Consider the following 57,671-nt stretch of genomic DNA (forward strand, 5'->3'; position numbering starts at 1 on the left):
CTCAAAATTACTCATTTATCTCATCTACCATGATTCGCGAAATTGCTAAGCTTGGCGGTGACGTCAATAAATTCGTTCCACCTTGTGTTTTGCAAGCATTTGATAAAAAGCTAAATATCAAATAAAAGATGTTGCATCAAAGATATGCTGCTAGCACTTGCTAAAACAGTAAGGAGCGGCCATATAGGAATAGGGCATGCCCCTATTTTAAAAATAGTGATAAAAATTTGATAAATCGTAGGCAAACAAGAGAAATGGTGCAGACAAGATCGAGATATTGACCAGTTATTTGACGCCGTTTTTCAAAGATTTAGCCATTTTTAGCCCATTTAGTGATAAACGTTTGAATTAGGGACAAGCCCTAATACGAGCAAAAATATAAGGAGCAGTTTATGGCGCTATTAATCACTGATGAGTGCATTAACTGTGATGTGTGTGAGCCTGCCTGTCCAAATGAGGCCATCTCAGAAGGCGACGATATTTATGTCATTGATCCAGATCTATGCACAGAATGTGTCGGGCATTTTGACGAGCCGCAATGCGTGGTGATTTGTCCCGTCGACTGTATCCCTCATGATCCCAATCATGTCGAGACAGAAAATGATTTATTAGCCAAATACAAGCGTATTACTGGTCAATAAAATCTTGATAAGCGATTGATGACGTTTGGATTTACAACGTTTTAGGGACAACACGATGACCATGGAAACAATAACCACGCAAGCAACAACCACGCAATCTATCCAAGTCACAAACGACTTTGATCAGCAACATCTTTGGCACCCTTATGCCAGCCTGCCACCAACCTATTCCAATATCGTTATCGATCACGCTGAAGGTATCTACATCATTACTGAAGATGGCACGCGCCTGATCGATGGTATGTCGTCATGGTGGGCGAGCGTTCATGGTTATAACCATCCAAAACTGAATGACGCATTGACTCAGCAATTGGGTAAAATGGCGCATGTCATGTTTGGTGGGTTAACCCATCAGCCGGCGATAGATTTGGGCAAAAAACTGCTCGATATTGTACCTACTGGACTTGAGGCAATTTTTTATGCTGACAGTGGCAGTATTGCGGTAGAAGTGGCACTAAAGATGGCGCTGCAATATCAAGTGGCTGCCAAGCGCCCAAATAAGCAACAGTTTGCCTCAACTCATTCAGGGTATTACGGAGATACATGGCATGCGATGAGTGTCTGTGATCCTGTTAATGGGATGCATAGTCTATATGGCAAGCAGCTACCGATGCAGCATTTTGTTCCTGCACCGCCCATTGGCTTTGATCGCGCACTAACGGTAGATGAGCGTGAATCATTAGCTCAGTTTTTTATGGAATACGGCGAGCAGCTGGCGGGCTTCATCATTGAGCCAATTATCCAGGGCGCAGGCGGGATGCGTTTTTATAATCCTGAATATCTACAATTGCTTCGTCAACTGTGTGATGAGCATGATGTACTACTGATTGCGGATGAAATCGCTACTGGGTTTGGGCGTAGTGGTAAATTATTTGCGTGTGAACATGCAGCTATTAGCCCTGATATCATGACCATTGGCAAGGCTTTGACGGGTGGCTATATGACTTTTGCCGCCACGCTATGTACCCGAAAAATTGCCGATACCATTCATAATAGTGACTATCCAGCGCTGATGCATGGTCCAACCTTTATGGGCAACCCACTGGCCTGTGCAGTTGCGTGTGCATCGATTGATTTGATTATGTCTTATGATATCGAAGCGCGTACCGCAAATATGCAACGCATTATGGAGCAACAACTAGCGCCTGCTGCGTTACTAGAGGGTGTTGCTGAAGTGCGCTGCTTGGGCGCGGTCGCTGTAATTGAGCTGCATGAAGCAGTTGATATGCCCATTTTTCAGTCTTTGTTGATTGATAATGGTATCTGGGTTAGACCATTTGGGAAACTGGTGTATATCATGCCACCTTACGTGATTACTGATGATGAGCTGACTACCTTATGCCAATCACTGCTGAAAGTAGTGCGTACGTATTTAGAAAACCGAGGTCAATCATGAGTGTATTATTTGTTTCTGGTATCGATACCGATATCGGTAAAACCTATGCTACTGGACTGCTTGCCAAAGCGCTTATGCAAAAAGGTGTGAACGTTATTACGCAAAAGTTGGTACAAACGGGCATCAGTAAACAAGTAGATGGCGAGCTAGGCATTGCAGATGATATTTTAAGTCACCGTCAATTGATGGGAATGCCATTACAGCCGTGTGATATTGATTTTACCACTTGTCCTTATCGCTACGAAAAGCCCGCGTCACCGCATCTATCCGCAGCACTGGCCAACCAACCTCTCAATATTGAAGCGATTACTGAAGCCACTAAAGCATTACAAGCTGATTACGATGTGGTATTGCTCGAAGGAGCAGGCGGGTTGTTAGTTCCCATTACCACTGAATTATTGACCTTAGATTATGTCGCTGAGCAAGGTTATCCTATCGTCTTGGTCACCTCTGGCCGATTGGGTAGCATCAATCATACGTTGCTTAGTTTGGAGGCGATAAAATCGCGCGGCTTAATGGTATATAGTGTGATTTACAATCATATCCATGATGATGCTGAGCAAACGGATGCTGAGATTGCAAATAGTACCATCGATTTTTTGCAAGCATATTTGGCTCGCCATTACCCCAAAGCAAACTGGCTGGTCTTGGCCAAACAATCAAATGAACATTTAGATAATGCTGACATAGCGTTGCCAACAGCGTTTATCTAAGTTTTTAAGATGTTTTTAGGATAGTTACAGTCATTCTAAAAATAAGCCGAAAAGACATTCCCATACAGGCGATAGTTTTGCTATACTAGCGCGCTTGGTAGACTAGGCGATCGCCGCTGCACACTGGCAACAGATGAGCAGAGGAGGAAAGTCCGGGCTACATAGGGCAGCGTGCCAGCTAACGGCTGGGCAGGGTAACTTGACGACCAGTGCAGCAGAGAGTAGACCGCCTTTAGTATCTTAGGGTATTATCGGTAAGGGTGAAAGGGTGCGGTAAGAGCGCACCGCGTGGCTGGCAACAGTTCACGGCATGGTAAACTCCACGCGTAGCAAGACCAAATAGGCATCGGCATGGCGCGGCCCGCGTTCGATGCGGGTAGGTTGCTTGAGCGTATTAGCGATGATACGCCTAGAGGAATGATCGTCCACGACAGAACCCGGCTTATCGGTTTACCAAACCTTTTTTATTGTTTGTTGTAGTAATAGTTGCAATTAATCTGAATTAAATTCGTTTTTTTGCAAAAAATGCTTATTAGGGGTTGACGACAGTCAATAGCTTGGGCATAATGTGCAGCCTAAAACGGCGATGTAGCTCAGCTGGTTAGAGCGCATGACTCATAATCGTGAGGTCAAGAGTTCAAGTCTCTTCATCGCCACCATATATAGCAGTACGAAAAAAACCAATCTATCTAGATTGGTTTTTTTTTGCCCAAAATAAATATTTTTCTAAATTAGAAACTGTTAATACATAGCATTTTAGGTGTGATTTACTTACAGATTTCTTACTAAATCATAGGTTTATCTGTCTATATACAGATTAATTCTTGTAACTTATGTCGCGCTTACTTATCATAGGGGCTGTTTTCGGTAAAGTCCTGTAACGCCATGTCTGTCCAACTACCTCCTTATCGTCCTATCAAGCATCGCAGTGGCCTTAAAGTCATGGGTGCAGCCTTCCATGCATTGATCATGCGCGAGCTACAGACTCGCTTTGGTGGTTACCGTTTGGGTTACCTTTGGGCACCACTTGAAGTTCTTTTTCAAGTTCTGATTTTTTTAATAATATTTGGCACTATCCGTGAACGCTTAGTTCCTGGTATGGATTTTTCTTTATTTCTTATTGTTGGAATGGTTCCTTTTCGGATGTTTCAAAAGATAGCGACAAGAGCGTTAGGGGCAGTCGATGCCAATAAAGGTTTATTGATGTACCGTTCGATTAAGCACATTGATGTGATCATCGCGCGTTCATTCTTAGAATTAGTAATCTATTTTTTTACATCTATACTTCTACTTTTAGGCTTGGCTTTTTTTGATATTTATGCCAATTTGGAAAATCTGCACATTGTATTATTTTGCTGGATAACGCTATTTATATTTAGCTTTGGTCTTGCTCTAATTATGATGGTGGTTGGATATTATGGTGGCGAAATCAGTAAAGTGATCACCATATTTTTTACGATACTATATTTTATTTCTGGTATTCTTTATCCAATCCATGTTATTCCTGAGCCGTATTTTAGCTATTTACTATACAATCCTTTCATTCATAATATCGAGCTAATGAGACATGCTTTTGCACCCAATTATCCAGCATATCATATTGATATCTGGTACTTTCTAGAGTGGATGTTTATCGTAAACTTCCTAGGTCTTTTACTCTACAAGTATGCTGAGCGTGACATGATTCGTTCTCGATAAGTTAGTATCAATAGTTATAAATGCTAATAATAAGAAAGGTGAGTGAATGATTGAGATAAAGAATATTTCTAAGTCATTTATGACAAAGAAAGGCCGTCATTACTTGTTCAAAGATCTAAATCTGACTATTGGTGATAAACAAAGTGTGGGCTTACTCGGTCGTAATGGTGCTGGTAAGTCAACATTACTACGTATTATCTGTGGACTTGATGAGCCAGATCATGGAGAGGTTATTACCGATTCGACTATTTCTTGGCCAGTTGGGGTGGCAGGTGGTTTTCAAGGTAGTCTAACAGGTCGTCAAAATGTACGCTTTGTTTGTCGCTTATATTCAAGTGGTCCTTATATTGATGAAAAAATTCGTTTCGTTGAAGAGTTTGCTGATATTGGCAGTTATTTCGATATGCCAGTAAAAAGCTACTCATCAGGAATGAAAGCTCGATTAACGTTTGGACTTAGCTTGGCCTTTGATTTTGATTACTATATGCTCGATGAAGCGGGTGCCGTTGGTGATGCGGCATTCCGAAAACGTAGCGAAGAGATTTTAGCGGCCCGCCGCGCACAAGCAGGATTTTTAATAGTGTCGCACAATATTGGTGATATCAAACGAAACTGCGATATTGGTATTGTACTAATGGATCAAACAGCACACGTGTTTGACGATACAACAGAAGCGATTGAGGTTTATGAAAAGCATATCCACAAAGCAAAAAAGTAAGATAATTAACTTCTCGCTGTTTATCGGCTTGGTCATCCTTCCTTGGTTGCTCGTTATATACTATGTAATGACACTGGCGCATCCGCGTTTCGTTTCGACTGCTGACGTGGTAGTGAAGCAAGTCAGTGATTCGAGTGTACCATCTGGTGGTGGTATATCAGCTCTATTGGGCGTAAATAGTACCAGTAAAGAAGACGCGACCTATTTGACAGAGTATATTTTGTCAAATGATATGGTGAAGCGACTCGATAATAAGTTTAAATTCCGTGAAGCTTATTATGTTGACGGTTCAGACCCTATTTATGAAATAGATCCTGATGCAACGCAAGAAGATTTGCTTGAATACTTCAAAAAACGGGTTCACATTGATCTCGATGAGCAGAGCTATGTGCTTTCAGTATCAACAGAAGGCTTTGACTCAAAGTATGCTTTTGAGCTGAACAAAGCTATCTTAGGTGAGTCTGAGCGTTTTGTGAACCGCATTTCACAAGAAGTGGCTCGTGATCAATTGGCGTTTGCAGAAACCCAGTTAGATGAATCAGAAGAGCGTTTAAACGATGCCAAAGAGCAGCTATTAAACTATCAGAATGAAAACGAAATCTATGACCCACAAGCCAATGCGCAAATCGTCAATCAGTTAATTGGCAGCTTGCAAGCGCAATTAAGCTCGTTGCGTACCGAAGAGCGTCAGTTACTCAGTTATCTAAATCCAGATGCGCCGCAAGTGGTTTCACTAAGAAGCCAGATAAAGGCTGTTGAAGAGCAAATCACTCAAGAACAAACCAAGTTGACCTCGCCAAATACAACCAAATTAAACCGTCAAGCGGTACAGTTTGAGACCATCAAGGCAGATGTGGATTTTGCTACTGAGTTGTATAAATTGTCGTTATCATCGCTTGAGAAATCAAGACTAGAAGCATTCAAGAAAATGAAAAACTTGATTGTGATCTCAACGCCCTATGAAGCTGAAGATGCAACATATCCGCGCCAAGCATATCTCATTTGGACATCGCTTGCGTTGCTCTTAATGCTATACGGATTTGTGCGTTTGGTAATGGCAGTTGTCCGTGATCACCGTAGCTAATCTTGAAAAACCAGATATCAGTAATGATCGATAGATCAGGAAAGGAATATAACTCATGAATATGAAACCACGTTCTATCGTGATAGCGACAAGCTTGGCAATGGCGGCGACTAGTATGTCTGCAACAGCTGCAAGCAGTTATGCAGATCAAATATCAGGTTCAGGCTTTGGCACAAGCAGTAATAACATGAGCCAATCTCAGAACCAGAGCAATATTAACGTGTCTACCCAAGCATTTTCTGGGGCAGTGCCAGGGCAAGCAACGACTCAAGAAGCGGTTAACGCAGCAAGCTTACCAAGCCAGTCAGTTATCAATACAACGCGTCCTTATCAAGATATCAAAACTCAAGATATGATGTTCGGTGAGCAATTGTTCCGTGGAGCATTTTCGACGACTTCAGGCTCTACCTTTAATGATAGTTATGTGATTAACCCTGGTGATAACGTCCAAGTAAGAATGTGGGGCGCTTATCAGTACGCTGCTACCATGACCGTCGATCCACAGGGTAATATTTTCTTACCGAACGTTGGGCCAGTACGTGTCTCTGGTGTGCAAAATGGTAGCTTACAGAATGTGGTAAAAAGTGCCGTCAGCCGTATTTACCGCTCGAATGTAGGGGTTTATGCTTCATTAGAGCAGGCGCAGCCCGTTAAGGTGTTCGTCACAGGTTTTGTTAAGCAGCCAGGCTATTACGGTGGTCTAGCAGCAGACTCGGTATTGTCTTATTTAGATAGAGCAGGCGGCGTTGACCCAACACGTGGTAGTTATATCGACATTCAAATCAAACGTAACGGTCAAATGCTACAGCAAGTCAATTTATATGACTTTTTGCTAGCAGGTAAATTACAGGCATTTTCATTCCGTGATGGTGATGTCATCACCGTGGCACCACAGAAAAAGACATTTGTGGTAAGCGGTCAAGTTCAAAACGAATATACCTTTGAATTTGATGTGAATGATCTGACTATTGGTGATGTGTTACAAGTGTCTAATCCGGCAGCCAATGCTACTAATGTCAGCATTACTCGCAGTGCAGGACGTGCACAAACGGCAGAATACTACTCATTAAGTGAAGCCCAAAATGTTCCCGTCTATAACGGCGATCAAATGGTAGTAACGTCAGATCGTTACGCAGGTACCATCGCGGTGCAGGTAAAAGGTGCACATACTGGTAATGGCGCAATGGTTGTGCCATATGGCGCGCGTCTAAAAGATATCGTGCCACAATTACAGCCAAGTCCGCTGGCAAAATTAACGCATCTAACCATCTATCGTGAATCTGTTGCTGAGCAACAAAAACGCATGATTAACGAGTCACTCGATCGTCTAGAAGAATTGACACTTGCCACTCAGTCAACGACTCGTGAAGAAGCCGCATTGCGTCAAGATGATGCAGAATTGGTTAAGCAGTTCGTCGCCAAAGCTCGCAATGTTCAGACTGATGGTCAGATTGTTGTTGTGCCAAACTCGTGGCAGGATATTATTCTGCAACAGGGCGACATCATTGAGATACCAGCACAAACGTCAGTCATTACAGTCAATGGTCAAGTACGAGCACAAGGGGCACTTACCTTTAATCCAGACTACACCGTTGGCGATTATGTGGCTAATTCTGGTGGTTTCTCTGATAACGCTGATACAAAAGATATCTTAATTATTCATCAAAATGGAGCGAGCCAAGTGGTCAATACTGCGTATCGTATCCAGCAGGGTGATGAGATTATGGTATTACCGAAAGTTAAAACTAAGCGTGTGGAGATTGCTCGCGGTCTATCACAGATTGTTTATCAGCTAGCAATTGCTGCCAAGGTTGTTTTAGATCTATAACGGTTAACTATTCATGATGTAACGATGTCGGCTGAACGAATTTAACCAAAATTAACGAGTAAAGGTATCAAAGATATGGCAAAAGAAGTAGCGAATGAAGTCAAGGTATCTACTATGTCTACCTCTGAGCATGCGCTACTTTCGCCATCGTCACAGTATCAATCACCAAAGCAATTGGCAGTAGTTGGTAAAGGTATGTGCCGCAATAACTTGCTACTCTCGCAAGTGTTGCAAGCTGATATTCAGCGCTGGTATCCTTGGTCAGCCTTGCAACAAAGTGTAGTAAATCGCAAGAAAAAACCACAACCTGAGGCATTTATTGGATGGGGACACAAGAAAAGTTTCCAACGAGCTGATAAAGCTGCCACTCGTCAGGACCTGAATGCCTTAAGTGTTGAAGATGGATTTTTGCGTTCATTGGATTCAGGTATTAGTAGTCGCCATGGCTTAAGCGTGGTTGTCGATGACATTGGCATCTACTTTGATATAACGCACCACTCACGTCTTGAGCAGTTAGTTATTGAGCGCACCAAGAGTACTAGCAGTAATCTCGCAGCAGGCGAGGCACGTGCTCGTCATCTGATGACACGTATATGCGAAGAAAAACTGAGTAAATATAATTCCATAATCGATTGTCCGTCGTTGGATAAATTGATTAATGAAGAAAATATTAACGAAAAGGAAAATGTTTCACAATCACATATCCTATTGATTGACCAAGTAGCAGGTGATGCCTCTGTTAAAGGCGCTGGTGCGAATAAACGTCAATTTAAGAAGATGTTAAAATCTGCATGCCACAACCATCCTAACGCCCATATTTGGATAAAGGCTCATCCTGCGTCAAAATCAGGCTACTTATCCAACTTAAAACTGCCTAAAAACGTTAGGCTATTGACTGAATCTCTCAATCCTATTGAACTGCTTAAGCAAGTAAGTGATGTCTATACCGTCAGCTCACATATGGGCTTTGAAGCATTAATGCTAGGTAAAAAAGTACATTGCTTTGGAGTCAGCTGGTATAGCGGATGGGGGCTGACCGATGACACTAATGCACCTAAAAACTTACTTAAAGCAGTTGAGAAACGTCGTTTAGAGTCAGCTGAGATACTTCTCAGTAATAGGGGTTTGTCAAACTCAGCAATGTTTCCTGCCACGTCACATAAGACGCTTGAAACGTCATTAGAAACATTATTTTATAGTGCTTATGTTAATTATAGTCGTTATGTAGATCCAGCAACGAAACAAGCTTGTGATATCGATACAGCCATTGAGTGGTTGGTGACCAATCGGTGGTGGCAAGCGCGTCTTGAAGGCGATTTGACGATATATGAATTTAGTCGTTGGAAGCTGCCATTTGTCAAAGCCTTTATAGACCTACCGCGTACGACATTATTCGTTAAACCAAAACCGCGTCTAAAAAATCTTCTACATCCAGACCATTTCCGTGTCAATTTCAGCCAGCCTTTATTGGTATGGGGTTTGGCCAAACGTCAGCAAGTACAGAAGAAGCTACAGAGTAAACTTGCTGAACAAAGCTCGGACATGCCAGCTATTTATTGTATGGAAGATGGGTTTATCCGATCAAATGGTTTAGGTGCTACTTTACTCGCACCACTGTCTGTTGTCATAGACAAACAAGGTATTTATTACGATGCGACCCAGCCTTCAGACTTAGAAACATTGCTGCAAAATTGTCAGCCATTAAGTTCTGAACAGCGTCTTCGCGTAAACAAACTGCAAGACAAACTGCTGAATCAGCGGGTAAGTAAATACAATGTTGGGGTTGGTATAGATGTTTCTAGTATTCAAAATAACTCGTGGATGCAGGATGCCAAAATATCTGGGAGACGACGTGTTCTTATTATCGGTCAGGTAGAGGACGATTTGTCAGTACAGTACTGCGGTTCCACAATAAAGATAAACAGTGGTTTGATCGAACGTGTACGACAAGATAACCCAGACGCTTATTTGATTTATAAGCCGCATCCTGATGTTGAGGCAGGACTGCGAGCAGGTAAAGTATCAGAAGCTCATCTACAACAAGTTCAAGCGGTTGCCTACGATACTGCCATGCCTGATTGTTTAGAATGGGTGGATGAGGTTCATACGATCAGCTCACTGACTGGTTTTGAAGCGTTGCTGCGTGGATTGGACGTCACCTGCTATGGTTTACCATTTTATGCAGGTTGGGGGTTGACCACAGATATTGACGGGCAGTCGCTACCGAAATATACCTATCTAAAAAGGCGTCAACGAGATATACCTTTGACTCTTGAGCAGCTAATATATGGCGCGCTTATATGTTACCCGTTGTATCGTCTGCCTGATGGCTATGGATTAGCACAAGTAGAACAGGTGATCGATTATTTATACCCTCTCAAAGACTCGCATCTGCTTGCGAATAGTGAAGAATCGCAATCTGAAATGGCTAGTACTTCAAATAGTTCAGCTAAGACTATGAACTCGTCTTTATCTACAAAGTTTAAACGTCACGCGACCACACGTTTTATGCAGCAGCGTCACCAGTGGCAACAGAAATTGCGTAAAATGTCTCGTTAATTTATTAGAGTAGCACCGTATAATTGCATTGCGACAAATAGATGCTTTTTCGGTATAATCACTTTTACGCTATGTGTTTTCACACGGTTGCACGACCTTTCTCATTTTTATTTCTTATTTTCTCATTTAATGGTAGCCCTGTATTATGGCAGCTTCGATGTCTCACTTGCTTACTCATCGACATGTCTTGCTACTACAAGGGAAAATGGGTGGGTTTTTCAATCGATTTTCTTCATTCTTACAAACTCAAGACATTAAAGTCAGCAAAATCAATTTTAATGCAGGCGATGCCTTTTTTTACCATCACGACAATACCTACGAATATACCGATACATTAGCGCAATTCTCCTCTTGGTTGCAGGCGTTCATTAAAGAAAATGCCATTGATGCGATTGTATGCTTTGGCGATTGTCGACCGCATCATACTCAAGCAGCATGTGTTAGTGAGAAGCTGGGTATTTCATTCTTCGTATTTGAAGAAGGGTACTTGCGTCCTGATTACATTACCTTGCAAGAACATGGAATTAACGGTTATTCACGCCTAAACACTGCTGAGATTAAAGCGCTTAAGAAAGCGAATGATCAGCCTCTATACACACATAATCGATTTTATCGCTTAAGTATCGCAGCTATCGTCTATTACATCATTGCTTGGCTTTTCAAAAACCGTTACCCACATTATTCGCATTATCGTGGTATGACCGCTTGGCAAGAGGCCATCGCTTGGTTAAAAGCACCGTGGCGGAAGCTACGAGGATATTTGCCAGATAAACAATTGCAAAATAGACTGATCAAGCAAGAAAGTAACAATTACTTTTTGATTAGTTTGCAAGTGCATAATGACTCACAGATTACCCATCATAGTGATTATCGTGATGTGGTACAGTTCATTGATGAGTCTATCGCAAGCTTTGCAAAATTTGCTAAGCAAAAACAGTTACTTGTGTTTAAGCATCATCCATTGGATCGTGGTCATAGAGACTATCGGGAGCTGGTAGCTAGCCTAGCTGAGCGCTATCAAGTGTCTCATCGTGTTTTCTATGGTTGTGATATGCACCTGCCAACTTTGATGAAATATAGTATTGGCATGGTGACTATTAACAGTACGACAGGCTTGCAGTCGGTTTATCATAAAAAACCCACTAAGGTTATGGGTCGTGCAATTTACGATATTCCTAAGCTAACAGATCAAAAGCCGCTTGATGATTTTTGGCAGCAGCCTAAGGGCCCAGATAATGAATTTTATTTGAGATTTCGTGAGTACCTGATAGAGCAAACTCAAATAAATGGTGCTTTTTATGGCAGATCGCCATGGATGTATAAGTATCTGTACCAAAATGGCAGTGAAACGACAGACGTAGATATGTCTAAAACCAATTTACCCTAATTATTTATTTACTTTTCTTTCTAAGACGTCATAGTAACTATAATGGTATCTATATAAAGAAACGAAGTTCAACAAGTGTAACGATTGTTGCGTTATCCTTTTTTAGCTTGTCATTTCATCTGCAAGTCACATCTCTTCTAACAAAATCGCCTTACTTTGCAGTGGAAAACTGCTAGAATACTCTTTTATGTCTGCGCATAAGAGTTAATGTGCTTGGCTATGGATTTTAGACGGTAGTATTAGCCGAATCGGCTTGTTATAACGGTTGACCTTCAAAGAAGTACAAGCATCTTATCAATTGCATCTGACAATATTTATTTTTTAGTTTTATTATTCTATCACCTTTAATTTAGTAGGCGCTTTGTGACTGCATTAGCCAATATTCGTAACTTTTCAATCATTGCCCACATTGATCATGGCAAGTCGACCCTTGCCGATCGTTTTATTCAAATGTGCGGTGCCTTGCAAGATCGCGAGATGCAGGCGCAGGTGCTCGACTCAATGGATATTGAGCGTGAGCGCGGTATCACTATCAAAGCACAGTCAGTAACACTGTTTTATGATCATCCAAATGGTGAGCGCTATCAGCTTAACTTTATTGATACCCCTGGTCACGTCGATTTTTCCTATGAAGTGTCGCGCTCATTAGCAGCTTGTGAAGGTGCGCTATTGGTTGTTGATGCCGCTCAAGGCGTAGAAGCGCAGTCAGTGGCCAATTGCTATACAGCCGTTGATCAAGGCTTAGAAGTTATGGCGGTGTTAAATAAGATTGATTTGCCGCAAGTTGAGCCTGAGCGCGTCATTCAAGAAATTGAAGATATTATCGGTATCGATGCCGTTGATGCACCGCGAGTATCAGCCAAATCTGGTCTGGGTGTTGATAAGCTGCTAGAAGCGCTAGTAGAGTTTATTCCGGCACCAACTGGTGACCGTGAAGCACCACTGCAAGCACTAATTATTGACTCTTGGTTCGATAATTATTTGGGCGTGGTTTCATTGGTACGGGTGCGTGAAGGTACTATACGTAAAGGTGACAAGTTATACATCAAATCGACTCAAGAGGCACATCTAGTTGGCTCGATTGGTGTCTTTACGCCTAAGCCTGTAGATACGGGTGTTTTAGAAGCAGGGGAAGTCGGCTTTGTTATTGCGGGTATTAAGGATATTGCCGGAGCGCCAGTAGGCGATACTATCACTCATGCTAAGACCCCTGATGTGGATCGTATCCCAGGCTTTAAACAAGTCACGCCACAAGTCTATTCTGGTATGTTCCCAGTAGATTCGAGTGATTTTGAGAAATTCCGTGAAGCTTTGCAAAAACTGCAAATTAACGATGCGTCATTGTTTTTTGAGCCAGATACGTCGGATGCGCTTGGCTTTGGTTTCCGCTGTGGTTTCTTGGGTATGCTGCACATGGAGATTATCCAAGAGCGTCTAGAGCGCGAATATGATCTGGATTTGATTACTACGGCGCCGTCAGTTATCTATGAAATTGAGAAAAAGAACGGTGATGTTATCTATGTAGATAACCCCTCACATCTACCTGAGCCAAACAATATTGAAGAGTTTCGTGAGCCAATTGCCCGCTGTCAGATTTTAGTACCGCAAGAGTTCTTAGGTAATGTAATGACTCTATGTATTGAGCGTCGTGGCGTTCAGGTTGATATGCGTTTTATGGGTCGACAAGTACAGCTGATATTTGATATCCCAATGGGCGAAGTAGTCATGGATTTCTTTGATCGCCTAAAGTCAGTCTCACGTGGTTTTGCATCGCTAGACTATAACTTTGAACGTTATCAAGCCGATAAATTGGTGAGAGTCGATGTACTAATCAATGGCGATAAAGTCGATGCCTTAGCGATGATCGTGCACGAAACCCAATCACGTTATCGTGGTAATGCTCTAGTTACTAAGATGAAAGAGCTGATTCCACGTCAAATGTTTGATGTCGCCATTCAAGCAGCTATCGGTAGCCAGATTATTGGTCGTAGTACGGTAAAAGCCATGCGTAAAGACGTATTAGCAAAATGCTATGGTGGCGATGTGTCACGTAAGAAAAAGCTACTGTCTAAGCAGAAAGCTGGTAAAAAACGTATGAAGCAAGTAGGTAATGTGGAAATCCCGCAAGAAGCCTTCTTAGCTGTGTTGCAAGTCGATAGCTAATCATTGAGCTTAATTTAAGATAGTCATTGTAGATAACAGTCAAATGTAGTGGATCTTATCGTAAAGGTGTTAGATAAGCCGCTCGTTAATAGGCAATTTGGTATGGATTTTGATTTTAATTTAATTTTAGTGCCGTTAACTATAGTCCTAGGAATTGTTTGGCTGTTAGATAAGCTAGCGCTCAAACAGCGCAAAACTCGTGGTCGAGGTCAAGAAGGCTTACTAGTTCGCTGGGCTTATGACTTTTTCCCTGTGTTAGCAGTGGTATTGATAGTACGCTCATTTTTAATTGAGCCATTTAATATCCCATCATCGTCTATGGTGCCGACGCTATATACGGGTGATTTTATTGCTGTCAATAAGTATGCATATGGCGTGCGCTTGCCGTTAACCTATAACAAGGTTCTAGATACAGATGAACCTGAGCATGGCGATGTGGCAGTGTTCCGCTATCCTGAGAACCCGAGCATTTATTATATTAAACGTGTTATCGGTTTACCTGGCGATACCGTAAGTTATAGTCAAGGCATGCTGTCTATCAATGATGTACCTGTTGAGACTAAGTCTGTAGATTTCGCGGCAAATGCTGAATTGACTTCACAGCTATACTTACCAGGTCAGGTTGGTCCAGGTCAAGTACTGACTGAGGAGAGTGCTTCTGCAATGGGTCAACAAGAAGAAGACGCGGCACAATATTTTGAAGAAGTACAAGGTGACAACAAGCATCTCGTGCGCTATTTAGATGGCATGAACAGTTCACAGTACGCGCCATTTTTACAACAACAATCACCAGAGGTGGTAGAGTCAGAAGGCACTGAGTGGCGCATTGACGTGCCAGAAAATCAGTATTTTGTGATGGGTGATAACCGCGATCGCAGTGCAGACGGTAGATTTTGGGGCTTCGTTCCGGATGAAAACCTAGCAGGTAAGGCAGTTTATATTTGGATGCATAAACCACCTGGTCTTAATCTACCAACCTTTGAACGTAATGGTACTATCAATTAAGGCAATGTGATTGCTTAGAGGTTGATTGGTTGATAATGGTTTTATGCTAATATCGTTGCTAAATAATTAATAGCTATTTATTATTTATACACTTATTCGAAATAGTCGTTTATCTTTAGAAGGATATCATAATGCAGCAATTATCTGGTTTGGCTATACAGCGCGGTGCCAGTGTGACAAATGTTGTTCTCATTATTATACTTCTAGGTATTGCGACTAAGTTGATAGTAGCTATCGTACCGGCTCAGATTGGTGATTATCAATTGACCAAGGTATTAAGTGCACAGCTAAAAGAAGCCAATAATAATAACGAGACAGCCAAACAGTTTGTTGAACGTGTCAACAAACAGTTATCAATTAACGCAGATTACGATACTAAAGCGGAAGATGTATTTACCTTTACGGATAAAAAAACAGGTCAATTGGCTATTTATAAAGAATATGCAGTGACTAATAACTTTTTTAGCAATGTCGACATCGTAAACCGTTTCGAAGGTAACATCGAGATGGCAACAGCAGAGTAAGCTATCATAGTACGACATAGCGCTTTCATTATTTTATAAAATATATCAAATAATATTATTAAACTAAATCTGTCAAGCAGAAGGGATAACCATAAACCACGCATGAAACCAACTTCGCACCATTCCCAAGCGGTTCCTACTTCCCAAAAAAATAGTACGTCTGTTGACACGCTTGTTGTTAGCTCAGAATTTATTCAGCGGTTAGCAGTATTAACGCGTAAGTTAGGCTACGAGTTTAATGACTTGAGCCTACCTAAACTTGCGTTAACGCATCGCTCGTTTGATAGCAAAAAAAACTATGAGCGCCTAGAGTTTTTAGGTGATGCACTGTTAGGGATGATTGTGGGTGAAGCTTTATATCATCGTTATCCTAGTCAAAACGAAGGGCGCTTAACGCGTATGCGTGCGACATTGGTGCGCCAAGAGTCGTTGGTAATTATCGCTCAAAACTTAGAGCTGTCTAACCATCTTATATTAGGAGTAGGTGAGCGCAAAGGTGGCGGTCGCAATCGTGCTTCCATACTGGCGGATGCTGTAGAATCTCTGATCGGTGCTATCTATTTAGACAGCCAAGATATGGATATTACTCGTAAATGTGTTCTCTCTTGGTATGGTGATTTGATTGATAATGTCAATGACCAAAAAGCATTGAAGGACGCCAAGAGTCGGTTACAAGAGTGGCTACAATCTAAGCAGTTTGACTTGCCAAACTATGAACTCATGGAAACGCGTGGTAATGCACCGCATCAAATTTTCGTTGTACGTTGCCATGTTAATATCAATAACTGCCCTGATATTACTGAATCTGGTGAGAGCCGCCGTATTGCTGAACAGAAAGCAGCAGAGCTTATGATTAACCAATTACATAAATTGCCAGGATCTGCCAAAAAATGTGTATAGCCGATGTCTATTAATGCATTTTTAGATGCAGAATATTAGCTTAGATTGGTTTATAGCTTGCAAAACATATATTAAAATTACCTCACATATTATTTATTTTAAAACTTTAAATGTTTCTAGCCCGTTTTTAATGGTGACTGAATAAATTTGGCATCAACGACTGTTCGGCTAGACACAAACCCTATAGGATTAACTTATGAGCAATCATACTGATTTGCCATCAAACAATGAAGACAGCACCCAAAATTTGGGTGAAAATACAGATATTGATTTAAGCCAAAATAATATCGAAGTTACTGAAGAGACTCATGGTATTGATGCAGAAGGTATTGCATTAGACAATGATATGGCTATTGAAGAATTTTTTGCGCCAAGTGGTAATGCTCGTATGGCTGATGATTTTAGAGCAGGTTATGTGGCCATTGTTGGACGTCCAAATGTGGGCAAGTCAACTTTGATGAATCACTTATTAGGACAAAAGCTGTCTATCACTTCACGCAAACCGCAAACCACCCGTCATCGTATCCATGGCATTTTATCAAACCATGAAATGCAAGCAGTGTTTGTTGATACACCAGGTATTCACCGCAACGAAGTACGTGCTATCAATGAACGTATGAATAAAGCGGCGGTATCGGCGTTAGTAGATGTAGATTTAGTACTGTTTGTTGTTGATTCAGATCAATGGCGTGACGATGATTTATTGACCTTGCAAAAGCTCGGTGAGACCAATCTAACAGTCGTATTGGTTATCAATAAGTCAGATACTCTAAAAGATAAAGGCAGCGTGCTACCACTTATCGAAACTTTCAACGATAGTTTCGATTTTGCTGATATCGTTCCTGTATCTGCACTAAAAAATCAAAACTTAGATCGTTTGCAAGAAGTGATTGCCTCACATTTACCAGTCGCTGCGCCTATTTACGATACAGAACAAATCACAGATCGCTCTGAGCGATTTTTGGCCAGTGAAATCATTCGCGAAAAAATCATGCGTAGTGCGGGTGATGAAGTGCCATATGATTTAACGGTACAGATTGATGAGTTTAAAGACGAACCTGCACATACTGATCCAAAAACAGGGCGTCCACGCAAAGCTTGTACTTTCATCGATGCGACTATCTATGTTGAACGTGGTGGTCAAAAAGCCATCGTTATCGGTGACAAAGGTCAGCGTATCAAACAAGTTGGTATGGATGCTCGTAAAGATATGGAACAGTTGTTCGGTAAAAAAATCATGTTAACGCTGTGGGTCAAAGTGAAACGTGGTTGGTCTGATGACGAGCGAGCGTTGATCAGTTTGGGTTATTGATAGCGGTTAAAAACGCACGCTTCAAAAGCACTGTCTGCCTTTCAGTTATTTAGGTAATAAAAATGCGTAATGAAGCGCTCGTCGGGTATTTATTACATCAGCGTCCTTATCAAGAAAAGCGCGCTTTGTATTATCTTTTTTCTCAACAACACGGTGTAATACATGGTGTTGGGAAAAAAGGCGCGCCGCTATTTATGCCTTTACAGCTTTTTGCTACTGGTAAACGCGACTTAAAAACCTTTAGTCAAATTAATATTGCTTCGCAAGATAATACTCAAGCTGACAGTGTTCAAAAAGACGGTGTTCAAAAAGACAGTGTTCAAAAAGACAGTACATCTGCTGTCTTAGAAGCCGTACCTTACGCCAATATCAGCGGCCAAAATCAGTATGCCGCACTATATATAAACGAGATTCTGTGGCGGTTGTTACCTACTGAAGACCCAATGCCAGTATTGTGGCAGCATTATCAAATCAGTCTACAACAACTCAAACAACCTCTAAGTAATAGTGAGCTTCGTCTCTGTCTACGTCAGTTTGAGCAGTATCTATTTACTGAATTAGGATTCACTTTAACGTTAACGCATAACAACGTTGAAGACCCCATCGAGTCTGATTGTACTTACCGTTTTTTACCGGATGTAGGTTTGCTTCCTGTATTGGTAAATAATGAAGAGTCTGAGCATTTAGCCAGTGAGTCTGGACAGACTGTTTTTAAGGGTGCGGATATCATAGAAATGGCACGCTTAGGTATTACTGAGCAGACGCTGAACCATTGGTCCAAACTACATCGACATCTTATTGATCATTTACTTGACTATCAGCCGCTACAAAGCCGTCTGTTATGGCAGCAGCAGCAGCGTTATCAATAACTGCATTCTCAAATATCATCGTAGTATCAACTATATAAGTTAGGCTTAATTGTCCAAAGGATTTTTATGAGTATCTCTGTATCTACCTCATCTGAAAACAATTCAAAAAAACCTTTGTTAGGCGTGAATATTGATCACGTGGCAACACTTCGTCAAGCGCGCGGTGTGAGTTATCCAAGTCCTCTAGCTGCTGCATTATTGTGCGAAAAGGCAGGGGCAGACGGTATCACTATACATTTACGTGAAGATCGCCGTCATATACAAGATGCTGATGTTTATGAAATGGCAGGCCAGTTGTCGACGAGAATGAATCTAGAGATGGCCGCAACTGATGAGATGCTTGCAATTGCCTGCGAAGTTAAACCTTTTTGGGTGTGTCTAGTACCTGAAAAGCGTGCAGAGTTAACGACAGAAGGTGGTCTTGATGTTGCAGGGCAAGTCATGTCTCTAAAAGAGTATGTTCATAAGCTACAAGATTCTAATATTAAGGTTTCTTTGTTTATTGATCCTGATGACAAGCAGATTTCTGCTGCAATAAAGTGTGGTGCAGACGCGATAGAATTGCATACAGGTGCTTATGCTGAAGCAGGCTTAGCAAATGATACTGTCGCACAGTTGGCTGAACTTAAAAGAATTGAGCAAGCAGTAGCTACAGCACAGAGCCTAGACGATAAATTGCTTATTAACGCGGGTCATGGTTTAACGTGTGACAATGTCAATGCCATTGCAAAGATTGATGGTATTTATGAGTTAAATATTGGTCACGCACTTATTGCAGATGCGGTGTTTGTAGGGTTAGAAAGTGCTGTGACAATGATGAAAGAGGCCATGTACAAGTAGGTTTACATATATGGTATTTATTAACCGCTACATTTCGTAGGGTGGTCTGCATTAAGTTTATGTTTGACGATACCGGATTGGTTAAAAGAGATTTGGTACATTGACTTGTTATAAGAAGAAGTAGGGCAGTATTTTATATGGCCGAAATGTCCGCGTGGTCTGCCGCTATCACCCCAAAATTTAGTATAGTGACGCCTACCGCCAACTCTTAATTTCACTGTACTATATCTTAGGTTTAAGGATTGCTGAGTTAATAAGGTATCTACTTGAGAATCAAAATGCTTATTATTGTTTTTATCTACGAATAGCAGAAGCGTCTTATCACTGTTCCTATGGCATTGCTGTGCATCATTTGATAAACAAACCAAGACATCCTGCCGACTTATATAGCTTTCGGCCTTTGCTAAGGATAAGGTGTTCTCTAATTGATGCTTGACACGTTGGGCTTCCATTCGTGCTAAGTGCGTTAAGATACTTGGCGCTGCAATAGCTGCGATAATTCCCAATACCATTGTCGTCACAGTTAGCTCAACGAGAGTAAAGCCGTTTGATTGCTTAGCATTTAAAATATTATCGTTTTGAAGGAGTGGTTTCCTATAAATGACAAACTTCAATAGTTTATTGAATAACCTAGATACAATAGCTAATAAATTATCAATTCCATACCTGCCGTTTTTACAAATAGGTAAACAAAGGGTAAAAATGGCTATTCTCTTATAATGGGCCAGTATCTTACTAAGCAAGTTCATAATGCGCTACATCCTATAGCTGTTTATCTTTGAAGTAAAAACAACGTCTCACACACCCTTGTGTTGACTATCTTTTAAGCTAACCAATTGTCTAAATTCTTTAGACTTTCTCTTATTCCACTGTATATAAAACACATACAACACCTAATTACTTGATTTTCAGAAGAATATTGGTTTTTTACAATATATATGTAATATATAGCGACTGTCAAAAAATGTTTCAATTAGTGAAAGAACGACATTAGCAATAGAGAAAAAATTCTAATTGTAATAAAATGCTTCAAGAAAATAGCTATCAATAGACTATTCATCTATCGCAAACTGCTGTGTAAAAGATAAGAAGCGTAAGGTGTGTTAGTTCTGGGTAACTTAGACTGTTTATTGTGTTTTAGTTACAACATTATCGTGTAATAATGTGTAGCTCGTTAACGAAAAAAGTTGTAAACTGAATTAATAATCGCTAAGCTACTCCTTAATTGGTTTTGCTTTGTAACTTAAAATGCGTAAGAGATGTCTATCTTAGTACGTCTTGAGAATCGGTTTTGCTTAATGCATCACTAAAATTATCCTTTGGAGGAAGTCCATGAAATTGAATAAAATAGCTCTAGCCCTTGTTGCTGTAGCGGCTGCACCGATGGCAGCTAATGCTGGTGTTACTATTAGCCCATTGTTACTTGGTTATCACATGACTGAAGAATTCAGTGATACCTCTGACAAACAGCGTGAAGTTTTACGTACTGGTAAAGACTTATATGTAGATGCCAATGGTAATTCTATTGACGGCCGTGCTGGAAACGTAACTAATGGTGGCGTAGCTAAAGAAAGCAGCCTATACACTGGTGCAGCTTTAGGTATTGAACTTACTCCTTCTACTCAGTTCCAAGTAGAGTATGGTGTATCTGACGCAAACGGTGAAGCTTCTGAAGATTCAGCTGATGCAGGCGTTAACCGCTTTGATATCGAACAAGAAATGATTTCTGGTAACTTCTTGATCGGTACTGAAGAATTCACTGGTTACACTGATAGCGCACTTAAGCCATACGTACTAGTAGGTGCTGGTCAGTCTAAAATCAAAGTAGAAAACCAAGAACAGTATACTAATTCTAACGGTGAAGTAGTTGCTGCTGGTACTGAAGTATCAAACTCTAAAGACACTATCGGTAACCTAGGTCTAGGTGCTATGTATCGCATCAATGACGCGCTAAGCCTACGTGGTGAAGCTCGTGCGATTCATAACTTTGACAACAACTGGTGGGAAGGCATGGCTTTGGCCGGTCTAGAAGTAGTACTAGGTGGCCATTTAGCACCTACAGTAGCAGTACCACCAATGCAAGAGCCAGTAGTTGACAACACTCCAGTAGTTCTTGTTGAAGCTGATCTTGATTCTGACGGTGATGGCGTACCTGATAGCATCGATGCATGCCCAGGCACTCCAATGAACGTTGTAGTTGATGAGCGCGGTTGCCCAGTACCAGTAGACATTACTGACGAACTGAAAATGGAACTACGTGTATTCTTTGATAACGACAAGTCAGCTATCAAAAACCAGTACAAGCCAGAAATCGCTAAAGTAGCAGAGAAGATGCGTGAGTATCCTAACTCTACCGCTCGTGTAGAAGGTCATGCTTCTAAGACTGGTCCTTCAGCACGTTATAACCAACGTCTATCTGAAGCTCGTGCCGTTGCTGTTAAATCTATGCTAACTAACGAATTCGGTATTGCTCCAAACCGTCTATCAACTGTAGGCTATGGTTACAACAACCCAATCGCTTCAAACGACACTGAAGAAGGTCGTGCTATGAACCGTCGTGTTTATGCCATCATCACTGGTGACAAAACAATGACTGTTGAACAAACTAAAGATATGGTTGTTCAATAAGTATTAGCAAAATAACCGTATAGTTAAATATACAGTTACAAAAAAAGCCACCCAATGGGTGGCTTTTTTTTATTTATGTATTGAGAAAAGTGAGTTATTACATAAATTTATGAATCAATAATGTTATACTAGCCACCCAAACATTCTGTAAATTAACAGTATGTACATTAGCATAGCAATCTGTATGATGAATTCGTCAGTATAGATATTTGATTGTATTGAACTTTTTTATTTGATAGCATTCTCTTCTGCGTCATCTTAGATTCAATATCTATCTGATTGATGATGAAAGTTTATTCAGCAGCGCTTACTGCTACTGCATTTTTTTAAGACGAAACGAGCATTTTATATGGCGAACGATATCAAACACCTGCGTAACATTGCAATTATTGCCCACGTTGACCACGGTAAGACAACTTTGGTTGATAAGTTATTACATCAGTCTGGTACTTTTGGCGACCGTGCAAACATTGCTGAGCGTGCAATGGACTCAGGTGATATTGAGCAAGAACGTGGTATTACCATTTTGGCTAAAAACACAGCTATCCGCTGGACAGATAAAACTTCAGAAACTGAATACCGTATCAACATTGTAGATACCCCAGGTCACGCCGATTTCGGTGGTGAAGTTGAGCGTGTAATGTCTATGGTTGACTGCGTACTTTTGGTTGTTGACGCTGTTGATGGCCCAATGCCTCAGACTCGTTTTGTGACGCAAAAAGCATTCGAACAAGGTCTAAAGCCGATCGTTGTTATTAACAAAATCGATCGTCCTGGCTCACGTCCTGATTGGGTAATGGATCAAATCTTTGATTTGTTTGACAACCTAGGTGCAAATGATGAGCAGCTTGATTTCCCAGTTGTTTATGCTTCAGCATTGAACGGTATCGCAGGTCTAGAAGCAGATGATCTAGCTGACGACATGACCCCATTGTTCAAAACTATCGTTGACGTTGTTCAGCCTCCACAGGTTGATGCTGACGCTCCGTTCCGTATGCAAATCTCAAGCCTTGACTACAACAGCTTTGTTGGTGTAATCGGTATTGGCCGTATTCAGCGTGGTAAAGTTAAACTTAACACGCCAGTGACTGTCATTGATAAGCATGGCAAAACACGTAACGGTCGTATCTTAAAAATCATGGGCTACCATGGTCTTGACCGTATTGACGTTGAAGATGCACAAGCAGGTGATATTGTTTGTATCACAGGTATCGATGCGCTAAACATCTCTGATACTATTTGTGATCCTAACAACGTTGAAGCACTACCAGCACTAACGGTAGATCAACCTACAGTATCTATGAACTTCCAAGTAAATAATTCACCATTTGCTGGTCGTGAAGGTAAGTTTGTGACTTCACGTAACATTCGTGAGCGTCTTGAGCGTGAATTGATTCACAACGTAGCATTGCGTGTAGAAGACACTGAGTCTCCTGACAAATTTAAAGTATCAGGCCGTGGTGAGCTTCATTTATCAGTACTTATCGAAAACATGCGCCGTGAAGGTTTTGAGCTAGGTGTTTCTGGCCCAGAAGTTATCGTTAAAGAAGTTGATGGTAAGCTACAAGAGCCATATGAAAACGTTGTTTTCGATATCGAAGAAGAGCATCAAGGCTCTATCATGGAGCAAGTTGGTCTACGCAAAGGCGAGATGACTAACATGGAGCTGGACGGCAAAGGCCGTATGCGTATCGAGGCAACCATACCAGCACGTGGTTTGATCGGTTTCCGTTCTGAGTTCCTAACCCTGACTTCAGGTAGTGGTATCATGACCTCGAGCTTCTCACATTACGGTCCACAGAAGATCGGTGATGTTGGTGGTCGTTCTAACGGCGTATTGGTTTCTATGGCAAATGGTACTTGCCTAGGTTTTGCTCTATTTAACCTACAGAAACGTGGTAAGTTGTTTGCTGAGCCACAGCTTGAAGTTTATGAAGGTATGATTGTTGGTCTTAACTCTCGTAACGATGATATGACTGTTAACCCAACGACTGCTAAACAGTTAACTAACGTACGTGCTAGTGGTACTGACGAAGCATTGACGTTGACGCCAGCAGTGAAGTTCACTCTTGAGCAAGCGCTTGAATTTATTCAAGACGATGAGCTAGTCGAAGTAACACCAAAAGCGGTACGTATTCGTAAACGCTACTTGACTGAAAGTGAGCGTAAACGTCACGGCCGTGGTAAAAAAGGTGCTTAATATCAATAAGTGAGTTACTTAGTAATTCATAGTATTGATGTTTGACGCAAACACTTAGTGTCAGTAGTTTTACTGGCACTAAGTGATTCAAAAAATGAGCAGTATAAGGTGAGCTATTAGTGGTTCACTTTATACTGCTTTTTTTATGTTGTAATCTTGGAAAAATACAGACAGAATGAATAGTGGTATTAATGTATTCAATTATTAACATGAAAGCTAGATGTGATACTAACTATATAAATATCTATTGGTTTATAGATAAATTTTGAGGAAAAAACAATGAGTATGGTTTCAGAGTTTAAAGAGTTCGCTGTCAAAGGTAACGTGATGGATTTGGCAGTCGGTGTCATCATCGGAGGGGCTTTTGCCACCATCACAAAATCTTTGGTAGATGATATTATTATGCCGATTGTCGCTTTTATTTTTGGTGGCGAGATTAATTTTGAAAACATGTTCTTGGTTTTAGGCGATGCACCTGACGGTATTGCTATGACTTATGATGCGCTTAAAGAAGCAGGTGTACCTGTATTGGCTTACGGTAGTTTTATTACCGTACTTATTAACTTTTTAATCTTAGCTTTCATCATCTTTATGATGGTTAGAGGTGTCAATAAAATGCGCCGTGCTGAAGAGGTAGAGGAAGTTATAGAAGAAGCAGTAGAAGAGCCATCAGAGGAAGTGAAGTTGCTACGTGAAATCAGTGCCAAATTAAGTAATACCAGTATTACGAAATAAATTATCAACTCGTTGACAATAAAAAAGGCTAACTTTTCGTTAGCCTTTTTGCTATGAAATAGTCACAGTCATTTTTTATGAACTATTTGATGTGCCTATTAAAAGCAAATTGTTATGGAGTAACCACTACATAATCATTGGTGTTAATTAAAATTTCTGATGGTTGATCGACAACGATACGCACTACGTTATTATCAACGACTTGAGATTTGTAATAGTTGTCTTCGGCAACGGTACAGCCTAAACAACGTCCCATCGCATCCCAAGGCTCAACAAATAGCTTCTGTTGTGCTTGATCTGCATTACCACCAATAAGTGAGAAAGGTAGGCTTACGATATAAGCTGCTGTTCCAGCCACAGCATTCACGAGTTGCAATGGTTTGCCAACAATCGTATCGACTACCATCGTCTCATATGAAGGACCAAAATCAGTTTCATCAATTTCTATAGCTGCAAAAGTAGGCTGGATAGTTGCAGCTAACAATCCTAGAGTTGCCAATACAGTAAAAAATCTCTGCTTAACTGTGCGTTGAGTTTTTGCTTTAACAGTCATAACGATATCCTGAAACTCATAGTAGTATGATTAATGGCTGCTGCTATCTTCACACAGGAATCTTGCGGCAACAATAGTTAGGCTAAATATTACAGAAAAATAAATGATACGCACTATTTATGTAAGCGCTAGCACTATTAAAGCAAGATGCGCGCTAATAAGCAACAAAAATGAGAATAATCTAGTTATAGCTTTGGCAATATTTGATACTTTTAAAAATAGATACTGTATCTAGATATTATCTTAAACTAGACGCAGTACAAACAAACGGATATCCATTATTAGTTATTTTAACGGCTGGCAATTTGGACAATAAACACTGGCTCTACCAGTAAGCTTAATGTTTTCTAGTGTCGTGCTGCAATGTAGACAACTTTCTCCTTGTCTACCGTACACATTTAAGGTTTGCTGAAAGTAACCAGTTTGACCACTTGCTACTGTGAAGTCCCGTAGTGTCGAACCGCCCAGTTTTATCGCCTTCTTTAAAATTTCTTTAATATGATTCACTAAAATGACAGTTTGTTCGTATGAAAGTTGATTGGCCGGCGTAGCAGGGTGGATGCCTGATAAGTACAGGCTTTCAGTCGCATAAATATTGCCAACACCAACTACGACTTCTTGTTCCATGATGACAGATTTAATCGCTCGGGAGATGGGTTTCAGTCGCCTGTTCGTTTTAGTATTATCTGACGATGACTCATTGCTATCTTGACTAGATAAATCAATACGCTGGATTAAGCTGTATAAATAGTCTGCGGTAAAATCTTTTGAAAGTGGTTCAGGACCTAGATGATCTAGTAGTTTATTGCCGTAATCTTTATGCCATAGTACTGAACCAAAACGTCTAGGATCATAGTAGTGTAGCTGAGATTTTTTATTAGCATTATCATTAAAAACGACGACCAGATGGTCATGTTTACGCTTATCAGTACCATAGCTATGTTGCTGTAAGCTGCCTGACATTCCTAAGTGAATAAGAAGCTGACGTGGTTCAACTTTGCTGGCTGACATTGAAGCGTTATTCTGTGCATCTACTGGCAGAAAATTAAGAATCAGATACTTTGCTCGGCGTTCAACACTCTCTAATGTGTAATTAACCAGCTCGTCCAAGTTATCTGGCATCATCCATCGCAGCTTTGGTTGAAATACTTTAACATCAACTACCTGTTGCCCCAACAATGGAGCAAGACTGGCTTTAGTGGTTTCTACTTCAGGTAATTCAGGCATAGTATTTTTTGACAACTCTATTGTGGAATAAACAACGACTGACTTAACGTTTTATTTACACGACTGCACGGCGTGCGTGCAAAATACCATGTTGCTGCTCTAATTTTGCGAGCAACTTAGACAGATGCGCTAAGCCTGAGACTTCAATATGGAACTTTAAAAAAGCAATATTGTCGTCATTGCTTAATGTTTGGACTTGGCGAATATTGACGTTTTCTTTATCAATTATCTGTGTCAAATCACGTAGCAAACCGCGTCGGTCATATGCTTCGACATGAATATCAACGGGTTGATAACGCCCCGTCTGCACTTGCCAAGCGGCTTCTATCTTACGCTCAGGGTCACGCTCGACCAGACGTAAGTACTCTGGGCAGCCTCGATTATGCACGCTAACGCCACGCGATAAAGTGATGTAGCCAGCTATCGGTTCGCCATGCACAGGGTGGCAACAACCTGCCAAATTGATTTCAATATTATCCAAGCCATCGATATGAATTTTATACGCATCGAGCTTACCTGTATCTCGGTTATCTACATGCGGTACAAAGCTCTCTGGTGGTATTTCAGGCTCTAGATGTAGCTGACGAGAGATATGACTGGTTAACTGATTAAGGCCAATATCACCTGTCACTAGACCCACGATAATGTCGTCGGTCGTATTGACATGAAAATGCTGAATATAGTCGTTCAGATCAATACTATTAGGATGAACAGATAGGCGCTCAAGCTCTTTACTGAGCATTTGGCGACCTATTTCAATATTCTTATCACGGTCTTGCTTATTAAACCATTGACGCAGTTTTGAACGGGCACGGTTGGTATGAATATAACCTAACGAGGCTACCAACCAATCACGATTGGGCTCACGTGATGCCTTAGTGATAATCTCAACTTGCTCACCTGTTTTCAACTGATACGTCAGTGGCACATAGCGTTGATTGACACGAGCAGCCTGTGCACGGTTGCCAACTTGAGTATGCACATAGTAGGCAAAATCAAGAACGGTCGCGCCTTTTGGTAGCTCAGTAATATCACCGTCACGACTAAAGATATAAATACGTTCTAGCTCATCAAAATCAACGAGTTGCTCTTCTTCGTCAAACTCGATATCATCTATTTCTTCGCCCGCTACAACAGCTGAGCGTGGCTGATTGCGAGTTTCGTTATTGATAGATAATAATTGGCGTAATGAGCTGATTCTTTGATTCAGATAATTGTCTTTTTTGTTCTTTAGCCCTTCTTTGTAATTAACGTGCGCACACATGCCAAGCTCGGCCTCAAAGTGCATCTCATGAGTACGAATCTGGACTTCTAGTGACTTATTTTCCGCAATTACAGCAGTATGTAGCGAGCGATAACCATTAGACTTAGGGTTAGTAATATAGTCATCAAACTGCTCAGGAATATAACGCCATAAGCCATGTACTAGGCCTAAAACGTGATAACAGTCAGAAGGGCTATTGACCAACACACGTAAGGCGCGAATGTCATAAAGCTGATCGAACGATAAGCCTTTGAGCTTCATTTTTCGATAAATAGAGTAGATATGTTTGACGCGCCCAGATACTTCGCCTTCGATACTGGCATCTGCTAATGATTCATTTAGCTTGTCTTGTACGCGCTGAATATAGGACTCGCGTTCGCTACGTTTTTCTGACAGCAGCTTAGCAATTTCTTTATAGCGGTCAGGCGCAAGATAACGGAAAGCTAAATCTTCGAGCTCCCATTTTAGCTGTGCAATACCTAAACGATGGGCTAATGGCGCATAAATAGTCATGACTTCACGTGCGACACGCGTTTGACGCTCTGGCCTAGAAAAAGTCAATTCACGCATGGCGAACGTACGTTCAGCCAGTTTTATAAGTACCACGCGCACGTCGTTGGTGACAGAGATGAGCATGCTATAAATATTTGATAGCTGATCACGTTGATTATTGACGAAATGATCTTCTAAGCGTTTATTGCTCTCAATAATCTCCGACAGCTTACCCATTGCAAGGGTATCTTTAACAAGCGTCAAAATATCTGGACCAAAGTTTTTTTCCACTTCAGCGAGACTAATAATTGATTTGCGCGCACTGCGATACAGCATGGCCGCGACCAATGCGTCTTCATCTTGATAAAGATAGGTCAAAATATCAGTCATACCAATACCGGTCACATAAGCACCTGAACGCTCAGATTCACTGGTATTCATATGACTGCGAATAAACTCGCAAGCTGCACTTAGGTTGGGTACTGACTCTTGTCCAATACGCTTGGCCACATTATCTAGCCAAGTAGGTACGTCGATGTTGGCGTGGTGGTCTAAGTCGACCGCCTCAAGCTCATCGTTTGATAGCGCATTGGTATCATCCAAATACTCGTCTTCAGTGTGAGGGTCATGCAAATGATAAGTGTGTGCCGCTGATCGATCAAAAGTAGTATGTAGCTTGTGGGTTGCCAACTGGTATTTGATGTCGAGGGGGATTTGGGCATAGCTATTGGCTGACTGGTGGGAGCGTTGGCTCGCCACCAGTTGTGCCGCAAGTGTTGCACTATCGGCCTGAGTGGTCTGTCCATCCACCAGCGGTAATCCTTCACGAATTTTTACCATAGCCGACTCCTCTTAGCTATTTTGAATTGATTATAACCTCATCTACTATGCACACACTCTGAATTAACGATCCATAAAGCGTCAGCTATAAACCAATACAACTGCTAAAAATGTTATTTTTAGCAGCTATAAAATGCGCGTAAAATATATAAAGCTATGAGTGCAAATGCTTGCTATGTAGCGATTGGAAACATCATCAAAAACATAGGAAGATTGTTTACTATTATCTCATTTTAAAGTGACAAATCAAGCGAGCCTCTGTACGGCTGTGGTCAATTACGCTAAATAATGACTATTTATTAGCACAAACTTATCAAAGCTTTGAGTTATCTTAGATAATTGTAATAACGCTTAAATGTCTCTTTAATCAGGTTCAACTATCAGTCATTTCTAGCTATCAATCATTTTTAAAAATTAATAACGTTAAACTGCTACTTTTTCAAAGCGAGCGATAGATTCAACATGACCCGTATGGCAGAACATATCCATCACGCCAGCATGAGTCAGACGATAGCCTTGTTCTAACAATGCTTTTGTATCACGAGCAAGGGTCGCTGGATTACAAGAGACATAAACAATGCGCTCAGCATTAAATTTTGGCAAATATTGCATAATCTCCCAAGCACCAGAGCGCGGCGGATCAATCAACAGTGCATCAAAACCTTGGTTGGCCCATGGCTTATCAGTACAGTCTTGAGTCAAATCTTGACTATAAAATTCAGTATTGTTGATACCGTTGCGACGAGCGTTGTCAGCAGCACGTTCGGTCATGGCTTCACTGCCTTCGACACCGACTACTGAGCCTGTCTCGCCAACGAGGCGCGCTAGTGGCAAGCTAAAATTGCCCAAACCACTGAATAAGTCTAGTACGCGTTCGCCTGCTTTTAAGTCCAATAAGTCACAGGCAAGCTTGGTCATCTGACGGTTCACCGATAGATTTACTTGAGTAAAGTCTGTAGGGATAAATTCAAAAGTCAGATCATACTCTGGCAATTGATAATATAAACGCCCAAATTGCTCGCTCAAATCATCAGCGTCTGTCAACGCAATACGTTGGATGCTATCAACGCCTTTCGACTGCAAATATAGCTGCCAATTACGCGCTGCAAAAAATACTTTTAGTTTGTCTATATCAGCGTCTGACAACGGTTCTAAATTACGTACGATGAGCGCAACTGGCTGATTACCATCAGGCAGCTCTGGCAGTTGCTCACCCATTGCAAGCTCAAGCTGGGCAATTTTGTCACGGCTCTCTAAAGTGCTAATAAGCGTTTTGAGGTTTTCAATCTCAAAGCCAATACGTGGATCTAAGATATGACATTCATTTAGCTCTGCCAAGAAGTTACTTGAACGTTCACGGAAGCCGACAAGCGCGGTTTCTTTTTTAACGACATAGCGCACGCCCAAACGTGCTTTGGTACGATAGCCAAGACGATCGCCGACCACAGGGGCGAGCCAATTGTCAGGTTCCGCGTTGGCTTGATGCATTAGCATTTCAGCCAGTACTGACTGTTTAAAGTTTATTTGACCATCTGGCTGCCAGTGCTGTAAGTTGCAACCACCGCAAGTACCGAAATGCGGGCAGGGTGGTACAGCACGTTCAGGGTTTGGGTTGGCAGTGATACTAATGGCATCACCTTCTTCAAAGCTAGCACGGCTGTTGGTTATTTTTACTAAGGCGCTTTCGCCTGGTAGGGCAAAGCTAACAAAGATTTTTTTGCCGTGCTTATCTTCAGCATGACCTTCCGCAACATCAAAACCATTTCCATAGACAGCAACACCGCGACCATCATGTGATAAGCCATCAATATTAAATGGAATTGGCTCTGCATCTTTTAGACGACGACGTGTCTTTGATGATGGCTTTGATTTTTTCTTACTAGGCGGAATGACAATCGTTTGGGTGTCGTTTGTTTGAGTTTCATTCGTTTGAGCGTTACTGTTTTGCGCTGCTATATCAGATGCTGTAGATGTTTTTGAATCGGTGGGTTGCATAAACCTGCCTTAATAATAAATAACTAGAAGAGGGGAATAAAAAACTACTAATAATGCGAATTCTATAATTCGGGTGCCGATGACCAGTCAGCGATAAACTCTTGATGTCGCGGACTACCGTCAGCTTGGGTATACTTTGCCAGATACTCATAGCTCTGCTGCTGCCAAGCATCAAAATCTTGTGAAGACAATTGTCCTGTTAGACGTAACCAGCGTAAATAAATAAGCCAAGTGTTCATAACATCAGACTCACAGTATATAGATAGGGTCTGCCAGTCACCGCTACTAACAAGCGCGCCAACCATGCTGCCATCTACATCAGTTTTACCGGGTAATCCGTACAGACTTGCGACGATATCCATGGCTTCGCGGCGGCTAGCACCGTACTGGCTAAACCGATCCATCAAGTCTAGATGACGCGTATGAAAACGGTTAACATAGTTATCAAAGCGCATGTTTTTAATACGCTCGCCTTCTTCGAACAGCCATGGCGCTGACAAATCATATTGCATGGCACGATATATCAGTACAGGTATGTCAAAGCCCGAGCCATTCCAACTAATAAGTTGTGGCAGTGTCTCAATGTCATTAAAAGCTCTAAAGAATTTGGCTAGGATTTCTTTTTCACTAAATTTATCGGCAGTCAAAGAAAATAGCGATAACTTACCATCCTTGATATACAGAGCTGAGATACAGACAATACGCTGTAGTGGCAAGCGCATAAAGTCGTGCCCTGCTTCTTGTGTACGTATGGCTGTCAGCGCGCTTAACACATCCGCATCGTTAAGAACGGCCAATTGCGGATAGATACGGCGTGCTGCATCGACATCGGCGACAGTCTCGATATCAAAAACCAATATAGGGTCGGATGGTAGCGCTTGTGACATAGATAATCCTGACTATTTATGAGCTTATAGTTAATTCATTATAAAAGAATAACAGCGCTAACCTTGCTTGAAGTATTACGTTTATATCTGCACTTGGCCGCTTTGCACTTTTTTTAAATTAACGATACTAAATGGTATTGCTTATGCATTAATTAACTTCTGCGCTGTTATCCGTATTGCTATCGTCAACGTTATATAAACCCGTTGATAAATAACGATCGCCACGATCGCAGACAATAAAAGCAATAACAGCATTAGGATTTTCTTTTGCCACTTGGGTCGCTGCCCATGCAGCTGCGCCTGAAGATACCCCAGCAAAAATACCTTCAGTTTTCGCCAATTTACGCATATAGACTTCAGCAATACTTTGATCGATATCCATCACTTCATCAATCAAATCTGCATCAAAAATACCTGGCATATAAGCCGCTGGCCAACGGCGAATACCAGCAATCGAAGCTTCTTCGTCAGGCTGTAGGCCGATGATTTTAACGTCTGGATTTTGCTCTTTTAGGTAGCGTGACACACCGGTAATCGTACCTGTCGTGCCCATCGAACTAATAAAATGCGTAATCTTACCTTCTGTCTGTGCCCATAGCTCAGGGCCTGTAGTCAGGTAATGAGCTTGGCTATTGTCAGGATTATTAAACTGATCCAATACGACCCCTTTGCCATCTGCTTGCATCTGCAATGCCAAATCACGCGCAGCTTCCATACCTTCGTCTACTTCAATCAGCGTTGCGCCATAAGCAATCATGGCATCTTTACGTTCTTGGGTAGAGTTGGTTGGCATCAGTAACGTTATTGGGTAGCCACGCATTGCAGCGACCATGGCCAATGCAATACCAGTATTGCCACTAGTGGCTTCAATCAACATATCGCCAGGCTTAATATCACCACGTTGTTCTGCTTGATAAATCATATTAAAAGCAGGACGATCCTTTACAGAACCCGCTGGATTATTGCCTTCAAGCTTAGCTAGTACTGTGGCACCATTGGCAATATGCTCTTGATCAGGCAGACGTTGAAGTTTTACCAGTGGCGTTTGACCAACGCAATCAGCGAGGGTAGTGATTTGAGCAATAAAATTAGCATTTGACATGGCCGTAGTGGACATAAAGTATCCTTTTATATTTTTTAGATATGTTTTTAATGGCTTGTTTTTGATAGAAGCGCTGTTTTTATTGTTTGATCATAATTTTAGACAGTCGCTTGGGTTATAGGTTTACGGTGATAAGCGAGCTAAAAACGAAACGCATTAGAGTGCGCTCTCATATGTTATGACTATGAGCGATATATTGTGGTAAATAAAAAGTGGCTTTATTATATCATTTTGTTTTCAGCTGCGCTTATCGCATCAAAGATTAATAGTCACTGTATCAGGTTAATATCAATGTTACGTTGAGGGTTGCAAAAGTAGAGTTGATAGCTTAAAGCCATATTCTCTTTAACATAGAGTGGTTGGCACTTTAATTATAACGTTATTCATCACATGGAATGCTTAACCAGAACTTATAGAATCCTGTTAAGATAATCTTGAGTTGTATATTAATTGTCTTATCAGAACCAGTGACCTTATTAACGTTCAGTGGGTTCATTAAAAATAGCGCCTTACCCAGATGGTCTGATACGACACGCTGCAAGTAACATGAATACTGACTTTATTACGAATAATTCACGGCAAGAACCTTAGTAGAGAGTAGACCTAGCATGGCATATAAAAAACGTTTCGATACCAGTAGTGCTTATGGTCAGCTGATCATACTGGTGTTTTTGCCTATCTGTGTGTTGGCAGCAGTAGGCGGCATCTTGGTATTTCACGAAACCATGCGTGCAAGCGACTCTGAGCAGGAAGTATTGGCCGAAGCGGTACTTATTCGTTATACGCCAGTCATAGCTGAACTGATTCCTGAGCTGCTAGAACAAGAGCGCCAGCAAGTAGGGAGTAGTGCTGAGAGGACCCAGCAAGCGGCAATGACGACGCTAGAAGGTATCCAAGATAAGCTTGGACGTATGCAATCCGAGCAGCATGTACAGCGCATTGCTATTATTAATGAAGGCAATCAAATACTGGCAACCGTCGGTTATGGCCTCAATGAAGAATGGCCTCTAATCAGTGATTCCGCAAGCTTTTTGTCACAACGCCCAACGCCTGTAGGCACAGCGTATGGCAGTGTATTGGGAGAGTTTGAAGGGCAGACATTGTGGTTGCTCGTCGATATGGATAATGAGCCGCTCTACATTGCACGCTACCGTATTGCGATGGCGTTAGTGATTACTGGCTTGTTTACTATCTTGATTCTACTACTGAGCTTAAATATCTATTCAAAACGTTGGATCGCCCCTATTTATGAGCTGCGTTTGCAGTTGCAACGTACCCATGTCGATAATTTATACCAACCTGTACCCGTTGAGTCAGATGGTGAGCTGAATTTATTACAGCAAGATCTAGTCAGAACATTGCGCCGCCTACATAGAAGCTTTCAAGAGCTCAAAGACCATGCAGAGCAAACGGAAGATGATTTACGGTTGGCATTTGATGAGATGGAGATGCAAAACATTTCTATTCGAAATGCGCGCGATGCGGCAATTTCAACCAGTCAAGCCAAGTCTGCATTTTTAGCCAATATCAGTCATGAACTGCGTACACCATTGAACAGTATCGATGGCTTTATTAACTTGCTGGCACGTCACGGTGAGCTTAATCCTGAGCAGGACTTGTATGTACAGACCATACGTAAGTCCTCAGCACACTTGCTCGCTTTGGTAAATGATGTCTTAGATTTTTCTAAGATTGAAGCAGGCAAGCTAGTACTGGATCGCCATGAGTTCGATCTTTATGACACTATTTATGATGTGGTCGATATGCTATCTCCTGTTTCTGCGGAGAAGGGTTTGCGCATGGCAGTATTGTTTTACAATGATGTGCCGATGCGTATCAACGGCGATGCGCTTCGTCTTAAGCAAGTACTGACCAATATCGTTGGTAATGCCATTAAGTTCACAGATAGTGGTGATGTGGTGGTGCGTGTGAGTTTAGATGACCACCGTGATAATTATCTGATGATTAGCGTGCAAGATAGCGGAAAAGGTATTTCTCTTGCAGATCAAAAAATGCTGTTCCAAAGCTTTAGCCAAGGCGATCCATCAATCACGCGTCAGTATGGTGGTACAGGGTTGGGTCTAGTCATTTCCAAACAGTTAACGCGCTTGATGGGCGGTGATATTGGGTTTCATGATAATACTCAAGAAAATATTGCCAACCAAGGTGCAACGTTTTGGTTTCGCATGCCAGCCCATGTCGACGTGCTAGAGGCAGCCACAGGGCAGACGATTGAATTGCCAGTATTGGCGCCACTAGCAAGCGAGACCGATGAATTTAATGTACTGGTTTGGATCAATCATACCGCTTCGATACAAGTACTCAAGGCCAGCCTGCAATATTTACCGATTAAATTGACTCAAGCCAACTCATTACCGGGTGTACTTGAGTCATTAAAAGAGCACGGTAATTATTGGGATTGGGTCATCGTTGATGATGACACGCAAGACGATATGATGGCACTCCTCAAGCAAATTCGTCTGCACTATCAAGGCAAGCTTGCTGTATTCGGCTACCAAGTAGCTGCCGATCAAGCGCTACTCAATCGCTATCATGCCAACATACTTTATGAACCATTAGACAAAAGACAGCTGTACGCGATGCTCGATACCCAAAGCCGTAGTACGCCGCAAAGCCTGCAAGAACCACGCTGGAAAGGGGTCACTGTACTGGCAGTTGATGACCATTTGCCCAATTTACTAGTGCTTGATGCTCTATTGAGTGAGCTAGGTATTCATGTGGTCACGGCGAGCAGTGGGTTTGATGCTATCGAGATTATCAGTAAACAGCAAACCAAAAACATCAAAACTGCCAAGAGCGATAAGCAAAGCCTATCGAATAAAACGCAACTTTCTAAAGCAGAAACACGTGATGAGATAAATAAGAAAACAAATAGCGCGTTCTATCATGAGGATACGAGCGCTGACGATAAAGCAGCTATGCAAGACAAAGATAATATTGATCTGATCTTTATGGATATTCAAATGCCGCGTATGTCAGGTCATGAGGCGGCTAAGCAGATTCGAAATATCGAAAATGCGGATAGTCGTATCCCTATTATCGCTCTGACAGCTCATGGGTTGGCAGATGAACGTGACAAACTTATAGCCAGCGGTATAAATGACTATGTCGGCAAACCTATTAGTCAACCGCAGTTATTACAGGTGCTACAGAAATGGCTTGGTCGTAAGAGTACGACACCACAATTGACCGCGCTGCCCGATACAGATTTACAGAGCTTTGGCTTACAGCATTCTGATTTGCAGGGTGATAATTTAAAAGGTGCTAATGTACAGGATGCTAATGTACGGAGCACCGACTCATCAGAAGCTGAGCTAACTGCTATTGACTCACTGCGCGGTTACTCAATCAATGATAATAATTTATCGAACGACTTGCTCTCCAACAATGTAAATGGGCAGGAGACTCAAGCCAGTTCAGATATGTCTTCAGATACATTAACCACTACTTATCCAATAATAAGAGGAGACGGGGTAGATCGTAGCAGCACTTCTGTCAGTAGCGAGCCAAAAATTACCCGTCCACTATCCCTGAAAAAAATCCGTGATGATTATTTGCGCGATAGCCAGCCTCGTGAAGGCTATAGACGAGATGCTGCGCGTGATATTCAGCCGCGCTATGAGAGCTTACGTCTACAAAAACAAGGTCAATCGCCACTACTACAATCACCAACAAAGTCTATCGACAGCTCTCAAGATAAAAGCCCTCAAGACCAAAGCTCTCAAAATAGAACAGCTCATGATAATACGATTTTACACGAGCAAATCAACAATGACCTTAGTAACAACAATATAAGCAAAAGCGATACTTCAAACATTTTAGATTGGCAAGATGCGCTCACTCGTTCAGCGAATAAACCTGAATTAGCGGCCAAGCTTATTATTATGATGATCGATACTATCAATGATGAAAAGCAGGCGCTTATTCAGGCATGGGAAGCGCATGACCGTAATATGCTGGCACAAATTGCCCATCGTATACTGGGCGGTAGTCGATATACGGGTGTACCGCAACTGCGTCAGGCTAGCCAGGATTTAGAAGATAAGTGCTTGCTGAATGTACAGCATACGACACCTGTGCAATTTGCAATGATTGAGCCTTATTATGAGGCATTATTAACGGCGCTAGACAACTTGCAAAAGGTAGATTTATCTTCTTATCCGCAGCTTAATTATCATCGCTTAAGCGAAAATGACATGACGTGGAAAATGATATAAGTTGACGATGAGGTAATAAGGTCAGAATCATTCAGGTTCAGAGATCGATAAGTAACCTCGTTAGATTTGCTTATCGCTATTAGCTAGGTGCTCTGTGTATTCTGTATATGAAACTGACTATAGTATCGTGGCAGTCAGTTATTACTACGGTACAACAAAGACAAGCCTGCTAATATTGTGAATATCAGCACCATATTTATTTTATTCATTAATAAGGATTGTTATGAACGCGATTGCAAGTTACCAGTATGAGACTTTACAAGTTAGTATTACAGACAACATACTGACGGTTACCTTAAATCGTCCACATAAAAAAAATGCCATGAGTTTCCAGGTAATCAATGAGTTGATTAAGTTGGCAGGTCGTATTAGCAAGGACAGAACCATACGCGCGGTCATTCTAAATGGGGCAGAAGGAACGTTTTGCGCAGGGATTGATTTAGGAGATTTAAATCATCCAAAGAACACAGCATTTGCGCTTTGGGAATTGATTAAACCATGGCAAAGTGCGTTCCAACGAGTATGTTTGGTATGGCGTGATCTACCAGTACCTGTCATAGCAGTATTGGAAGGGTATTGTATCGGCGCTGGGTTGCAGTTGGCGTTGGCTTGTGACATACGTGTCAGTCACCCTGACTGTCAGTTATCTATTATGGAAGCTAAATGGGGGTTAGTGCCAGATATGGGACTGACTCAATCGGCATTTGGGGTCCTACGAGAAGATACTCTAAAAGAACTCGCCATGAGCGCTCGTATCATCGATGCTAATGAAGGCAAAGAGTTAGGCTTGATTAGCCACTGTAGTGAGGCGCCTCTTGAACAAGCACAAAAGCTTGCTGCCGAGTTTGCAGAGCGCTCTCCTGATGCGGTGCTAGCAAGCAAACGCGTGATAAATGCGATGTATGATCAACCTGCCAAGACTTTATATAAAGAAAAAGCATGGCAGCTTAAAATGATGCTTGGTCGTAATCGTAAGCTTGCCCTCAGAAAAGCAAAGCAGGCCAGCACCTTATTTGGCAAACGCCAATTCCGCTAAATTTTTGCTATCAGTAAATTTTCTAGTGTTATTTTCGTTTGATTCATTCTGATAAAAGAAATTGCTACCTAAGAAAACCAGACATATTTTGATTAATTATTTTGACGATTTTTAATTGTTAGCGGTCGTTTCGCCAATATCTTATAGCCATTGAAATGCAAGCAGATAGCACGATATAGCATTGCCTGCTTGCACCGATGTGGGTAAAGATGCACTATTGTTGTTAAAGGTATCTATTTTGATTACTGGATAAGCCAGTAAAATGACGAAAGCCTACCTAATAACACGTGCAAGCAATTAAACGTTGAAAAATAAAATATTAAAAATAATAGCCACTATATAAAACGGTCTAAATATGTCTGCTTCAAAACCCTCTCTTCCAAACAAACCTATCGCTTCTGAGCGAGTGCGCTCTGCTGATTTGCCTGTTGCATGGATTATGATGCTTGGGCTGATGGTTGCGGTAGGGCCATTATCAATTGATATGTATCTGCCAGCACTGCCATCGATGGCTGATGATTTCGGTGTTTCAACGGCATTTATGGCCAACTCTGTTCCTGCATACTTTCTAGGTTTGGTATTTGGGCAGCTATTTTACGGACCTTTTAGTGACCGTGTTGGCCGTGTCAAACCCTTATATATAGGTATGACGTTATACGTTATCGCTTCTATCCTTTGTGCGACCACTGACAATGAGTACGTGCTTTTTGCAGGCCGTACTCTACAAGCGTTGGGCGCGTGCGTCGGTGCAGTAGTTACTCGCGCTGCGATTCGAGATCGCCTCACTGCCAAACAAACGGCAAAAGCTTTTTCCATCATGATTTTAGTGATGGGCTTAGCACCCATATTGGCACCATCGCTTGGCGCGCTATTCTTACAGTTTTTTGATTGGCATTCTATCTTTTGGTTTTTAGCTGCATTTGGCGCTCTTAATTTGTTACTTACTAAGTTTTTCTTTTTTGAAACTTTAACCGAAGAAAACCGTAACGTACGTCCTGCAAGAGAAGTGCTCAGTCAATATTGGGATTTATTAAAAGACCCGACTTTTAACTATCCAGCAATTGGTGGCGGATTGTTAATGGGAGCGATGTTTGTCTATATCAGCTCCGCTTCAGAGCTAATCATGGATACTTATGGCGTCTCAGCGACACATTTCGCTTGGTTGTTCGGAATGAATGCGGCGGGTTTCGTAGGTTTGACTCAGTTGAACCAATGGCTTACCAATCGCTTTCGAATACTAAGTATTTTGCGATTTGGGGCAATGATGCAGGTTATCTCCGCGGGCGTGCTATTTGTGACTGGCTTACTTTTAGGGACGGATGCTTGGTTGCCACTGGTGCTGGCTTGTATTTTCTTTTGTATCGCAGGACTGGGTCTGACTCAGCCTAATGCTTCTGCAATTGCGCTCGCTTTTCAGAAACGCCGTGCTGGTATGGCAAGTGCACTACAAGGCTCGCTGATGTTTTCAGTCGGTATCTTTGGTGGTTTATTATTGAACCTGTTTCCAGTCAATCCAGTCCTCAAGGTCGGTATTGCTCTGTTCTCACTAATGAGTTTCGGTTCTTTCCTGATTTGGAAGATAGACCGTAATCTCAATTTGGACGACGCAGAGTAAAGGCATTTCTATTTTAAGTTAGCTGTATTTTAAAAAGCACTCATGCGTTCACAGCGTATGAGTGCTTTTTTGTGCGCTTTATTTATTTTTATTCAAAGCCAAATTAAATTTTATAGGCGTTTTATATGATGGAATTTATTGATTATAAACGAGTATATATTATTTACGATTATATGCAGCCTTTGCTATATATGGCTTACCTTAAATAATAACCAAACATAATTATTGCAATCGTGAAATTAGGCAAGTACTATCTAGCGTAACTTTCTGTAAGTTAATATGTATAGACATTGCTTAACCTTGCTAGATTGTCAATTAATTAAAATGTAAAACAACGTTAGGTTTCAAGGATAGATTATGAAGCAGTTATATCGAGCGTTACCGATTTTGTTGAGTGTTGGCCTATTTGGCTGTGGTAATTCTGCTACTCAAGAAAATGCAAGCGCACCAGTAAAGGAAAATACAGATAGCTTTGTGAGTAAGCTACCTGATACAGCGCCAACATTGAAAGTTGCAATGACTGGTGATTTGCCGCCTTTTTCATTCCAGGATGACTATGGCAATATGCAGGGCACTGATGTTGATTCAATTCGTGCTATTGGTGAAGAGCAGGGGTTCAAAGTCGAGTTTTACAAGGAAACTTGGCAAGACATGTTCGATAGCGTCGAAACAGGAAAGCGTGATCTAGCGATTTCTGGTATTTCTTACAAAGACGATCGGGCAGTGAGATATGGTCTATCAACACCATACTTTTTCAACCCAGCTACTATCATGTATTTGGAAGGTAAGTTCGATATAAAAGGCTTAAACGATATAAAAGGTCTAAAAGCAGGTACGTTAGAAGGCTCTAAAGAAGAAGACACGCTAAAAGAGATGGGCAGTTCAGTTGAGCTAATTTCAAGACCTACAGCATTTTTGGCGTATCAGGATTTGGTTCAAGGTAATACGGATGTCTTCTTGTACGATATGCCAGTCTTGCAATATATCGTCAAAGGCTATCCTGAGCATAAAGTGAAAATTGTACCCTATGAAGCTGCAGATGCACCTTCAGCCCAGCAAGTGGTGCTCATGGCAAAAGAAAATACCCAGCTTATCAAAACGGTTAATGAAGGTATTGCCAAACTAAAAGAAAAAGGGACATTTAAAGAAATTGAGGCGCGCTGGTTGGGTGAAGCTGACCCTGCTGAAAAGAGCGACTCTGACACCAATACTAAGCAATTGAACTAAGGAATTCTGAAGATGGCAACCGTACCTAATGTTGACAATAAGCGCTATCAAGGTCTGATTATTTCAATTGCACTATTTTTATCTCTAATCGGTGCTTTGCTGGCGTTTACGTTTTATACCTCAAATTTATTAGAACGAAACACGGCTTTAATTGACCAAACTAACCAAGTGGCAAACAGTGCACAGGCAGTAATTAAAGATCTTTTCGATTTAGACAGTAGTTATGGTGAGGATACTAACTCTCCACACATACAACGAGTGCTAAGCCGTTTAGAGCAAAATACTGCGTTGATTACTAGCTCGATTGCTGCTATTGAGCAAGGTGGCACGATCACAGATGCAGAAGGTAATAGCTATGACTTGCCAAAAATTGATGGTAAAGCACAAACCAATATTGCTGCGGCCAATGAGCAATGGAAAGCGCTAGAGCCTAAGATTCAAACATATCTAAAAGATGCTGATAATATCATGGTAACGTCTGCTGATGAATTGACGCAGGCCGTTGAACAGGCGAAGACATCAAGTTTATTTATTAACGATTCTTTGGATAATTTGACAAAAGATGTGTTCGATAGTGCACAACGTCAAGCAACTACCATTCGTCTTATTCAGGTGCTTGGTGTTGCCGCTATCTTTACCTACTTCCTAATCTTCGTATTCTTCTTTGTACGTCGTCTACGTGAGACGGATGCTGAAGCACTTGCCGCTCGCCAAGAAACGCAAGAGATTATGGAAACAGTAAATACAGGTCTTTTCCTACTGGATAAAAACTTGAATATTGGTCAACAGCATTCTCGAGCGCTGAACAATATCATCGGCTCTGATAGCTTGGCAGGGGAAAACTTTACCAATGTCTTGCGTGGCCGTATCTCTGATAAAGACCTCAAGACCACACAGCAATTCATTGAGCAGCTCTATAACCCTCGCGTTAAAGAAAAATTGGTAGATTCACTTAACCCATTAAACAAAGTCATGTTGCATAATTTGTCTGAAGACAAGAGTCTTGATAACCGCTTCTTAGATTTTAAATTCTCACGTGTTTATGATAATAAAGACATTGCTCGTATCTTGGTCAACGTGAATGATGTATCAGATGCAGTCTACTTAGAACAGCGCCTAGAAAAAGAGCGTTCGCAAAACGATATGCAAATTGAGATGTTAACGACTATCTTGAATGTAAATCCAAAGATTATTAATGAGTTTATTGGTAATACCCAAGCGCATATTGAGAAGATGAATAACATCTTGAAAAATCCTGGTAGCTCACAATACGAGCTTGAAGGTAAATTAAAAGCTATTTATCGTGAAATGCATAGCTTAAAAGGGGAAGCATCAGCACTAAAACTACACAGCTTTACGAAGATTGCTTCTGATGCTGAAGACAAGTTACATGCATTGCAAAACCAAGGTCAGTTATCTGGTAATGACTTCTTACCATTGGCGGTACATTTGGATGACTTGCTTAGCTTGTCGAATACGATTGCGACATTGGGTGAGCGTATCAACCGCTCAGCACCGACAGCAGCTAAGTCGTCAACTGTACAAGCACCAGTCACTACTCAAAATCCAGTAACAGACCATGCAGCTAGCAATGCTGACTTTGATGGTGGGCTAGATATCGACTTAGACAATGAAGCAGATGACGATTTATTGTCTTTTTACAATGAATTTACAAAAGAGATTGCTGCAAGACAGGGCAAGCAAGTACAGCTAAAAAGTACGACGCTAACCCAAACCAGTATTCCAGTGCATCTTGCAAAGCCAATCAAAGAAATCAGTATTCAGTTGCTGCGTAATGCGGTGGTACATGGTATCGAGTCGCCAAGTGTGCGTCATACTACTGGCAAAACTGACGTTGGGACCATTGATTTGGAAGTGCAAGACAACGGTGCAAACTTTATGCTGGTTGTTCAAGACGATGGACAAGGTATCAACTATGACAACATCCGTAATAAACTGATTCAAGAAGGTCGTTTCGGTACGGAAGAGGCAAATCAGCTTAGCAAAGGTGACTTGCTCAAACAGCTGTTCTCTTCTGGATTCTCTACCAAAGAGCATGCAGATGAAGACGGTGGTCGCGGTGTCGGACTTGATATCATCAAAGCAAAAGTAAAAGAGTATGATGGCAAGCTTAACGTAAATAGCGAGCTAGGTCAGATGACACGGTTTGTCATTACTTTACCTAAAGCTTAATCAAAATAGTAATTATATTGTCAGGGACGACAAGCACTTCATTAAAGGTAGTAGATAAGTTATGCATAAGTTAATGATTGTTGATGATTCAAATATTATTAGAAACCGTATTCAGCGCGCATACGATTCAGGAAAGTTCATGTTGGTTGCAACAGCGACCAGCGGCGTTCAAGCCATCGAAAAGTTCAATGTCCACCGTCCTGATGTGATCACCATGGACTTAACCATGCCACAAATGGATGGGCTAGAGTGTATTGAAAAAATCATCGCGATTGATCCTGAAGTACGCATTTTGGTTGTATCAGCGTTATCGGATAAAGCCACCGGCATTGAAGCACTGTCGTTAGGTGCCAGCGGCTTTTTGTGCAAGCCTTTTTCGGAAGAGGAGCTTGTAGAGTCTTTGTATGAGCTGATGCAAGACTAATACCATTCATCGACCAAAGCAGATGTCATTATGAAAGAGCAAAAGCTACAGATTTTTTTAAGTATTATTAGTAATTATTTTGACCAGTTTGGTGGAGAAGAGCTTATTGCTGATACTCCTTACTTACTAGAAAACAAACAGCCAAAAGTCCACGATTATACGGGCGTGATTGGTATATCTGGTGGCCAAAAAGGCGTGGTGTATTTTTCGGCAACGCGTGACTTGCTGTCTTCAATCTTAGACAGCATGGGCGAAACCGATAAAAGTGAAGAGAACTATGTAGATCTGGCTGGGGAAGTGGCCAATACAATCGCAGGCAATGCACGCAAAGAGTTTGGCTCAGAGTTTCATATCTCTGTACCATTTGTGTTCAAAGGTGCGCCGCAAAGTATTGTGTTGCCGAACGATGAGCGTTCTTTTATCATCCCCATCACTTGGCATTCTCAAGTAGGCGAGATTGTGGTTTGTTTGCAAGATTAATGCTGCCACGTAATACAGATGGATATTAATATATTATGGTTAAAGTAGAAAAATTGGGTGTGTTTCTAAGCTCGATCAATGCGTTTTTTGCGCAAATCGATGGCTCGGAAGTGTCAATTGATACCCCTTACTTGAACAACAACAAAAGCGCGATTGGCTTTGATTATAGCGGTGTCATTAAGATATCAGGGCCTTTGGAAGGCTGCGTCTATGTCAGTGCACCAAGCGTGATGTTGCGAGAAGTCATCAAAGTGATGGGCGAGCCTGACTCTTCAATCACGATGATGAAAGACTTGCTTGGTGAAATGGCTAACACCATCTCTGGTAATGCGCGTACAGAATTTGGCTCAGAGTTTATTATCTCTCCGCCGCACATTGTAGAGAGTGCGCCAAGCGTGTCTTATTTACCTAAAGATCGTCAAAGCTACATCACACCATTTACGTGGCGTGGCTACAAGGCGGTCATCGGTATTTGCATTGCATAAGTTATAGTCCATCCTCTATAAACGAGTGATAACTATAAAAGAGTGACGGCGTTAACCCTGCTCGAAAAATAGCTATTAAAAAGACAATCATGAAACAAGCGATGCAAATGTGTCGCTTTTTTTTGTTTTGTTATCGCCATAGTTTGTTTTTATCTTATTGATACGCTACGAATAAACTGCTGGAGATTCTAAGACGTTATGTGATAAAATACAGCGCAGCTATTTTTTATAATTCACTTTATAGTTTAGATTTGGGCATTTGCTTCAATCTAGCGATAGCTTCTTTTTTTAAACCAACCAATGACACACACATCATGGCAAAAAATTGCTGGGTGTTTGGCGACTTGATTAATTTGTGATCTGTTAGTGCATTACTAATGAAAACTAACTGGTAGCAGATGCGTGTCGCTAAATAGGCTGTTTTTGTGATGTGGAGGCATAACCCAACCAATAGGATATATTCTCATGGCTACAAAGAATCCAACCAAAATCGAAATGCGCGACTTACTACAAGCAGGCGCTCACTTTGGTCACCAAACACGTTTTTGGAACCCAAAAATGGGTCCATACATCTTTGGCGCACGTAACAAAATCCATATCATCAACTTAGAGCACACCGTAAAAGCGTTCAACGAAGCGTTGACTTACGTAAACGGCCTAGCTGCTAAGAAAAACAAAGTATTATTTGTTGGTACTAAACGCGCTGCAAGCGGTATCGTACGTGAGCAAGCAGCTCGCGCTGGCATGCCATACGTTGACCATCGCTGGTTAGGTGGTATGTTGACTAACTGGAAAACACTACGCCAGTCAATCAACCGTCTAAAAGAGCTAGAAAAGCAAGCAGAAGACGGTACTTTCGCTAAGCTAACTAAGCGTGAAGCGCTAGAGCGTACTCGCGATATGGAAAAACTTGAGCGTTCACTAGGTGGTATCAAAGACATGGGCGGCCTACCTGACGCTATCTTCGTAGTAGACGTAGATCACGAAGCGATCGCTATTAAAGAAGCCAAGAACTTGGGTATCCCAGTTATCGGTATCGTTGATACTAACTCTAGCCCAGACAACGTTGATTACATCATCCCAGCTAACGATGATGCTATCCGTGCTGTGACTTTGTACGTAACTTCTATGGCTGATGCTATCATCGCTGGTAAAGAATACGCACAAACTCAAGCTGGTGGTAAAGCTGAGCAAGCACCTGCTGCAACTGAAGAAGCGCCAGCTGCAGAAGAAGCTGCTGCAACTCCAGCAGAATAAGTAGCTGACTTAAAAAGTTTAACTTTGTAAGGATGTCTTGATAGTGTATCTATCAGCATCCATATAATGTTTTGAACAGCGTATAAGCTCATAATAGGCATGATGTAGTTTTACTCGTCATGCCTTGTTATTGAATAAAGCCTTATTAATAATGCCATGCGTATAAGCGAGCAGCTATTAAGCGAGTATTATCGCTCCTACTGGTCATATCGCTATATTGTAGAGATGTTATTTATTTGACATCATTGATGGCTATATTAGTAATCGTTCAAAACGAGCTGTCTGCTAGATTTTAAGTAATACCAAGATATCGAATAGAAATACAGCATTTAGAAATACAGCACTCCTATACATAACTATACTAAGGTGACTCTTATGACAGAAGTAAAAGTATCTGCCAAAATGGTAAAAGAATTGCGTGACCGTACTGGTCTTGGCATGATGGAATGTAAAAAAGCGTTAGAAGAATCAAACGGTGATGTTGAAGTTGCCATTGATAACCTACGTAAATCTGGTCAAGCTAAAGCAGCTAAAAAAGCGGGTAACATCGCAGCTGACGGCGCTATCATCATCGCTCAAGGCGAGAACAAAGCATTCTTGTTAGAAGTTAACTGCCAGACTGACTTCGTTGCAAAAGATGACAGCTTCACTGCATTTGCAGAAAAAGTTGCTAACCTTGCGCTAGAAAACAACGTAACTGACGTTGCTGCTATCTCTGAATTGTCTTATGGCGAAGGTCATACTGTTGAAGAAGCACGTGTATCTCTAGTACAGAAAATCGGTGAAAACATTCAGATTCGCCGCGTTGAAACACTTGAAGGTGCTAACATTGCTGCATACCGTCATGGTCTACGTATCGGTGTAGTTGTATCTTTTGAAGGTGGCGACGCTGACACTGGCAAAAACCTTGCTATGCATATCGCTGCATTCAACCCTGTTGCTGTAGATGACGAAGATGTTGCTGCTGACGTATTGGCACGCGAAAAAGACATCATCGAAGCAAAAGCTCGTGAGTCTGGCAAGCCTGACAACATCGTTGAAAAAATGATCGAAGGTGGCCTACGTAAGTACCTAGACGAAGTAACTTTACTACGTCAGCCATACGTTATGGACAACGACAAGAAAGTTGGCGAAGTCCTAAAAGCTGAAGGCGTAAAAGTACTTGGCTTCAAACGTCTAGAAGTTGGTGAAGGCATCGAGAAGAAGCAAGAAGACTTCGCTGCTGAAGTTGCTGCAACTCAGGCTGCTAACAAGTAAGTATCAAATAGTGTTGGATCAGGCTGTGAGTCCTTAGTTGTGGCTCACAGTTTGGCTTTATTACTCTTAATGCATCAAGATATAAAGCATCCAGACATAAAAAAGCCCATTAATTCGTTAATGGGCTTTTTTATGTCTGATTTTTAGGTGACTGGCTTAGCGTAAAGCAGCATAGGCTGAGTTGGCATAGCTGGCACTATTCACATTGCTGCTGGTGCCGTAACTGACATTTTGTAAGCCACTACTTGTACTAGTGCTACTGGTTTGATTGTTAGCACTGATACTTGCACCAAACAGTCCGGCATCGTTTTTATACAGGCTATGATAACGGCTCATCACTCTTTGAACATAGTTACGTGTTTCTTTGAATGGAGGGATGCCACCATATTTATCGACATTGCCTTCGCCCGCATTGTAGCCTGCGACAGCATGTTCGACATTGTTATTGAAGCGGCGCATGAGCCAAGCGATATATTTAGCTGATCCTTCGATATTATCTGCAGGGTTCCAAGGGTTGCTCACATTGAAGCGGCGCGCAGTTGCTGGCATCAACTGCATCAGACCTTGTGCGCCTACTGGTGAACGTGCATTTGGATTGAAAGCTGATTCAGTGTGCATCATTGCTTTCATCAGGGCAGGGTCAACACCGTTGCGCTCAGCGGACGCACGAATGTAGCTGTCGTAAGAGTTGCGACTTCCGCTGTTGCTAGCGGCACTGCTACCATAGCTATCGCTGCTTCCGTCATACATCTTAGAGTCTTTATAATAAGTTACTTTTACTTTTTTCGTAAACTTATCAAAATTTCCACTAGGATTGACGTTGGTCAACAGTACTTGTCCACCTTTGTCTTTGTAGATATACATATTGCCTGCATTGGCAGCGACAGAAAAGGTCGAAAGAGCAATGGCACTTAGTAAAAGGGGAGATAAGCAGCGAGTCATCAAAGTAGCCGTATTTATCATAGTAAAATCACTTTTTATCGAATAACAGCAAATTATTTTGCCTATATATGCGTTGATTTAGGCGCTTAAGCGGTTACTGATTTCGCAAAATTATTTAGCCCACTGTGAGGACAGCAGCTTAGCAATTATCACTTTCAATAAGGAACCACTTGCAATAGATACAAAAAATAATAGTTGCTTACTATAACATATAATAACTTTTTGGCGCATCAGATTGACAAACTAAGTTGTAAAATCAGATTTTTATTATTAAATAATCGTAGATAAATCAATATGCTAACTTTTCTAAGTGATTTAATGAGCCATTTGTAGTAGGTTTTTTGAGTTGATAAATTTAGACAAATAAAGTGTCTCAATGTTTTAAGAAATAATAATGACATTTGAATAATCGAGGTGATTTTCAATCTGACATTAACAGTAGATAAGCCTATTAATGGTTAGGTTTTTAAAAATATAAGAGTAGTTTAGGTAGGCTTTCAGTGATGACTAGATACCGATAGCACTGATAAAAATAGGCACCCAAACCGCGGTAACCAACCCGTTCACTGCCAAACCAAATGCAGCATAACGTCCTGCTGTATGACTGATTTGCCAAGCTTCTACTGTACCAAACGCGTGAGCCGCTAACCCCAGTGCTAGACCTTTAGCACGGTCGTCATTTATACCGCGGAACAAAAAGCGAGCGACCGTACCACCTATCAGACCTGAGACGATGATAATTAGGTTAGCCATTGCCAGTGGTGCTTTGATTAAATCTGCGACACTCAAGCCAATAGGCGTCGTAACAGAACGGGTAGCGAAAGCCAATAGGGTCTCATGACTGAGCGAAAATAAATAGGCCAGTGACATAGGCAATAATGCGCCAACGACACTAGCGATAGCGACAATTAGAGTGAGTTTTTTGACTGGTAAGCCTTTAAAGTTCATCGCCGCCAGTGGTACAGCCAGAAGTACTGTCACATATCCCAACAGATGGTCAAATACAGGTTTTGCTGCGCTGTAATAGTTGTTGTAATCCCACTGCAGTACAAATAGGAAAACAAGCACGAGGACAAGTGCGGTAATGACCATCGGTAGCCATGATAATTTACGTGCCAATACACGTGCAATTACGTGTGCTGCTAATGTCAATAATATTGCGGCTAGGGTTGCCATAAATACGCTGTCAAAAGTCATAATATTTCTCCGCAGCTCACGGCTGTCCCTTTTGCTCAGTGGTAGTCGTACTATCAGTGTTTGCAGCATGATTGAGCCAACGATTGGCTAATAATGCTAGTCCCCACAGCGGTATGAGCGTACTAACGATCATCGTTATCATCACACCCAATAGCTCATCTCCTAGAGCAAATAGCAACAAGCCTGCACCAGCAGAAACTGGTAAGAAGGCAAACCCACTATCGACTAGCAATGTATTACTGGCCTGTGTGAGCCAGCTCGGTAACCCCTTGAGCAGTCGCCACGCCATCAAAATGACAAACATCGCAACCAAACCGACAATATTGGCCGCTTTTTCGATGCCTGCCATTTGACAGAGAACAACCGCCGTTTCTCGGACAACGATAACCATGGTCAACGTTAGAATTAACGCAAGCCATAGTGGGAGATGGGGAGAGTGAGCAGGCTTCATAAGCAATTCTGGCCAAGTCAGATATAAATGGATGGTGTACAAAACAAAATGCGTGATCACACCAAGAATACAACGTAGAAAATGATGCTATAAATACTGATCGTAGCAATGATTCACTTTTAAAGTATTAACGCTATCTATCAATATTTGTTGAATATATAACAGGCGATTATATAGAGAGTGGAGCAACTAATAAAGCCTATGCGCCGTGACTCGTCATATCCAAAAAAAAATAGACGATATCAATGGATATCGTCTATTCTACTTTAACGTACTATATAAGGGTTTTTGGTCTAACAGTATGAATCAAACGTTCATTCAACTACTGTCGCAAATGACTCACTTTAACAATAGTTCTTATTTTGCAGAAATGATCATTATTTTTCTGAATCAGCTGTTTCTGAGTGTAATGCATCAAACTCATCAAATGCTTTTTCCTCAGCCTCTGTCATAGTCGGCTCTTCAACGTCATCAACTTTTTCAAACTCTTCGAGTACCGGCATCAGTAGTGTTGCTTGTGCAAGCGGCAACACATCGATAGGTTTTAAGTTGGCTTGACCGAGTAGCTGTCTTAGACGGTCACTTGGCAAACGAATCGTCAGACATTCACGACCCGTATCGTCATAGCTTTCTTCTTCAATAACACCTAATTCATATAGAGTGTTTTTGAACTGTCCAGCATCATACGGCAAGGTCAAATCAAACGTCGTCAGTTTACCTGTCAACAGTTGCTGTACGGCAAGCGTTAGCTCTTCCATACCGAGATTCTGCCTAGAAGAAACATAGACGCGGTTTGGCTGACCTTCGCTAGCATAGCCGATATGTGCAGGTTCATCAGTCAAATCAATCTTGTTGTAGACATTGAGCACAGGTACATCGTTATCGATTTCTGCCAATACTTCTTTGACCGCCTGAATCTGCTCGTGCATATCTTCGCTAGAAGAATCAATGACGTGCAATAACAGATCTGCTTCTAGTGTTTCTTCTAGGGTTGCATGGAAAGATTCAACCAACTCATGCGGTAGATGACGAACAAAACCAACTGTATCGACTAAGACGACACGACCAACTCCCTGCCAGTCTAAACGGCGTAGAGTAGGGTCTAGCGTCGCAAATAGCTTATCAGCAGCGTAGATGTTTTCATCGACCAAACGGTTGAACAAAGTAGATTTGCCCGCATTGGTATAGCCGACCAGTGAGATGGTCGGTACGTCTGATTTTTGGCGACGGGCTCGACCTTGCGCACGGGTCTGACGGACTTTTTCTAGCTTGCTCTTTAACTGATTGACGCGAGTCTGTAGTAGACGACGATCGGTCTCAAGCTGGGTCTCACCAGGTCCACGCAGACCAATACCACCTTTTTGACGTTCCAAATGCGTCCAACCACGTACCAGACGCGTTGATAGATGGTTAAGCTGAGCCAGCTCTACTTGCAGCTTACCTTCGTAAGTACGGGCGCGCTGCGCAAAAATATCCAAAATTAAACCAGTACGATCCAACACGCGGCACTTCACTAGCGCTTCGATATTACGCTCTTGTGATGGCGACAGGCTGTGGTTAAACAGTACGATATCTGCTTCGTGTTCGCGCACTAGTTCTGCGATTTCTTCTGCTTTTCCGCTACCAACGAAGTATTTGGCGTCAGGACGCGAGCGTGATCCAGTGACTAGTGCCAAACGATCGGCACCTGCTGAATCAGCCAATAGCTCAAATTCACTAAGATCATCAGGATCTTGAATTTGGCGGATGTCTAAATGTACTAAAATGGCGCGTTCGCCACCTTCATGTCTTTCAAAATAATCCAAAGAGTATCACCTATTTAGTAAAGTAAATGTCTCGCCATAATCAGCTCAATAAGCTTCAACGTAGCGTTCATATGATTATCTATATATGGTCTTACCACTTGATATTAAAGCGTATTAGCATAATTAGCGATGGTTTTATGTTACAGCGTTTGCTGCGGATAATTTTTTATAAATCTGCTTTATTACCCATTTGTATAAAAGTCGGCACTCACTGAGTGAACAAGCTATCACTGAGTGTGCGAACTTTGTTATACTGGGCTCGTTTTTTGACTATTAAACACCCGTTATTTAATCATGAGGGCGAAGATGAGCCAAGCTAAATCAAGCTTTTCACTCAGACGACAGTTGAGCCGAGGCAGGCAGGTTGCTGGTATGACCACGACCATGGTCGGCGGCATACGCGCAGCAAAGCGTATCGGTGCATTTAAGCAGCCACCACGCGAGACCCTACCACGCTATATCCAGACATTCTGCCGCAAGATGGCAGGCTCTTTTGGGGTAAAAGTGGTAGAAGTGGAACCTGTAGAGCAGTTCCATGGCTTGTGGGTATCGAATCACGTGTCATGGATGGATATCCCTGTCGTTGGTACTGTGAGCCCAGCGTTCTTTTTATCCAAGGCTGAAATCGGTGAATGGCCTGTATTTGGCAAACTTGCTCATGCCGCAGGAACGCTTTTCATTGAGCGCGGCTCCGGTGATGCAAGCTCAGTATCGGCGCAGATTGCTGACTTTTTAGCCAAAGGTTTTTCGATTATTTTCTTCCCTGAGGCGACGACCACTAGTGGTAAAAAAGTAAAACGCATTCATGGAACATTGCTGCAAGCAGCCATAGATGCTGATGTGCCTATCAGACCGATCATCATTGCTTATGTCAATAAAGACGGCACACTAAGCGACGCATTGCCATACTATGGCAAGCTTACAATGAAAGAAAGTATGAAAAAAGTGCTCGATAGCAAAAACGTGACCGCTTACGTGTTGCCACTTGCGCCTATAGATCCAGAAGGTCGTAATAAAAGCGAGCTGACCAATTTATTGCAAGCACGCATGAACGAAGGACTAGCAGATCTACATTCAAGAGTCCTTAGCGCACCAGTTGAAGACTGATTATTTACAGTTGAACTAGTTAGAGTTGAGCTAGTGTAGCTAATCTCAGCCAGTTAATAAAAGGGCGCAAATCGAAACGATTTGCGCCCTTTTTTATAAGAGATTTAATATAGCACGCATAATGTCATTTATTCAGTAAGCTCTATTAACATCCAATCTCTATAAAAGACCAACTATGGCGATGGATTAGGCTGCTGTGTATGCACCGCTTCAATCGCTTCTAATACGTCTGCTGTTAGCTCCACATTGACACTGTCGATGTTTGATTTGAGTTGCTCGGTCGTCGTTGCCCCAATGATGTTACTGGTGACAAAGTGACGAGAGTTTACAAAAGCTAATGACATCTGCGCCATGTTCAAACCTGCATCAGCAGCTATCTTGGCATATTGTTCAGTGGCTGATTTGGCTTGCTCATTCACATAACGACCGAAACGATCATACATGGTCAGACGCGCGCCAGTTGGACGTTTACCATCAAGGTATTTACCAGACAATACACCAAAACCAAGCGGTGAATACGCAAGTAGACCCACGTTTTCACGATGGGCAATCTCAGCCATACCAACTTCATATAAACGGTTCAATAAACTATATGGATTTTGTACGGTAAGTGGTGGAATTAGGCCGTTTTTATCTGCTTCCCATAGGTAGCGCATCAGTCCCCACGCGGTATCATTCGATAGACCATAAGCACGAATACGACCTTTTTTGATTTCGTCATTTAGAGCCTGAATGGTCTCTAGAAATGGTGTTAAATCGTCTAATGACTGAGCTGCCATCTCTTCTGTGTAGCCGCGCTGACCGAAAAAATTTGTCTTACGCTCAGGCCAGTGTAGCTGATAGATATCGATATAATCAGTTTGTAGACGCTCAAGGTTGCCGTCAATAGCGCTGCTAATATGCTCGGCGTTAAAGCGCGTTTGACCATCACGCAAAAAGTCCATTGGTGATATTTTGCTAGCAAGGATGACTTTGTCACGCTGTTTGGTCTTGTTAAACCAAGTGCCCATAAAGCGTTCAGTATCGCCCTGTTTGTCTTTATCTGGTGGTGACGGGTACATCTCGGCGGTATCCCAAAAGTTCACACCTTCACTGAGTGCCATGTCCATTTGCTCATGTGCTTCGGACTCAGTATTTTGCTGTCCCCATGTCATCGTGCCTAGACAGATTTTAGATACTTTTTCATCGAGTTGCGGTAACGTTTGATACTGCATATAAGTCTCCCTTTTGACTGTTTTTTATCAATATTTATTTTTAGATGAGTTGTATTTATTGATGTTTACATCAATTTGATACCAGTGACACCGGGTGGTGTGACTTTAAATATTTTCACTTTGAATAATACGTCTTGTCCTGCGAGAGGGTGGTTAAAGTCTACTTCAACTTGGTCTTCATCGATGGCACTAATCGTACCGGGCAAGGTGTTTTTACCTTTGTCTTCGAACTCAACCATCATGCCAATTTCTGGATTGTCAGCGACTAGCGCAAACTGAGTACGGCTAAAATGTTGAATGTTTTCAGGATTCCACTCGCCAAAAGCTTGCTCTGGCTCAAGGTGTGCGGTACGAGTGTCACCGGCGCGTAGATTCATCAGTACCTGCTCAAAACCAGGTAACAAGCTTTCATCACCAATGGTCAAAGTCACAGGTGCATCACGATTAAAGGTTGAGTCGATGATGGTGCCGTTCTCTAGTGAAACTTCAAAGTGCAATTTCACAAGGCTACCATGAGCGATACGAGTGTCTTCGTTTGGGTTAATAAATTGAGATTGAGTCATAATAAAAAGCCATCGGTTGCTAGAATAAAAGAATAGAAAATAATGCGTTTGATTAAAGTGTTTTTAATTGCAGTATTATAGTGTAAGAAATAATAAGCCATCTAAGGCCGGATGTAAGCGTCAATAATGTAACGCAGATAGTGTACTATAATTGGCAATTCTAAAAGATATGAGATGTCGGTGGTGAATAAACAACAAGGCACTGTCAAAAAATGGCAGGACGATAAAGGGTTTGGCTTTATTGAAACTGAAGCAGGCGAGTCTGTCTTCTTTCATATAAGTGAGTTTAAGGCTAAGCGCCGTCCTGATATCGGTGAGGCAGTGGTCTTTAGCGTTGGACAAGATGTGAAGGGACGCAAGCGAGCCACGCAAGTACAAGAGCTTGGGTTTGTACAGCAAAAAATGGCACAAAAAAATCAGCAGATCCGTCAGCGCAATCAGAAACGTAGCCATCAAGCAGATTTTGAAGCGGGCCAAAAGAAACGCTCGTTTCTTGGACTGGCTTTTTATGGCGTTTTAGTTTTATTAGCAGCGACAGGTAAACTGAGCTGGCTAGTGGTCGGCTGGTATGCTGCACTAGGGTTAATCACTTATATAATGTATGCCAAAGACAAAGCTGCTGCCCAAAGTGGCGACTGGCGTACACCTGAGTCTACATTGCACGTACTGAGCGCGCTTGGCGGTTGGGTAGGTGCGCTATTGGCTCAGACGTATTTGCGTCACAAATCACAAAAGCCTGAGTTTCGAGTTACTTATTATTTGACCGTCGTTGTGAACATGGCAGGATTACTGTTTTTATTGGCAGGTGGTGGGTTAGAGACTGTCACTGATTTACTATCAGAATTGCTATAAATAATAGCATTCACGATTAGCAGTATTGCTACGGGTATGACGAAAGCACTAAAGCGATCGATAAAAAAGGTGGGTTACGAATACGTAACCCACCTTTTTTGTTTATGAATTGAACTGGTTTATCTAACTACACATAATTATGACCGTGGCATTTCACGCTTTTTTTCCAAAAATAGCATATCAATGACAATTAATAGTACACCGATAGATATACCGATATCCGCGATATTAAAAATCGGATAATGCCAAACATCAGCATAATGCACATGGATAAAATCAATCACATGACCATGTAATAAGCGGTCGATTAAATTACCAACTGCACCGCCCAATACTAAGGCTAGACCAAAAGATAACAGCGTGGCTTTGCGCGGTGCTTTAATCAGATAGATGATTAAAAATAGCGACATGACGAGTGCCAATCCCGAAAAAAACCACTTCTGCCAACCGCCAGCATCTGCCAAAAAGCTAAATGCCGCGCCATAGTTATAAGCCAATGTCCAATTGAGAAATGGCTCAATCACCGGCACTGGATCATGAAAGGTCAGTTTGGTTTCTGCCAACCATTTAGTCCACTGATCGATGATGACAATAACCAATGCCAGAAAGTACCACATAAAAGCACGACTACCATTGGCCACCAGCTTTGGTGTCCTATTTGTTGACTTGTTCAGACGACTTCTAGGTGTAGTCGAGCTACCCGTGGTTGCATGAGCAGGCTTAGGCGAATGGTCAACCTCAACCTGCGGCTGCTGGTCATGCTGGCTTTCAGACGAATCAGTTGGGTTAGGCATAGTGACGTACCTCGCCATCGCCACTGACATTGGTTACGCAGCGCGCGCATAGCTCAGGGTGTGCGCTATCTGTACCGATGTCATCACGAATGTGCCAGCAGCGTACGCACTTAGTACCAGTAGCCGCACTTACTTGGACCACTAAATCTACAGCCTCTTCGGTATTGGTGTCGGTTGCTTCTTTTGTCTGTGCGATGCTATCAGCAGGCGCTTCGCTCATTGGCTTCAATGCAGCGTTACTAGTAATTAGTACAAAACGAAGCTCTTCATCAAGCTTAGCTAAGCTCTCATGCATCGCACCGTCAGCGTATAGACTGACGTCGGCAGACAAGTTAGCATTGATAATTTTTTCGCCACGTGCGGTCTCGATATGTTTGTTTACCATGTCTTTGGCGAACATAATACGCTGCCAGTCATCGTTGCTGATAGCGCTTAGCTCAAACACTGGGAACTCATACCACTTTTGAGTGAATACATAGCCGCCTTTATCCGCATCACGTTGGTTCAGCACTTCCCAAGCCTCTTGCGCCGTGAATGATAGGATTGGTGTAATCCAGCGAATCAGCGCATGAGTAATATGGTAGATAGCCGTCTGTGCAGAACGACGAGGCTGTCCATCTGCCTGAGTAGTGTACTGGCGATCCTTGATAATATCTAGATAGAAGCTACCCAAGTCTTGCGAGCAAAACGCTGTCACGTGCTGAGTGACTTGGTGAAAGTCCATCGCATCATAAGCGCTAATGATTTGCGCTTGTACGGTTTGTGCGCGCTCAATGATGAATTTATCAAGGCTAACCAATTCATTGATATCAATGCTATCAGTCGCTGGATTGAAGTCATCGGTATTGGCAAGTAAGAAACGTAAGGTATTACGGATACGGCGATACATATCGATCGCACCTTTAAAGACCGTTTTACCCGCGCTCATCTCATAACGATAGTCACTTGAGGCAATCCATAGACGCAGCATATCC

At 41.9% G+C, this 57,671-nt stretch carries 47 protein-coding genes, 1 tRNA gene and 1 other RNA gene (2 of these 49 running past the window's edge); 34 read left to right on the forward strand and 15 right to left on the reverse strand.

The features are described 5' to 3' along the window. The 19 genes from coaD to ACS8FA_RS17265 form a co-directional block, all read left to right on the forward strand. Nucleotides 1-125 carry the 3' end of a pantetheine-phosphate adenylyltransferase gene (coaD, locus tag ACS8FA_RS17175; RefSeq protein WP_102078894.1) on the forward strand. The gene continues 394 nt to the left of window position 1, outside the view, so 125 of the gene's 519 nt are visible here — the last part of the coding sequence; its start codon lies beyond the left edge, outside the window; it ends in the stop codon at nucleotides 123-125. 267 nt (nucleotides 126-392) lie between these two features. Then, the gene (locus tag ACS8FA_RS17180; RefSeq protein WP_058024492.1) at nucleotides 393-641 is read left to right on the forward strand and encodes a YfhL family 4Fe-4S dicluster ferredoxin; all 249 of its coding nucleotides are present in this window, start codon (nucleotides 393-395) and stop codon (nucleotides 639-641) included. 55 nt (nucleotides 642-696) lie between these two features. Next, entirely contained in the window at nucleotides 697-2,037 is a 1,341-nt protein-coding gene (bioA, locus tag ACS8FA_RS17185) for an adenosylmethionine--8-amino-7-oxononanoate transaminase (protein ID WP_439266167.1), read from the forward strand. Continuing rightward, entirely contained in the window at nucleotides 2,034-2,750 is a 717-nt protein-coding gene (gene bioD, locus ACS8FA_RS17190; RefSeq protein WP_439266165.1) for a dethiobiotin synthase, read from the forward strand. The genes bioA and bioD overlap by 4 nt, the downstream gene beginning before the upstream one ends. Before the next feature lie 94 nt (nucleotides 2,751-2,844). Continuing rightward, an RNA gene (rnpB, locus tag ACS8FA_RS17195) (RNase P RNA component class A) lies at nucleotides 2,845-3,211 on the forward strand. Nucleotides 3,212-3,332: 121 nt separating this feature from the next. Next, a tRNA-Met gene (locus tag ACS8FA_RS17200) sits at nucleotides 3,333-3,409 on the forward strand. 226 nt (nucleotides 3,410-3,635) lie between these two features. Then, entirely contained in the window at nucleotides 3,636-4,448 is an 813-nt protein-coding gene (locus tag ACS8FA_RS17205; protein WP_379543752.1) for an ABC transporter permease, read from the forward strand. Between the two features lie 46 nt (nucleotides 4,449-4,494). Further along, complete coding sequence (locus ACS8FA_RS17210) at nucleotides 4,495-5,166, forward strand: ABC transporter ATP-binding protein (RefSeq protein ID WP_201547916.1); 672 nt, start codon at nucleotides 4,495-4,497, stop codon at nucleotides 5,164-5,166. Then, nucleotides 5,135-6,250, forward strand: a complete 1,116-nt coding sequence (locus ACS8FA_RS17215; RefSeq protein ID WP_439266162.1) for a KpsE/RkpR family capsule polysaccharide export protein — start codon at nucleotides 5,135-5,137, stop codon at nucleotides 6,248-6,250. The genes ACS8FA_RS17210 and ACS8FA_RS17215 overlap by 32 nt, the downstream gene beginning before the upstream one ends. Nucleotides 6,251-6,305: 55 nt before the next feature. After that, the gene (locus tag ACS8FA_RS17220; protein ID WP_439266161.1) at nucleotides 6,306-8,078 is read left to right on the forward strand and encodes a polysaccharide biosynthesis/export family protein; all 1,773 of its coding nucleotides are present in this window, start codon (nucleotides 6,306-6,308) and stop codon (nucleotides 8,076-8,078) included. Between the two features lie 75 nt (nucleotides 8,079-8,153). Further along, nucleotides 8,154-10,637 (forward strand): capsule polysaccharide biogenesis protein, encoded by a 2,484-nt coding sequence (locus ACS8FA_RS17225; RefSeq protein WP_439266160.1) that lies wholly within the window; start codon nucleotides 8,154-8,156, stop codon nucleotides 10,635-10,637. A gap of 145 nt (nucleotides 10,638-10,782) precedes the next feature. Continuing rightward, the gene (locus ACS8FA_RS17230) at nucleotides 10,783-12,024 is read left to right on the forward strand and encodes a capsule polysaccharide biogenesis protein (protein ID WP_439266158.1); all 1,242 of its coding nucleotides are present in this window, start codon (nucleotides 10,783-10,785) and stop codon (nucleotides 12,022-12,024) included. Nucleotides 12,025-12,387: 363 nt separating this feature from the next. Next, nucleotides 12,388-14,187 (forward strand): translation elongation factor 4, encoded by a 1,800-nt coding sequence (lepA, locus tag ACS8FA_RS17235; RefSeq protein WP_101204270.1) that lies wholly within the window; start codon nucleotides 12,388-12,390, stop codon nucleotides 14,185-14,187. Nucleotides 14,188-14,289: 102 nt separating this feature from the next. Then, nucleotides 14,290-15,192, forward strand: a complete 903-nt coding sequence (gene lepB, locus ACS8FA_RS17240) for a signal peptidase I (protein WP_439266155.1) — start codon at nucleotides 14,290-14,292, stop codon at nucleotides 15,190-15,192. A 131-nt stretch (nucleotides 15,193-15,323) separates the two neighbouring features. After that, entirely contained in the window at nucleotides 15,324-15,716 is a 393-nt protein-coding gene (locus ACS8FA_RS17245; RefSeq protein WP_218870109.1) for a DUF4845 domain-containing protein, read from the forward strand. A gap of 102 nt (nucleotides 15,717-15,818) precedes the next feature. Continuing rightward, nucleotides 15,819-16,616, forward strand: coding sequence for a ribonuclease III (gene rnc / locus ACS8FA_RS17250; protein WP_439266153.1), 798 nt, complete (start codon nucleotides 15,819-15,821; stop codon nucleotides 16,614-16,616). A 346-nt stretch (nucleotides 16,617-16,962) separates the two neighbouring features. Beyond that, on the forward strand, nucleotides 16,963-17,928 hold the full coding sequence (era, locus tag ACS8FA_RS17255) for a GTPase Era (RefSeq protein WP_439266183.1): 966 nt from the start codon (nucleotides 16,963-16,965) through the stop codon (nucleotides 17,926-17,928). Between the two features lie 62 nt (nucleotides 17,929-17,990). Beyond that, nucleotides 17,991-18,797: a DNA repair protein RecO gene (recO, locus tag ACS8FA_RS17260; RefSeq protein ID WP_439266151.1), complete on the forward strand. Its 807-nt coding sequence runs from the start codon at nucleotides 17,991-17,993 to the stop codon at nucleotides 18,795-18,797. 66 nt (nucleotides 18,798-18,863) lie between these two features. Continuing rightward, the gene (locus tag ACS8FA_RS17265; protein ID WP_439266149.1) at nucleotides 18,864-19,637 is read left to right on the forward strand and encodes a pyridoxine 5'-phosphate synthase; all 774 of its coding nucleotides are present in this window, start codon (nucleotides 18,864-18,866) and stop codon (nucleotides 19,635-19,637) included. A gap of 20 nt (nucleotides 19,638-19,657) precedes the next feature. Here the strand turns inward: ACS8FA_RS17265 and ACS8FA_RS17270 are convergent, their stop codons facing one another. Next, nucleotides 19,658-20,386, reverse strand: a complete 729-nt coding sequence (locus ACS8FA_RS17270; RefSeq protein ID WP_439266148.1) for a GspH/FimT family pseudopilin — start codon at nucleotides 20,384-20,386, stop codon at nucleotides 19,658-19,660. A 583-nt stretch (nucleotides 20,387-20,969) separates the two neighbouring features. Here ACS8FA_RS17270 and ACS8FA_RS17275 point away from each other — a divergent pair. The 3 genes from ACS8FA_RS17275 to mscL all read left to right on the forward strand — a co-directional run bounded on the left by ACS8FA_RS17275 (nucleotide 20,970) and on the right by mscL (nucleotide 25,200). Beyond that, nucleotides 20,970-22,265 (forward strand): OmpA family protein, encoded by a 1,296-nt coding sequence (locus tag ACS8FA_RS17275; protein WP_439266147.1) that lies wholly within the window; start codon nucleotides 20,970-20,972, stop codon nucleotides 22,263-22,265. A 349-nt stretch (nucleotides 22,266-22,614) separates the two neighbouring features. Beyond that, nucleotides 22,615-24,465, forward strand: a complete 1,851-nt coding sequence (typA, locus tag ACS8FA_RS17280) for a translational GTPase TypA (protein ID WP_057758402.1) — start codon at nucleotides 22,615-22,617, stop codon at nucleotides 24,463-24,465. A gap of 279 nt (nucleotides 24,466-24,744) precedes the next feature. Then, a complete protein-coding gene (gene mscL / locus ACS8FA_RS17285; protein WP_057758404.1) occupies nucleotides 24,745-25,200 on the forward strand; it encodes a large conductance mechanosensitive channel protein MscL in 456 nt (151 codons plus the stop codon). Between the two features lie 112 nt (nucleotides 25,201-25,312). On the opposite strand, the gene ACS8FA_RS17290 is transcribed toward mscL, so the two are convergent. The 6 genes from ACS8FA_RS17290 to cysM form a co-directional block, all read right to left on the reverse strand. After that, a complete protein-coding gene (locus ACS8FA_RS17290; RefSeq protein WP_165596943.1) occupies nucleotides 25,313-25,753 on the reverse strand; it encodes a hypothetical protein in 441 nt (146 codons plus the stop codon). A gap of 285 nt (nucleotides 25,754-26,038) precedes the next feature. After that, on the reverse strand, nucleotides 26,039-26,980 hold the full coding sequence (gene mutM, locus ACS8FA_RS17295) for a bifunctional DNA-formamidopyrimidine glycosylase/DNA-(apurinic or apyrimidinic site) lyase (protein ID WP_439266145.1): 942 nt from the start codon (nucleotides 26,978-26,980) through the stop codon (nucleotides 26,039-26,041). A 55-nt stretch (nucleotides 26,981-27,035) separates the two neighbouring features. Then, complete coding sequence (locus tag ACS8FA_RS17300) at nucleotides 27,036-29,576, reverse strand: RelA/SpoT family protein (protein ID WP_439266143.1); 2,541 nt, start codon at nucleotides 29,574-29,576, stop codon at nucleotides 27,036-27,038. Nucleotides 29,577-29,999: 423 nt separating this feature from the next. Continuing rightward, on the reverse strand, nucleotides 30,000-31,571 hold the full coding sequence (gene rlmD / locus ACS8FA_RS17305; RefSeq protein WP_439266141.1) for a 23S rRNA (uracil(1939)-C(5))-methyltransferase RlmD: 1,572 nt from the start codon (nucleotides 31,569-31,571) through the stop codon (nucleotides 30,000-30,002). 62 nt (nucleotides 31,572-31,633) lie between these two features. Further along, nucleotides 31,634-32,458, reverse strand: coding sequence for a 3'-5' exonuclease (locus tag ACS8FA_RS17310; RefSeq protein WP_439266139.1), 825 nt, complete (start codon nucleotides 32,456-32,458; stop codon nucleotides 31,634-31,636). 148 nt (nucleotides 32,459-32,606) lie between these two features. Next, complete coding sequence (cysM, locus tag ACS8FA_RS17315; RefSeq protein WP_522062694.1) at nucleotides 32,607-33,575, reverse strand: cysteine synthase CysM; 969 nt, start codon at nucleotides 33,573-33,575, stop codon at nucleotides 32,607-32,609. 593 nt (nucleotides 33,576-34,168) lie between these two features. On the opposite strand from cysM, the gene ACS8FA_RS17320 reads away from it, so the two are divergent. From ACS8FA_RS17320 to tsf, 10 genes are all read left to right on the forward strand, one after another. Then, nucleotides 34,169-37,798: a hybrid sensor histidine kinase/response regulator gene (locus ACS8FA_RS17320; RefSeq protein ID WP_439266137.1), complete on the forward strand. Its 3,630-nt coding sequence runs from the start codon at nucleotides 34,169-34,171 to the stop codon at nucleotides 37,796-37,798. Nucleotides 37,799-38,021: 223 nt separating this feature from the next. Continuing rightward, nucleotides 38,022-38,834, forward strand: coding sequence for a crotonase/enoyl-CoA hydratase family protein (locus ACS8FA_RS17325; protein WP_134292623.1), 813 nt, complete (start codon nucleotides 38,022-38,024; stop codon nucleotides 38,832-38,834). 355 nt (nucleotides 38,835-39,189) lie between these two features. After that, entirely contained in the window at nucleotides 39,190-40,449 is a 1,260-nt protein-coding gene (locus tag ACS8FA_RS17330; protein ID WP_101204230.1) for a multidrug effflux MFS transporter, read from the forward strand. A 357-nt stretch (nucleotides 40,450-40,806) separates the two neighbouring features. Then, the gene (locus ACS8FA_RS17335) at nucleotides 40,807-41,676 is read left to right on the forward strand and encodes a transporter substrate-binding domain-containing protein (protein ID WP_414559140.1); all 870 of its coding nucleotides are present in this window, start codon (nucleotides 40,807-40,809) and stop codon (nucleotides 41,674-41,676) included. A 12-nt stretch (nucleotides 41,677-41,688) separates the two neighbouring features. Beyond that, nucleotides 41,689-43,869, forward strand: coding sequence for an ATP-binding protein (locus ACS8FA_RS17340; protein WP_439266134.1), 2,181 nt, complete (start codon nucleotides 41,689-41,691; stop codon nucleotides 43,867-43,869). 61 nt (nucleotides 43,870-43,930) lie between these two features. After that, complete coding sequence (locus ACS8FA_RS17345) at nucleotides 43,931-44,293, forward strand: response regulator (protein WP_057758425.1); 363 nt, start codon at nucleotides 43,931-43,933, stop codon at nucleotides 44,291-44,293. Between the two features lie 30 nt (nucleotides 44,294-44,323). Next, a complete protein-coding gene (locus ACS8FA_RS17350) occupies nucleotides 44,324-44,773 on the forward strand; it encodes a chemotaxis protein CheX (RefSeq protein WP_057758427.1) in 450 nt (149 codons plus the stop codon). A 35-nt stretch (nucleotides 44,774-44,808) separates the two neighbouring features. Further along, a complete protein-coding gene (locus tag ACS8FA_RS17355; protein WP_057758429.1) occupies nucleotides 44,809-45,258 on the forward strand; it encodes a chemotaxis protein CheX in 450 nt (149 codons plus the stop codon). 465 nt (nucleotides 45,259-45,723) lie between these two features. Beyond that, entirely contained in the window at nucleotides 45,724-46,515 is a 792-nt protein-coding gene (rpsB, locus tag ACS8FA_RS17360; protein ID WP_057758431.1) for a 30S ribosomal protein S2, read from the forward strand. Nucleotides 46,516-46,890: 375 nt separating this feature from the next. Further along, nucleotides 46,891-47,772 (forward strand): translation elongation factor Ts, encoded by an 882-nt coding sequence (gene tsf, locus ACS8FA_RS17365; protein WP_439266131.1) that lies wholly within the window; start codon nucleotides 46,891-46,893, stop codon nucleotides 47,770-47,772. Nucleotides 47,773-47,928: 156 nt separating this feature from the next. On the opposite strand, the gene ACS8FA_RS17370 is transcribed toward tsf, so the two are convergent. From ACS8FA_RS17370 to hflX, 4 genes are all read right to left on the reverse strand, one after another. Next, the gene (locus tag ACS8FA_RS17370; RefSeq protein ID WP_179799031.1) at nucleotides 47,929-48,735 is read right to left on the reverse strand and encodes a lytic transglycosylase domain-containing protein; all 807 of its coding nucleotides are present in this window, start codon (nucleotides 48,733-48,735) and stop codon (nucleotides 47,929-47,931) included. A gap of 486 nt (nucleotides 48,736-49,221) precedes the next feature. Beyond that, the gene (locus ACS8FA_RS17375) at nucleotides 49,222-49,911 is read right to left on the reverse strand and encodes an LrgB family protein (RefSeq protein WP_101204237.1); all 690 of its coding nucleotides are present in this window, start codon (nucleotides 49,909-49,911) and stop codon (nucleotides 49,222-49,224) included. 16 nt (nucleotides 49,912-49,927) lie between these two features. Then, nucleotides 49,928-50,362 carry a hypothetical protein gene (locus ACS8FA_RS17380; RefSeq protein WP_057758440.1) on the reverse strand — a complete coding sequence of 145 codons (435 nt, stop codon included), beginning with the start codon at nucleotides 50,360-50,362 and terminating at the stop codon, nucleotides 49,928-49,930. Between the two features lie 377 nt (nucleotides 50,363-50,739). Continuing rightward, nucleotides 50,740-52,167 (reverse strand): ribosome rescue GTPase HflX, encoded by a 1,428-nt coding sequence (hflX, locus tag ACS8FA_RS17385; RefSeq protein WP_057758442.1) that lies wholly within the window; start codon nucleotides 52,165-52,167, stop codon nucleotides 50,740-50,742. 306 nt (nucleotides 52,168-52,473) lie between these two features. On the opposite strand from hflX, the gene ACS8FA_RS17390 reads away from it, so the two are divergent. Then, nucleotides 52,474-53,274, forward strand: a complete 801-nt coding sequence (locus tag ACS8FA_RS17390; protein ID WP_201568507.1) for a lysophospholipid acyltransferase family protein — start codon at nucleotides 52,474-52,476, stop codon at nucleotides 53,272-53,274. A gap of 173 nt (nucleotides 53,275-53,447) precedes the next feature. Here the strand turns inward: ACS8FA_RS17390 and ACS8FA_RS17395 are convergent, their stop codons facing one another. Next, on the reverse strand, nucleotides 53,448-54,488 hold the full coding sequence (locus tag ACS8FA_RS17395) for an aldo/keto reductase (protein ID WP_439266127.1): 1,041 nt from the start codon (nucleotides 54,486-54,488) through the stop codon (nucleotides 53,448-53,450). 65 nt (nucleotides 54,489-54,553) lie between these two features. After that, nucleotides 54,554-55,051 carry an FKBP-type peptidyl-prolyl cis-trans isomerase gene (locus ACS8FA_RS17400; RefSeq protein ID WP_439266125.1) on the reverse strand — a complete coding sequence of 166 codons (498 nt, stop codon included), beginning with the start codon at nucleotides 55,049-55,051 and terminating at the stop codon, nucleotides 54,554-54,556. A gap of 174 nt (nucleotides 55,052-55,225) precedes the next feature. On the opposite strand from ACS8FA_RS17400, the gene ACS8FA_RS17405 reads away from it, so the two are divergent. Beyond that, nucleotides 55,226-55,903, forward strand: coding sequence for a DUF1294 domain-containing protein (locus ACS8FA_RS17405; RefSeq protein WP_439266124.1), 678 nt, complete (start codon nucleotides 55,226-55,228; stop codon nucleotides 55,901-55,903). Between the two features lie 137 nt (nucleotides 55,904-56,040). Here the strand turns inward: ACS8FA_RS17405 and lspA are convergent, their stop codons facing one another. Continuing rightward, complete coding sequence (gene lspA, locus ACS8FA_RS17410) at nucleotides 56,041-56,697, reverse strand: signal peptidase II (RefSeq protein ID WP_238051661.1); 657 nt, start codon at nucleotides 56,695-56,697, stop codon at nucleotides 56,041-56,043. After that, nucleotides 56,690-57,671, reverse strand: partial view of an isoleucine--tRNA ligase gene (ileS, locus tag ACS8FA_RS17415; protein ID WP_439266122.1) — the final stretch only. It continues 1,880 nt past the right edge of the window; the window shows 982 of its 2,862 coding nt (coding positions 1,881-2,862); the start codon falls outside the window, past its right edge; the stop codon is at nucleotides 56,690-56,692. Before ileS ends, lspA begins: the two co-directional genes overlap by 8 nt.

This window comes from Psychrobacter sp. 1Y1 (assembly GCF_051847395.2).
Lineage (GTDB): Bacteria > Pseudomonadota > Gammaproteobacteria > Pseudomonadales > Moraxellaceae > Psychrobacter.

Bases quoted from the DNA above. Each gene is read 5' to 3' on its own strand.
- ACS8FA_RS17180 (WP_058024492.1), top strand. From the start codon at position 393: ATGGCGCTATTAATCACTGATGAGTGCATTAACTGTGATGTGTGTGAG.
- bioA (WP_439266167.1), top strand. From the start codon at position 697: ATGACCATGGAAACAATAACCACGCAAGCAACAACCACGCAATCTATC.
- bioD (WP_439266165.1), top strand. From the start codon at position 2,034: ATGAGTGTATTATTTGTTTCTGGTATCGATACCGATATCGGTAAAACC.
- ACS8FA_RS17205 (WP_379543752.1), top strand. From the start codon at position 3,636: ATGTCTGTCCAACTACCTCCTTATCGTCCTATCAAGCATCGCAGTGGC.
- ACS8FA_RS17210 (WP_201547916.1), top strand. From the start codon at position 4,495: ATGATTGAGATAAAGAATATTTCTAAGTCATTTATGACAAAGAAAGGC.
- ACS8FA_RS17215 (WP_439266162.1), top strand. From the start codon at position 5,135: ATGAAAAGCATATCCACAAAGCAAAAAAGTAAGATAATTAACTTCTCG.
- ACS8FA_RS17220 (WP_439266161.1), top strand. From the start codon at position 6,306: ATGAATATGAAACCACGTTCTATCGTGATAGCGACAAGCTTGGCAATG.
- ACS8FA_RS17225 (WP_439266160.1), top strand. From the start codon at position 8,154: ATGGCAAAAGAAGTAGCGAATGAAGTCAAGGTATCTACTATGTCTACC.
- ACS8FA_RS17230 (WP_439266158.1), top strand. From the start codon at position 10,783: ATGGCAGCTTCGATGTCTCACTTGCTTACTCATCGACATGTCTTGCTA.
- lepB (WP_439266155.1), top strand. From the start codon at position 14,290: ATGGATTTTGATTTTAATTTAATTTTAGTGCCGTTAACTATAGTCCTA.
- ACS8FA_RS17245 (WP_218870109.1), top strand. From the start codon at position 15,324: ATGCAGCAATTATCTGGTTTGGCTATACAGCGCGGTGCCAGTGTGACA.
- rnc (WP_439266153.1), top strand. From the start codon at position 15,819: ATGAAACCAACTTCGCACCATTCCCAAGCGGTTCCTACTTCCCAAAAA.
- era (WP_439266183.1), top strand. From the start codon at position 16,963: ATGGCTATTGAAGAATTTTTTGCGCCAAGTGGTAATGCTCGTATGGCT.
- recO (WP_439266151.1), top strand. From the start codon at position 17,991: ATGCGTAATGAAGCGCTCGTCGGGTATTTATTACATCAGCGTCCTTAT.
- ACS8FA_RS17265 (WP_439266149.1), top strand. From the start codon at position 18,864: ATGAGTATCTCTGTATCTACCTCATCTGAAAACAATTCAAAAAAACCT.
- ACS8FA_RS17270 (WP_439266148.1), bottom strand. From the start codon at position 20,386: ATGAACTTGCTTAGTAAGATACTGGCCCATTATAAGAGAATAGCCATT.
- ACS8FA_RS17275 (WP_439266147.1), top strand. From the start codon at position 20,970: ATGAAATTGAATAAAATAGCTCTAGCCCTTGTTGCTGTAGCGGCTGCA.
- typA (WP_057758402.1), top strand. From the start codon at position 22,615: ATGGCGAACGATATCAAACACCTGCGTAACATTGCAATTATTGCCCAC.
- mscL (WP_057758404.1), top strand. From the start codon at position 24,745: ATGAGTATGGTTTCAGAGTTTAAAGAGTTCGCTGTCAAAGGTAACGTG.
- ACS8FA_RS17290 (WP_165596943.1), bottom strand. From the start codon at position 25,753: ATGACTGTTAAAGCAAAAACTCAACGCACAGTTAAGCAGAGATTTTTT.
- mutM (WP_439266145.1), bottom strand. From the start codon at position 26,980: ATGCCTGAATTACCTGAAGTAGAAACCACTAAAGCCAGTCTTGCTCCA.
- ACS8FA_RS17300 (WP_439266143.1), bottom strand. From the start codon at position 29,576: ATGGTAAAAATTCGTGAAGGATTACCGCTGGTGGATGGACAGACCACT.
- rlmD (WP_439266141.1), bottom strand. From the start codon at position 31,571: ATGCAACCCACCGATTCAAAAACATCTACAGCATCTGATATAGCAGCG.
- ACS8FA_RS17310 (WP_439266139.1), bottom strand. From the start codon at position 32,458: ATGTCACAAGCGCTACCATCCGACCCTATATTGGTTTTTGATATCGAG.
- cysM (WP_522062694.1), bottom strand. From the start codon at position 33,575: ATGTCCACTACGGCCATGTCAAATGCTAATTTTATTGCTCAAATCACT.
- ACS8FA_RS17320 (WP_439266137.1), top strand. From the start codon at position 34,169: ATGGCATATAAAAAACGTTTCGATACCAGTAGTGCTTATGGTCAGCTG.
- ACS8FA_RS17325 (WP_134292623.1), top strand. From the start codon at position 38,022: ATGAACGCGATTGCAAGTTACCAGTATGAGACTTTACAAGTTAGTATT.
- ACS8FA_RS17330 (WP_101204230.1), top strand. From the start codon at position 39,190: ATGTCTGCTTCAAAACCCTCTCTTCCAAACAAACCTATCGCTTCTGAG.
- ACS8FA_RS17335 (WP_414559140.1), top strand. From the start codon at position 40,807: ATGAAGCAGTTATATCGAGCGTTACCGATTTTGTTGAGTGTTGGCCTA.
- ACS8FA_RS17340 (WP_439266134.1), top strand. From the start codon at position 41,689: ATGGCAACCGTACCTAATGTTGACAATAAGCGCTATCAAGGTCTGATT.
- ACS8FA_RS17345 (WP_057758425.1), top strand. From the start codon at position 43,931: ATGCATAAGTTAATGATTGTTGATGATTCAAATATTATTAGAAACCGT.
- ACS8FA_RS17350 (WP_057758427.1), top strand. From the start codon at position 44,324: ATGAAAGAGCAAAAGCTACAGATTTTTTTAAGTATTATTAGTAATTAT.
- ACS8FA_RS17355 (WP_057758429.1), top strand. From the start codon at position 44,809: ATGGTTAAAGTAGAAAAATTGGGTGTGTTTCTAAGCTCGATCAATGCG.
- rpsB (WP_057758431.1), top strand. From the start codon at position 45,724: ATGGCTACAAAGAATCCAACCAAAATCGAAATGCGCGACTTACTACAA.
- tsf (WP_439266131.1), top strand. From the start codon at position 46,891: ATGACAGAAGTAAAAGTATCTGCCAAAATGGTAAAAGAATTGCGTGAC.
- ACS8FA_RS17370 (WP_179799031.1), bottom strand. From the start codon at position 48,735: ATGATAAATACGGCTACTTTGATGACTCGCTGCTTATCTCCCCTTTTA.
- ACS8FA_RS17375 (WP_101204237.1), bottom strand. From the start codon at position 49,911: ATGACTTTTGACAGCGTATTTATGGCAACCCTAGCCGCAATATTATTG.
- ACS8FA_RS17380 (WP_057758440.1), bottom strand. From the start codon at position 50,362: ATGAAGCCTGCTCACTCTCCCCATCTCCCACTATGGCTTGCGTTAATT.
- ACS8FA_RS17390 (WP_201568507.1), top strand. From the start codon at position 52,474: ATGAGCCAAGCTAAATCAAGCTTTTCACTCAGACGACAGTTGAGCCGA.
- ACS8FA_RS17395 (WP_439266127.1), bottom strand. From the start codon at position 54,488: ATGCAGTATCAAACGTTACCGCAACTCGATGAAAAAGTATCTAAAATC.
- ACS8FA_RS17400 (WP_439266125.1), bottom strand. From the start codon at position 55,051: ATGACTCAATCTCAATTTATTAACCCAAACGAAGACACTCGTATCGCT.
- ACS8FA_RS17405 (WP_439266124.1), top strand. From the start codon at position 55,226: ATGTCGGTGGTGAATAAACAACAAGGCACTGTCAAAAAATGGCAGGAC.
- lspA (WP_238051661.1), bottom strand. From the start codon at position 56,697: ATGCCTAACCCAACTGATTCGTCTGAAAGCCAGCATGACCAGCAGCCG.